A 57,671-nucleotide genomic window follows, 5' to 3' on the forward strand; every position below is an offset into this window, starting at 1 on the left:
AACCATCCCCCGACGCAGGTGAACGGCCGGATCACCACGTGGTCCCCCACCGCCGAGCCCCCGCCCGCACCCCCGCGATGGGCGCTGCCGGTCTTCACGGGCCTCGCGCGCTAGCCCGCCCGGCCCGTCCTCCCCTCCCCTCCCCTCTGCTCCCCTCCACCTCCTGTCCTGTCCCTTCAGCTCAGCCCTACTCAGCTCAGCCCCGCGGTCGACGCCGATCCGGTCGGCTCCGGTCCGGTCGATGCCGATCCGGTCAGCCCCGGTCCGGCTTCGCCGTCTCCACCTCTCCGCGCCGGTGGCGCCGGGACGCGAGCAGGCCGCCGAGGAACCCGGTGACCAGGCCCCACAGGACCGCGAGGCCGAGGGCGCTCCACACGTTCGGGCGGAGCGACACCTCCCCGCCGAGCCCGCCGCCGATGTCGCCGATGCCGAGGAGCGACAGGCCGTAGTGCGCGGAGACGCGGGCGAGGAGGCAGATGGCGAGCACGGTCAGGACGAGGGCCACCGCCATGTGGACGGCGTGCTGCCAGGCCCGCATCCGGGCGGGCGACCGCAGCGCCATGCCGAACGCGGCCGCCAGTGTCAGGATCGCGGCCACCGCGACCGACCACCAGACACGGCCGTCCTGCTCGGCGAGCGTGCTGACGTCGATGGTGGAGATGTCGGGCGTGCGGAGCACGGCGTCGAGGATGTGCGGTACGGGCAGGCCGAACGGGCCGTCGACCTTGCCTTCCCAGGACGCGCCGAGGCCGATCGTGTAGGCGAACCAGACGAGGTTGGGCAGGCCGAGGAGGATCACGGCGAACGTCTCGGACGCGTGGCCGCGCGTCGCGGCGACGACGAGACCGATGATGACGCCCAGGACCACGTACACGAGCAGCAGCGCCACCATCGCGTACGCGGCCGGGCGCACCGACTCCTGGAAGCGGACGAGGCGGGCGGGGAGCGGGGCGGCCCGCGACACGAGGACGGCGAGGATCATGACGCCCGCGAGCCACAGCAGGCCGAAGAGCAGGGTGAGGGGCAGGTTCGTCCGGAATCCGACCTTGGGCGGGCCGTCCAGGACACCCTCGATGATCCCGCCGGTCGGGTCCGTGACGGGGATGTCGAAGTCCTGCCTGGCCAGGAGCGAGAGGACGACGAGTGCCACCACCCACGGCACGGCCACCCGCCCGGCCCAGCCGAGGAGTTCGCCGCCGCTCGCGACGGCCCGGTGGCGCAGGGGCCGCAGAAAGCCCGCGGCGATCACCAGGGCTCCGACGAGGGTGACGGAGAGGGGCAGGACCGAGATGTCGGCGTGGGTCTGGGCGAGTTCTCCGGCGTTTCCGGCCAGTTCGACGGAACCGCCGGCCGCCATCACCACGACGGCGGCGACCACTCGGGGGAAGGAGCTCCCGGGCAGCCCGCCCGCGCCCGCGGCCCACAGGCCGAGTGCCGCCGTGACCAGCATGGCCACGAGCCCGGCGAGCACGGCCACGAGGGCCGCGGCCCAGCCGTGTTTCGCGCTGCGCCGGGTGCCGGTCCGGCCGCCGGATGCCTGTTCGCTCACGGGAGCCACGCTAGGCAGGCGCCGGGCGGTCCGCCCCTCGGGAGGGCCGACCGCGTCGCGTCGCGGGCCGTACGAGTTCGGCTTGCGGGCCGTACGAGCGCGCAGCACACAATGAGGAGGTAACGGGATATAGGGGACTGGGCCTCCCGGCCGCGAGGTGGGCCCCCGCTCTCCCCGTCCCATGCCTCCTACGGTGAGAAGAAGCGCCCGTGAGTGACCGACCGACGGAGCCCGGCCGCCCCACCGGGCCGCCATCCGGCCCGCTCTCGGGCCCGACCCAGCCCGCGTCCGCACCCCCGCCGCCCGGACCCCCCTCAGGACCACCGCACGGCGAAGGGTCCGGCTCACGCCCCGGCTCAGGCTCCGGCAGTACGGGCGGCGGCACCGGCGGCACGCCACCCCCGGGCGACACCCCACCCCCCGGCGGCACGCCACCCCCGGACGGCACCCCGCCCCCGGACGGCCCGCACCCCGATCGCCCCTGGTGGCGGTTCACGCCCAAGAAGATCGCGGCGCTCGGCGCCTTGATCGTCGCGGCGGTGGTCGCCACCGTCGTCCTCACCAGCTCCGGCGGCGGCGGTGGAGGCGGGGGAACCGCGGCCGGCGACGAGCTCTTTCTCCAGAGCGCCGACTCGTCCGGCCCCGACCCGTTCACCGGGTCGAGCACGCGGAAGGGCGCCACCGCGACGACGCCGACCGCGCTGCCGAGCGCCTCGGGAACCGGCCCGTCGACGAGCGCGAACATCGTCCGGGGCGTCGAGGGCTCCGCCCCCGGTCTGTACGGCGGCACCCGCACCATCTCCAGCTGCGACGTGGAGAAGCAGATCCGCACGCTGGGCGCGGAGCCGGACAAGAACAAGGCGTTCGCCTCCGTCCTCGGTCTCGACCCGTCCGGCGTTCCCGCCTATCTGCGGTCCCTGACACCGGTCCAGCTCCGCCTCGACACCCGGGTCACGAACCACGGCTTCCGCGACGGCGCGGCGACGGCCTTCCAGTCCGTGCTCCAGTCCGGCACCGCCGTGCTCGTGAACGACCGCGGGGAGCCGCGCGTGCGGTGCTCGTGCGGGAACCCGCTGCTCGCGCCGGTGCCTCTGCGAGGGTCGGTGAAGCGTCAGGGCAAGGACTGGCCGGGGTACAAGGCGTCGAACGTGGTGGTCGTGTCGCCGGCGCCGCAGCCGGTGAACAGGTTCGTGATGTACGACCCGGAGACCGACGGCTGGTTCACCCGAACCGCGGGGACCACGGGCGGCAGCGACCACAGGACCACGCCGCGCACCCCGCCCGGGGCCTCCCCCTCGAACACGTCGACAGCCCCGTCGTCCGAGACGTCCTCGTCGTCCCCGTCGTCCCCGTCGTCCCGGTCGTCCGAGTCGTCACAGCCGCCGTCGTCCGAGGCACCCGGAGCGTCGTCGGCCCCGCCGTCGGGCGCAGAGTCCCCCGCCCCCGAGCCACCCGCCTCACAACCGGCGAGCTAGGGCCTTTCGTTCGGATCAGGCCGGACCGGACAGCGGTGCCCGGCCCCGCGAGCCCGGCGTGATCCGCACGAAAGGGCGCCCGGGCCACCTCGGCCCACGAGGTCACGGGCAGGCGGAACGGCCCGGCGCATCAACGCGCGCGCCACTCCGGCGCGAGCACCGACCACACCTCAAGATCCTGCTGAACGCCCTTGTGCGTGCTCGCCTGGCGCAGCACACCCTCCCGCTTCATGCCGAGCCGCCGTGCCACGTTCAGACTGGGCACGTTCTCGGAGGAGGCGACCCACTCCACACGGTGGATGCCGCGTTCGAGGACCGCCCAGTCGACGAGGACGCGCGCGCCACGCGTGACGAGGCCTCGTCCGGCGGCGGCGGGCTCGAGCCAGCAGCCGATCTCGCAGGTGCCGCCCTCCGCGTCGAAGATCCGGAAGAGCAGGCCGCCGACGAGCGTCCCGTCCAGCCAGATCCCGTGCAGGCTTCCGCTGTCGGCGGCGCGCTTGTCGGCGTAGGACCTGAGCAGGGCACGGGCCGAGGCGAGGTCCTTGATGTCCGAGCCGAACGAGATGTGCTGCCCGATGAACTCGCGGCCGCGCTCCAGATGGGCGAGGAACTGTTCGGCGTGCCACGTCTCGAGGGGCCGCAGTTCCGCGCCGTCGTCACCCAGACAGATCGTGTACATCGCGCTTCCGTTCCTCGGCTTCGGCCTTCACCAGCGCGTCCAGCCGGGCACCGTCCGCGGCCGGGTGCTGTCCGGGAATACTCCCATGCGGCTCGCGGCACTCGGACGGCTCGATGCTGATGCGGGGCAGTCGGCGGTCGAGCCACTTCGGCAGCCACCAGTTGGCGCCGCCGAGCATGTGCATGAGGGCGGGCACCAGGAGCGTGCGCAGGACGAACGCGTCGAGCGCGACGGCGGCCGCCAGGGCGATGCCGAACATCGCGATGACGCGGTCGCCGCTGAGGACGAAGGCCAGGAAGACCGAAATCATGATCACTGCCGCGGAGTTGATGACGCGGCTGGTCTCGGCGAGCCCGACGCGGACGGCCCGCCGGTTGTCGCCGGTCTCCAGCCACTCCTCGTACATGCGGCTGACCAGGAACACCTGGTAGTCCATCGAGAGTCCGAACAGGACCGACACCATGATCACGGGGAGGAAGGGCTCGATCGGGCCCGCTCTGCCGAGGCCCAGCATCTCGCTGCCCCAGCCCCACTGGAAGATCGCGACGACGACGCCGAAGGCGGAGGCGACGGCCGCGACATTCATCGCGGCGGCCTTGAGGGGGATGCCGATCGAGCGGAAGGCGAGGAGCAGCAGGACGCAGCCGAGTCCGATGACGACACCCACGAAGAGCGGCAGTTTGCCGATGATGACGTCGGCGAAGTCGTCGTAGCTGGCGGTGACGCCGCCGAGCCGCACGTCGAGGGACGTGCCCTTCTCGGCCACGGGGATGACGTCGGTGCGCAGCCGGTCGACGAGCTCGCTGGTCTTCTGGGACTGGGGCGCGGACTTCGGCACGACGGTCAGGAAGGCCGCGGTGCCGCTGTCGTTGTACGTCGCCGGGGTCACCGAGGAGACGCCCTCGGCCGAAGCGATCATGGACTCCAGGCGGCTCACGGCCACCTGGTCACCGGCGCCGTCTATGGGGGTGACGAGGGTCAGCGGCCCGTTCACGCCGGGCCCGAATCCGTCGGCGAGAAGGTCGTAGGCCTGCCTGGTCGTGGACGACGCCGCGTTGTTGCCCTGGTCGGACGTGCCCAGGTGCAGGAAGAGCGTGGGCAGCGACAGCACTGTGATCACACCGAGGGCGAGGCCGGCGAGGAGCCGGGGGTGCCGCTCCACGAAGGCGGCCCAGCGGGCGGCGAGCCCGGTCGGCAGCTCCGGCTCGGGTCCGTGCGCGGCGAGTCTGCGCCGCTGGCGCCTGCTGAGCGCGCGCATGCCGATGAACGACAGGAGCGCGGGCAGCAGCGTGACGGACGCGGCGACGGTGAGGAGCACGGTCAGGGAGGCGGCGATCGCGACGCCGTTGAGGAAGCTGAGGCGCAGGATCAGCATCCCGAGGAGCGCGATGCAGACGGTGGCGCCGGCGAAGACGACCGCGCGTCCGGTGGTGGCGACGGCACGCTCCGCCGCCTCGTTCACGGACAGGCCCTGTTTCAGACCGCGCCGGTGCCGGGTCACGATGAACAGCGCGTAGTCGATGCCGACACCGAGGCCGACGAGCATGCCGAGCATCGGCGCGAAGTCGGCGACGGTCATCACATGGCCGAGGAGCACGATGCCGGAGGCGGCGGTGCCCACGCTGACCAGGGCCGTGGCGATCGGCAGGGCGCTGGCCGCGACAGAGCCGAAGGCGAGCAGGAGGACGACGGCGGCGACCACGACGCCGACGATCTCCGCGACATGCCCCTGGGCCGACTCGGTCAGGGCGACGGCGCTGCCGCCGAGTTCGACCCGCAGTCCGTCGGGGGCGTTGTGCTCGGCGGCCTTGGCGGTGTCGACGAGACGTTGGGCGTCCGCCTTGGCGATGTCGCCGGACTGCTTGTCGAAGGTGACCGTGGCGTAGGCGGTGCGGCCGTCGGCGCTTATCCGGTCGGCGCCCTGCTGCTCGTACGGGCCGGTGACGGCGGCGATGCCGGGCAGGTGCTCGATCCTGTCGAGCGTGCGGGTCATGCGCTCTTTCACGTCGGCGGCGCGGACCATGCTGCCGTCCGTGTGCCAGACGACGGTGTCGCTGTCACCGCCGAGGCCGGGGAATCCGTCGTTGAGGAGCTGCGTGGCGCGTCCCGACTCGGTTCCCGGTGCCTCGTAGTCGTTCGAGTACGAGGAGCCCGCGACGGCCGCCGCCGCGCTCGTGCCGCCGAGGGCGAGGAGCCACAGCAGGACGACTACGAGACGGTGCCGTGCACACCATCGTGCGAGTGCTGCCACGGACGTGCTCCCAGGGTTTGTGGATCTTCACCGGGAACGGCCCGCAAAGACACATGAGCAATGGCAAGCCACTCTTACAGCAAGAAGTGATCCTTTGTCGCTTTCGTGGCCTTAGTCACAGGAGGGAAAGGGAATTCACCGTCACCTTCCGGTCCGGTGACGCGACTCGCCTTCCGTGACCCGTCAGCCGAGGAACTGAAGTCCCGCCCAGAGCGCCACCGTTGACACGACCAGCGTCGCCGGGACCGTGAGCACGCCGAGCCGGGTGAAGTCACCGAGCTCGGGATGCACGTCGTGGGCGTGGACGATGCGGCGCCACAGGAGCGTGGCGAGCGAGCCCACATACGTGAGGTTGGGGCCGAGGTTGACGCCGATGAGGACGGCGAGGACCGGCCCCGGGCCCGCGGGCCCCGCCACGGGGAGCAGCGCGAGAACGGCCGGGAGGTTGTTGATCAGATTGGCGAGCAGGGCCGCGACCCCGGCGACGGCGAGCAGCGCGGGCAGCGACGAGCCCTCGGGCAGCAGCCGGTCGATGCCGTCCCCGAGACCGTTGTCGACGACCGCCTTGACCACGATCCCGAGCGCGAGGACGAAGAGGCAGAAGTACGGGTGCGCCGACTTCACCAGCGCGAGCGGGGTCGTGCGCCGCTGCCCGAGCGCCCGCACCGCGAGGACGGCCGTGCCGACGATCGCCGCCCACAGCGGGTCGATCCCGGCGAACGAGGTGACCACGAAGCCCACGAGCGTCAGGGCGAGGACGGTGAGGGTGAACACCGGCAGACCGGGCGGCTCCTCGGCGTCCGGCTCGTGGGCGGGCGCCGCAAGGTCGTCGGCGAAGTACCGCCGGAACACCACGTACTCGACGGCGATCGCGCCCAGCCACGGCAGGGCCATGAGCCCCGCGAACCCCGCGAAGGTGAGACCGCTCGCGGTGAAGGCGAGCAGATTGGTGAGGTTCGACACCGGCAGGAGCAGCGAGGCGGAGTTGGCGAGGTGGGCGCTCGCGTAGACGTGCGGGCGCGGCCTCGCGCCGATGCGGCGGGCGGTGGCGAGGACGACCGGCGTGAGCAGCACGACCGTGGCGTCCAGGCTCAGTACGGCGGTGATCACGGCGGCCGCGGCGAAGACCCCGCCGAGCATGCGGCGCGGACTGCCCTTGCAGGCCCGCGCGATGGCGTCGCCCGCGGCCTTGAACAGGCCCTCGTCGGCGCAGAGCTGAGCAAGCACCAGGACGGCGGCGAGGAACCCGACGACCGGGAGCAGGTCACGCGTCTCGGCCCACGCGTGCGCGGGTGACACGGCGCCGACGGCCACGACGATCGCCGCGGCGGGTACGGCGACGACGGCCTCCGGCAACTGCCGGGGGCGGACCACGGCGAAGCCGAGGATGAGCAGGAGGAGGGTGACGGAGAGGAGTTCGGCGGGGACGGTGCTCAACGTGCGACTCCAGAATTCGTGCTCCCCCAACCCCCTTCCGAAGTCCGGGGGCTGCGCCCGGGACCCCGGTCATCGATCGCCGGACGGGCTGGATCTGCGAGCCCGTCCGGCGGTCGATGACACAGAATCTCAGCCCTCGGAGACGCCCAGCTTCTCCAGGATCAGTTCCTTGACGCGCGCCGCGTCGGCCTGACCCCGGGTCGCCTTCATGACGGCACCCACGAGCGCGCCGACGGCGGCGACCTTGCCGCCACGGATCTTGTCGGCGATCCCTGCGTTGCCCGCGATGGCCTCGTCGACGGCCGCGCCGAGCGCGCCCTCGTCCGAGACGACCTTCAGGCCGCGCTTCTCGACGACCGTGTCCGGGTCGCCCTCGCCCGCGAGGACACCCTCGATGACCTGGCGCGCCAGCTTGTCGTTGAGGTCACCCGCGGAGACGAGCGCCGCCACCCGCGCCACCTGGGCCGGGGTGATGGGCAACTCGTCGAGCGAGGTGCCCGACTCGTTGGCGTGACGGGAGAGCTCACCCATCCACCACTTGCGGGCCGAGACGGAGTCCGCGCCGGCCTCGATCGTGGCGACGATCGGGTCGACCGCGCCCGCGTTGAGGATCGACTGCATGTCGTGCTCGGAGACGCCCCACTCCTCGCGCAGCCGGTTGCGGCGCACGCGCGGCATCTCGGGCAGCGCCGAGCGCAGCTCCTCCACCCAGGCGCGGGCGGGCGCCACCGGCACCAGGTCCGGCTCGGGGAAGTAGCGGTAGTCCTCGGCGTTGTCCTTGATGCGGCCCGACGTGGTGGAGCCGTCCTCCTCGTGGAAGTGACGGGTCTCCTGCACGATCGTGCCGCCGGACGACAGGACAGCGGCGTGGCGCTGGATCTCGTACCGGGCGGCGCGCTCGACGGAACGCAGCGAGTTGACGTTCTTCGTCTCCGAGCGGGTGCCGAAGGGCGCCTCGGGGCCGGTGCGCAGCGACAGGTTCACGTCGCAGCGCATCTGGCCCTTGTCCATGCGGGCCTCGGAGACGTCGAGCGCCTTGATGACCTCGCGCAGCTCGGCGACGTACGCCTTCGCGACCTCCGGCGCGCGCTCCCCGGCGCCCTCGATCGGCTTGGTGACGATCTCGATGAGGGGGATGCCCGCGCGGTTGTAGTCGAGCAGCGAGTGCGAGGCGCCGTGGATGCGGCCCGTCGCGCCACCGACGTGCAGCGACTTGCCGGTGTCCTCCTCCATGTGGGCGCGCTCGATCTCCACGCGGAAGATCTCGCCGTCCTCCAGCTGTACGTCGAGGTAGCCGTCGAAGGCGATGGGCTCGTCGTACTGGGAGGTCTGGAAGTTCTTCGGCATGTCCGGATAGAAGTAGTTCTTCCGGGCGAAGCGGCACCACTCGGCGATCTCGCAGTTGAGCGCGAGGCCGATCTTGATGGCCGACTCGACGCCGATCGCGTTGACGACCGGGAGTGAGCCGGGCAGGCCGAGACAGGTGGGGCAGGTCTGCGAGTTGGGCTCGGCGCCCAGCTCGGTGGAGCACCCGCAGAACATCTTCGTCTTCGTACCCAGCTCGACATGGACCTCGAGGCCCATGACGGGGTCGTACGTCGCAAGTGCCGCGTCGTACGACATCAGTTCAGTGACGGTCACGGTGAGACTTTCCCTCTCAGCCCAGCAGGACGTCGTCGTCGCCCAGGCGCTTCAGCTCCCGGTAGAGGATCGCCAGGCCGGTAACGATGGCGGCGGCGGACACCGCGGCGTCGATGAGCCGCAGGGTGTCGTGATCGTTGCGGGCCAGCTTCGCCTGCTTCGCGACACTGATCGCGCCGAATGCAGTGGTCGCAATCGAGACGTATGCGCCGGTCTTGGACTTCTTGAAGTTCTTGGCCTTCTTTGCCATGGCACTCACAGCGACGGAGCCTCCTCGAGCAGCGGGTGGCCCCACTTTTCCACGAAGGCGGCCTCGACGGCAGCGCCGACCTTGTACAGACGGTCGTCCTTCATGGCGGGGGCGATGATCTGCAGCCCGACCGGAAGGCCGTCTTCCGGCGCAAGGCCGCACGGCAGGGACATGGCGGCGTTGCCCGCCATGTTGGTCGGGATCGTGCACACGTCGGCCAGGTACATCGCCATCGGGTCGTCGGCGCGCTCGCCGATCGGGAAGGCGGTGGTGGGCGTGGTCGGCGAGACGATCACGTCGACCTGCTCGAAGGCCCGCTCGAACTCCTGGGTGATCAGGGTGCGGACCTTCTGGGCGCTGCCGTAGTACGCGTCGTAGTAGCCGGAGCTGAGCGCGTACGTGCCGAGGATGACGCGGCGCTTGACCTCGTCGCCGAAGCCGGCCTCACGGGTGAGGGCGGTGACGTCCTCGGCCGACTTCGTGCCGTCGTCGCCGACCCGCAGGCCGTAGCGCATGGCGTCGAAGCGGGCCAGGTTGGACGAGCACTCGGACGGCGCGATCAGGTAGTACGCCGACAGGGCCAGGTCGAAGGTCGGGCAGTCCAGCTCGACGATCTCGGCGCCGAGCGACGTGAGCAGCTCGACCGACTCGTTGAAGCGCTGGACGACGCCGGCCTGGTAGCCCTCGCCGGAGAACTGCTTGACGACGCCGACGCGCATGCCCCGGACCGAGCCGTTGCGTGCCGCCTCGACGACCGGCGGGACCGGCGCGTCGATGGACGTCGAGTCGAGCGGGTCGTGGCCGGCGATGACCTCGTGCAGGAGCGCCGCGTCCAGGACCGTACGGGCGCAGGGGCCGCCCTGGTCGAGGGAGCTGGAGAACGCCACCATGCCGTAGCGCGAGACGCCGCCGTAGGTCGGCTTGACACCGACGGTGCCGGTGACGGCCGCGGGCTGGCGGATCGAACCGCCGGTGTCCGTGCCGATGGCCAGCGGGGCCTCGTAGGCGGCGAGGGCCGCGGAGGAACCGCCGCCGGAACCGCCGGGGATGCGGGTGAGGTCCCACGGGTTGCCCGTCGGGCCGTAGGCGCTGTTCTCGGTGGAGGACCCCATGGCGAACTCGTCCATGTTGGTCTTGCCGAGGATGACGACGTCGGCGTCCTTGAGCTTGCGCGTCAGGGTGGCGTCGTACGGCGGGATCCAGCCTTCGAGGATCTTCGAACCGACCGTGGTCGGGATGCCCTCGGTGGTGAAGATGTCCTTCAGCGCGAGCGGTACGCCGGCCAGCGGGCCGAGCTTCTCGCCCGCGGCGCGCTTGGCGTCGACGGCGCGGGCCTGCGCGAGCGCGCCCTCACGGTCGACGTGCAGGAAGGCGTGCACCTTCTCGTCGACGGCCTCGATCCGGGCCAGGTGGGCCTCGGTGACCTCGACGGCCGTGAGCTCGCCGGCGGCGATCTTCGAGGCGATCTCGGCGGCGGTGAGCTTGATGATGTTGCTGTCCGTCATGGTGATTAGTCCTCCCCCAGGATCTGCGGCACCTTGAAACGCTGCTGTTCCTGGGCCGGGGCGCCGGAGAGCGCCTGCTCGGGGGTGAGCGACGGACGAACCTCGTCCGCCCGCATGACGTTCGTCAGCGGGAGCGGGTGGGAGGTCGGCGGTACGTCTTGGTCGGCGACCTCCGAGACGCGGGCGACCGCGCCGATGATGTCGTCGAGCTGTCCGGCGAAGTGGTCGAGCTCTTCGTCCTTCAGCTCCAGACGCGCCAGCCGTGCGAGGTGTGCGACCTCCTCGCGCGTGATGCCAGGCATGCAGCGATCCTCTGGGGTGAGTGAGTGTGGTTCGGGCCGGGGCCAGCCGTCTTCTTCCCGTCGTCCGCCCGGAGGGCGGGTCGTGCGCCGTCTGGTGCGTGCGATCGCAAGGCGCCGGAGCGTCCTCGTGGCGGAGCCACGTGGACGATTCGGCAACGCGGCGAGCGAGCGTGCCGGGCGTCGCACGACAGACAGGAAGGGGACGACTGGCCCCAATCCTATGGGGCACGGTGGCGTGCCTGTTAAACGGTTTCCCGTTCGGAGGTCCGTGATGCCCTCGGTCACCCCTGTACGGCTCAGTTGACCGTCTGTCCCGACGACTGGTCCTCGGCCTCGGCGGCGAGGACGGAGGGCCGCTGCCATCCGCGGGAGCCGCGTGCCCGCAGCCACGCCGTCGTCTCGTCCGGCGGCATCGCGGCGGCGACCAGCCAGCCCTGGACCGCGTCGCACCCGAGGTCGCGCAGGCGCTCCCAGGTCTCGTCGTCCTCGACACCCTCGGCGACGACGAGCAGGCCGAGCGAGTGCGCCAGGTCGACGGTGCAGCGGACGATCTCCGCGTCCTCGTTGTCCACGGCCAGGCGGGCCACGAACGAGCGGTCGATCTTCAGCTCGCTGACCGGGAGGCGGCGCAGGTGGACGAGGGAGGAGTAGCCGGTGCCGAAGTCGTCGAGGGACATCTTCACGCCGTGCCCGGTGAGCCCGGCGAGGGTGTCGGCGGCGCGCTGGGGGTCCTCCAGCAGGACGTGCTCGGTTATCTCCAGCTGGAGGGCGCCCGGGGGGACGCCGTGCCGGGCGAGCCGCGCGGCGACGGCGCCGGCGAACCCAGGGGTGTGCACGTCTCTCGGCGACACGTTCACCGCGACCGGTACGCGCAGGCCCTGCGCCCGCCAGCGGGCGACCTGAGCGAGCGCCGTCTCCAGGACGTACTCGGTCAGATGGGGCATGAGCCCGGACGACTCGGCGATGGCGATGAACTCGTCCGGCGGGACCTTCCCCCGTTCGGGGTGCACCCAGCGCACCAGCGCCTCGAGTCCCGCGACCTGTCCGTCGAAGCGGACCTTCGGCTGGTAGTGCAGCTCCACGTCGCCCGCGTCGAGCGCGCGGCGCAGATCACCGAGCAGGCCGAGACGGTCGGGGGTGTTGGAGTCCCGCTTCGACTCGTAGACCTCCACGCCCGTACGGTCGCGCTTCGCCTGGTACATGGCGACGTCCGCGCGGCGCAGGAGGCCTTCGGCGTCGAGCGCGTGGTCGGGGAAGACGGCGAGTCCGGCGCTCGCCTCCAGGACCAGGGTGAGTCCGTCCAGGTCGAGCGGGGAGCCGAGAGCGGCGACCAGGGTGCGCGCCACCCGGGTGGCGGAGGTCGTGGAGTCGGCCACGGGCAGCAGGACGGCGAACTCGTCGCCGCCGAGGCGTGCGGCCTCCGCTCCGCGGGGCAGGGCCATCCGGAGCCGGTCGGCGATCTGGAGCAGGAGCCGGTCCCCCGCCAGGTGGCCGAGGGTGTCGTTGACCGACCGGAAGCGGTCCAGGTCGATCAGCATGAGGGCGCTGCGCGCGCCGATCCGCTCGGCGTCGTCGAGCGCGGTCCAGGTCCGCTCAAGGAGCCACTGCCGGTTGGGCAGCCCGGTGAGCGGGTCGCGCAGCTGCTCCTCGGCGCGGGCCCGGGCGATCCACAGCGTCGAGTCCAGCGCGATGAGCGGGATGGCGAACAACGGCAGCAGCATGGGCAGAGCGATCGCGACGACGCAGATCAGCGGGGCGATGCCGAGCAGCGCGACGCCGACGAGGCCCTGCCGGACGAGGGCCGTGCGGGCGACCGTGGGCAGCCCGGAGGCGCGCGGCGCGTGCACGTACCAGAGCAGGCTGCGGGTGACCGTGAGGTAGGCGGCCGCGACGAGCGCCACCTCGGGGGCGTCGAGGATCGTCCAGCTCTCCGGCTTCCACGGGGACTCCACGGACGGGAACTGGCCGAACACGGCGAGCACGAGGCCGCCCGCGCCGATACCGATGATGTCGACCGCGCCGTGCAGGACGCCCTGGCGCCAGCGGTGCCGGCGGGCGATGCCGACGAGGACGACGACGGCCAAGCTGACCATGCCGGCGGGCACCCAGCCGTAGAGCAGCAGGACCGCGAGCGTCAAGGCCGCGCCCGAGCCGGTGCCGCCCCACCAGCGGTCGCGGCCGAGCGCGACGAGGTGGCCGACGATGATGCCGGTCAGCACGGCCAGGGACCAGCCGGCGCCGCCGGACGGGAAGAGCGCGTGACTGCCGGCGAAGGCGCGGTAGAAGCCGGTGGCGAGGACGGCGGAGGCGAGGGCGACGATCGCGAGGGGCAGCACGGGCAGCGCGCCCGTCCAGGCGCGCCGCCGGCCGGCCCCCTCCTCGCCGAAGGTCTCGTCGAAGCCCCCGCCGAAGGTCCCGTACGCACGCGGCCAGCCACCCGCGTCTCCCGCTTCGGCGCCCGTCCACCCGGAACCACCGTCAGCGGCGGCCCCGGTCCAGCCGGTCCCGCCGCTCACCGCCGCTCCGGAGCCGGTGGTGCCGCCGATGGCCCCGACGCCCGCCCCTCCGTTCGAACCCGGCGTGGGCCAACCGGGCGCCGCCGCACCGGATCCCGGCACGCCGTAGGCGCCGATCCCGGCCCCGCCGTTCGCACCGGAGGCGGGCCAGCCGGGTGCGGGCGCCGCGGATCCGGCCGATACGCCGACGGAGCTCCCGCGTCCGCTCTCACCCTGCGCACCGGAGACCGCTCGATGGCGCGAACGCCCTGCGCCGCGGATCCCGAACGCCGCGCGCCACGCACCGAGCCTGCTCACCGCACCACCGCGCTCGCTCCCGCCCGGACCGTCGTCCGCGGTGCGCGCTGCCGGGGCGGCGTCGTCCGCGCGGCGCCCGTCCCCCCGGTCCGACTCTCCGGTCTCGTCCGTCTCGCCGGTCTCGTCCTGTCCCGGCACGCTGCGCGCGGCCTGCGCCGGGCTCTCGGCGCCTCGCCACACGCGCCAGCGCGTGCGCAGCCGTGAGTCCGGAGCGGCGCTCTCGGTCGGTTCCATTCCCGTCCCTCTCACAGCCGGCGGTGCCCACGCCACGCGATCCGCCGCGGACGACTTCCGTCAGCGGTACCGCGTCCTCGTTCACTGTCTCGTACCCGTCATGGGCAGGGGATGCCCCATCCGCAGCCGGGCACGGCAGGCGCACCCCACAACAGTAGGCCGCAGAAGGCTTCCAGGGGCAGCGGTCGACCACGGTTGCCCGAATGCGCCCCGGCCACCCGTATGCATCTGGTATGCGCTGAACGGGTGGCCTTCAACCGCTACTGCTCGGTCGGAAGCGCCGCGTCCGCCGCCGCGTCCGGCCCCTGTTCGAGCAGGACGGCGAACCCGTCCTCGTTCAGAACCGGAACCTTCAGCTGCATCGCCTTGTCGTACTTGGAACCCGGGTTGTCCCCCACTACGACGAAGGAGGTCTTCTTGGAAACGGAGCCCGTCACCTTGGCCCCTCTGCTCTGCAGGGCCTCTTTCGCGCCATCTCGGGTGTGATGCGCGAGGGTGCCGGTGACGACGACCGTGAGGCCTTCGAGAGGACGCGGTCCCTGGTCCTCGCCGGCGCCCTCCTCCTCCATCCGCACCCCGGCGGCCCGCCACTTGCGCAGGATCTCGCGGTGCCAGTCCTGCGCGAACCACTGCTTGAGCGAGGCGGCGATGATCGGCCCGACCCCGTCGGTGGCGGCGAGCTCCTCCTCGGTGGCCTGCTCGATGCGCTCGATGGAACGGAACTCACGGGCCAGCGCCTCCGCGGCGACGGGACCCACATGGCGCACGGACAGGCCGGTGATGACACGGGCGAGCGGCCGCTCCTTGGCCGCCGCGATGTTCTCCAGCATGGACAGGGCGTTCTTGCGGGGCTCGCCCTGCTGGTTGGCGAAGACCGTGGCGATCTTCTCCTCACCGGTCTTCGGGTCCCGCTTGGGCAGGCCGCTGTCCTGGTCGAGGACGTACGCCCGGATCGGCAGCAGCTGCTCGATGGTGAGGTCGAACAGGTCCCCCTCGTCGGCGAGCACCGGCTCGGCCGGCTCCAGCGGCTTGGTGAGGGCGGCTGCCGCCACGTACCCGAAGTTCTCGATGTCGAGGGACTTGCGGCCCGCGAGGTAGAAGAGGCGCTCGCGCAACTGGGCCGGGCAGGACCGGGCGTTCGGGCAGCGGAGGTCGATGTCGCCCTCCTTCATGGGCCGCAGCGGGGTGCCGCACTCGGGGCACTCGGCGGGCATCACGAACTCCCGCTCGCTGCCGTCGCGCAGGTCGGCGACGGGGCCGAGGATCTCCGGGATGACGTCGCCCGCCTTGCGCAGGACGACGGTGTCCCCGATGAGAACGCCCTTCTTCTTGACGACGTCCTGGTTGTGCAGGGTCGCGAACTCGACCTCGGAGCCGGCCACGGTGACCGGCTCGACCTGCGCGTACGGCGTGACGCGGCCGGTGCGGCCGACGCCCACGCGGATGTTGACCAGCTTGGTGTTGACCTCCTCCGGCGGGTACTTCCAGGCGATCGCCCAGCGCGGGGCACGCGACGTGGAGCCGAGGCGGCCCTGGAGGGGGATCTCGTCGAGCTTGACGACGGCGCCGTCGATCTCGTGCTCGACGATGGAGTGGCGGTTCTCCCCGAAGTGGGCGATGAACTCCCGTACGCCCTCGACGCCGTCGACCACCCTGTTGTGCCGGGCGGTGGGCAGACCCCATTCGTGCAGCAGCTCGTAGGCCTGGGAGAGGCGGTCGATGTCGAAGCCCTCGCGGGCGCCGATGCCGTGCACGACCATGTGGAGCGGGCGCGTCGCGGTGACGCGGGGGTCCTTCTGGCGCAGTGAACCCGCCGCCGCGTTGCGCGGGTTGGCGAAGGGCTTGTCACCGGCTTCGACCAGACGCGCGTTGAGCTCCTCGAACGCCGCCATGGGGAAGAAGACTTCGCCGCGGATCTCGACGAGTGCCGGAACGCGGTCACCCTTGAGGCGGTGGGGGATCTCCGCGATCGTGCGCACGTTGGGAGTGATGTCCTCGCCTGTGCGGCCGTCTCCGCGGGTGGCGGCGCGGGTGAGCCTGCCGTCCTCGTACGTCAGGTTGACCGCGAGGCCGTCGATCTTGAGTTCGCACAGGAAGTGGTAGTCGGGCGTGCCGACCTCCCGGGCGATGCGGTCGGCCCAGACTGCCAACTCGGCGTCGTCGAAGGCGTTGTCGAGGGAGAGCATGCGCTCGCGGTGCTCGACGGCGGCGAACGACGTGGACACGGCCGCGTACGAACCCGCGACCTTCTGCGTCGGCGAGTCGGGCGTGCGCAGCTCGGGGTACTGCTCCTCCAGCGCCTCCAGGGAGCGCAGAAGCTTGTCGAACTCGCCGTCGCTGATGACCGGCTGGTCCTTCACGTAGTACCTGAAGCGGTGCTCCTCGATCTGCTCGGCGAGCTGCGCGTGCTGCTCCCGTGCCGCCGCGGGCACCTCTGCGGGCTGTGCGTGCTGCTGTTCGCCGGCCACCGTCTCGTCCTCCCGTTTGTCCCTGTGCGGACCACGACCCGTCACTCTGGGTTGTCCGCGAGTGATCTCGCCGCCCGGACGCAGTGGGCGAGCGCGGCGCGCGCGTACGCGGGAGAGGCCCCCGCGAGACCGCACGACGGAGTGAGCGTGACCGACTCCGCGAGGGAGCCGGGATTCAGCCCCAGCCTGCGCCACAGCGTCCTGACTCCCATGACGCTACCGGCAGGGTCTGACAACGGGCCGTCCGTGCCCGGCACGACACCGGCGAAGAGCCGCGTACCGGCCTCGACGGCCTCACCGATCGCGTCGTCGTCACGTTCGGTGAGGAGCGAGAAGTCGAAGGAGATGGCGTCGGCGCCCGCGCGGCGCAGCAGGGCGAACGGGACGTCCGGGGCGCAGGAATGCACGACGACGGGCCCGTCGTGGACCGAGACGACCTCGCGGAGCGTGCTCTCCACGAGCTGACGGTCGACGGCGCGGTGGGTGCGGTATCCGCTGGCGGTCCTGATCTGGCCCCGCAGCACGGCGATGAGGGACGGCTCGTCGAGCTGGAGCACGACCTCGGCGCCGGGGACGCGGCGCCGCACGTCGTCGAGGTGGAGGCGCAGCCCCTCGGCGAGCGAGGCGGCCAGGTCGCGGCAGGCGCCCTCGTCGGAGAGGGCGACCTCGCCGCCCCGCAGTTCCAGGGCGGCGGCGAGCGTCCAGGGGCCGACCGCCTGCACCTTCAACGGCCCCTGGTAGCCCTGCGTGAACTCCTCGAGGGCGTCCAGGTCCTCGCCCATCCAGGACCGGGCGCGCCGAGTGTCGCGGCCGGGCCGGTCCCCGAGCCGCCAGCCGCTGGGCTCCACGCGCGCGTACAGCTCGACGAGCAGTCCGGTGGTCCGGCCGATCATGTCGGCGCCGGGTCCGCGTGCGGGCAGCTCCGCCAGATACGCGAACTCCTCGACACTGCCGGTGACCGTCTTGGCCGCCTCGCGCGCGTCGCCACCGGGCATCGATCCGACACCGGTGGCCGGCCCCGGCCTGAACTTGCTGTTTTCGCTCACCCGCGAAGCGTACGTAACGAGGCCGGGGCCGGCTCGAGCGCAGGTGGACCGAGGCGGTCCCTCAGCGGCCGGGGCGCACCGTGAGGTCGTTGACCTCGGCATCGTGCGGCAGGTCGAGGGCCATCACGATCGTCGTGGCGACCGACTCGGGGTCGATCCAGCGGGCGGCGTCGTACGGCTTGCCCTCCTGCTGGTGGACCTTGACCTGCATGGCGCTGGCGGTGCGGCCCGGGTAGACCGACGTGACCCGCACGCCGTTGCCGTGCTCCTCCTGGCGCAGGGAGTCGGCGAGCGCCTTCAGGCCGTGCTTGGAGGCGGCGTACGCGGACCAGTCGGCGTGCGCGCTGAGGCCCGCGCCGGAGTTGACGAAGATCACGTGGCCCTGGGCGACGCGGAGCTGGGGCAGGAAGTGGCGGGTCAGCTCGGCGGGGGAGACCAGGTTCACGTTCAGCTGGTGGCGCCACGACTTGGGGGTGAGTTCGCCGACCGGACCGAGGTCGACGACGCCCGCGATGTGCAGCAGCGAGTCCACCCGGTCGGGCAGCGACTGGTGCGAGAACGCCCAGGAGAGCTTGTCCGGGTCGGCAAGGTCGCCGACGAGGGTGCCCGCGCCGGGGAACTGCGCAGCGAGTTCCTTCGCGCGGGCCGCGTCGCGCGCGTGGAGGACGAGTTCGTCCCCGCGCGCGTGCAGACGGCGCGCCACTGCCGCGCCGATCCCTGATCCGGCTCCGGTGATCACATGTGTTGCCATACGGGCCATGCTCGCATTAGAGCGTGCCGACTGATTCCTCCAGGTACGCCAGCGCGCCGACGGGCTCCTCGGCGAAGAAGACGAGCTCGGTGAGCGGCAGGGGCAGGAACCCCTCGTCGTCCATCCGGCGGAACTGCTCCTTGAGGCCGTCGTAGAAGCCCGCCGTGTTCAGCAGGACGACCGGCTTGGTGTGCTTGCCGTGCTTCTTCAGTTCGAGGATCTCGGTGGCCTCGTCGAGCGTGCCCGTGCCGCCCACCATGATGACGACGGCGTCGGCCTTCTCCAGAAGCAGTGCCTTGCGTTCGGCGAGGTCACGGGCGATCACCATCTCGTCGGCGTTCGTCCGCGCCTTGGCGGCCAGGAAGTCCACGGAGACGCCCACGAGGCGCCCTCCGGCCTCCTGCGCGCCGTCCGCCACCACCTTCATGAGCCCGCTCTCCGAACCGCCCCACACGAGCGTGTGCCCGCCCTTGCCGAGCAGTTCGGCGAACTCACGGGCGGGGCGGGTGTAGCGGTCGGCGAGGTCGGCGGCGGAGAGAAAGACGCAGATGTTCATGCGTCCTACGGTACGGGGGGAAGAACGGCGCCCCTGCCGGTGCTGACTCAGGTATGGCTGATGGACACACGATCACGATCGAGCAGGGCACCGGTTCCGTACGCGTCGTCCACGGCGGGGTGGTGCTCGCGCAGAGCACCCGTCCGCTGCTGCTGCGCGAGACGGGCTGTCCCGTGCGCTACTACATCCCGCCGGCGGACGTCCGCGTGGATCTGCTGACCCCGTCGGACACGCAGACGTACTGCCCCTTCAAGGGAACGGCGTCCTACTGGTCCCTGCCGGACGCCCCCGACCTGGTCTGGTCGTACCCGGACCCGAAGCCGGACGTCGCCGGCATCAAGGACCACCTCTGCTTCTACGAGGTGGAAATCGCCTGACCGTGTGATGAGTTCCGCCGGGCGGGGGAGTCTGCACGGACATGGACAAGAAGACGAACTCCTCCGACGGCACGGCCATCGCGTACGAGCGCACCGGCACGGGTCCGGCGGTCATCCTGGTGAGCGGCGCCCTGTCCGCGGGCTCGTCGACGGAGCCGCTGGCCGCCCGGCTGAGCGGCGGACTCGGCGCCGTCCCGTACGACCGCAGGGGCCGTGGCGCGAGCGGTGACACCGCCCCGTACGCGGTCGCTCGCGAGGTGGAGGACATCGCGGCGCTCATCGGCGCGGTGGGCGGCAGCGCGGCGCTGTACGGCATGTCCTCGGGCGCGGCGCTGGCCCTGGAGGCCGCGGCGAGCGGGCTTTCGGTGACCCGAGTCGCCGTGTACGAACCGCCGTTCGCGCTCGACGAAGGGGGCGGCAGGGAGCGCGCCGAGTACACGCGGCAACTGTCCGGTCTCCTGGCCGACGGCCGCACCGGGGACGCGGTGGAGCTGTTCATGGCGCTCACCGGCATGCCCGCCGAGATGATCGCGGGCGCCCGGCGGTCACCCTGGTGGCCCGACATGGAGGCGGTGGCGCCGACCCTCGCCTACGACGACGCCGTGATGGGTGACGGTCGGGTGCCGTGGGAGCGGCTGGCCTCGATCACCGTGCCGGTGCTCGCCGTCGCGGGCGGGGCGAGCCCGGCCTGGATGCGCGAGGCGGCGCGGACGGTGGCGGAGGCGGTGCCCGACGGGACGTACCGCGAGCTGGGCGGCCAGACCCACGCGGTGGATCCGGACGCACTCGGCCCACTGCTCAGCGACTTCTTCTCGGCGTAGCCCGCGCGCGCCCGGAAGCGACCGACGGGACGGGGGCCTCACGTCTCGATCAGGCCGGGCCGGGCCCGCGAAGCCCGGCGTGATCCCGACGAGAGGTCCTAGGCGATTGCCTTCGCGCGCGTGGTCGTCGCGATCGTCGCCGAGCCGACCACGCGTGTACCGTCGTAGAGCACGATGGCCTGGCCGGGGGCGACGCCGCGTGCGGGCTCGTCGAACGTGACGGTCAGGGTGCCGTCGACCAGCTCCGCCGTCACGGGCGTCTCGTCGCCGTGGGCGCGCAGCTGCGCGGTGTACGTGCCCGGTCCCGAGGGGGCCGTGCCGCACCAGCGGGGCTTGATGGCCGTGAGGGCTGTGACGTCGAGGGAATCGACGGGGCCGACCGTCACCGTGTTGTTCACCGGCGAGATGTCGAGGACGTAGCGCGGCTTTCCGTCGGGGGCCGGGGTGCCGATGCGCAGGCCCTTGCGCTGGCCGATCGTGAAGCCGTACGCGCCCTCGTGCGTGCCGACCTTGCTGCCCGTCTCGTCGACGATGTCGCCCTCGGCCTTGCCCAGGCGCGACGCCAGGAAGCCCTGGGTGTCGCCGTCCGCGATGAAACAGATGTCGTGCGAGTCGGGCTTCTTGGCGACGGCGAGGCCGCGCCGTTCGGCCTCCGCGCGGATCTCGTCCTTCGTCGTGACCGTGTCGCCGAGGGGGAACAGGGCGTGCGCGAGCTGGCGGTCGTCGAGCACTCCGAGGACGTACGACTGGTCCTTGGCCATGTCGGAGGCGCGGTGCAGCTCGCGGGTCCCGTCCGGGTGCTCGACCACCTTCGCGTAGTGGCCGGTGGCGACGGCGTCGAAGCCGAGGGCGAGCGCCTTGTCGAGCAGCGCGGCGAACTTGATCTTCTCGTTGCAGCGCAGGCACGGGTTCGGGGTGCGCCCGGCCTCGTACTCGGCGACGAAGTCGTCGACGACGTCCTCGCGGAACCTCTCGGCGAGGTCCCAGACGTAGAAGGGGATGCCGATGACGTCGGCGGCCCTGCGGGCGTCGCGGGAGTCCTCGATGGTGCAACAGCCGCGGGCTCCGGTGCGGAACGACTGCGGGTTCGCGGAGAGGGCGAGGTGGACGCCCGTCACGTCGTGGCCCGCTTCCGCCGCGCGGGCGGCGGCGACGGCGGAGTCCACACCGCCCGACATGGCGGCGAGGACGCGAAGGGGGCGGGTGCTCTGCGGGGTCTGCGAAGTCATAGCTCTAACAGGGTACGGGGCCGCGGGAACCGAATCCCGCGAGTATCCGTTGTGGATCTCGTACGACGTGAACGGGGGCGGGTCGTGGGAGCACAGGGAAGGTCCCGGCAGAAGTCCGGGGGCCGCGCGAAGCGCGACGGTGACCGGGGGGTCAGCCGACGGACGCTGCTCGTCGGAGGCGCGGCGACGGCCGTCGGTGTGGGCCTGCTCGCCCGCAGCGACCTGGCGCACATGTGGTGGCAGATGCCCGGCATCGACAAGCCGCGCAAGGCCGGCGAGGTCGACTTCAGGGGCGCGGAGTGGGTCGCCGCGGCGGCGGCGAACTGGCGCCGGGCGGACCGCCCGGCGGACTACACGATCGACCGCGTGATCATCCATGTCACACAAGGCAGCTATCAGGGCACGCTGAAGGTCTTCAAGGACCCGTGGCACGGCGCGGCCGCGCACTACGTGGTGCGCAAGGACGGGCACATAGCGCAGATGATCCGCGAGCTGGACGTGGCGTTCCACGCGGGGAACAAGGACTTCAACGAACGCAGTGTGGGGATCGAGCACGAGGGGTTCGTGGACCGCCCGGCCGACTTCACGGACGCCATGTACGCGTCCTCCGCGCGGCTCACCGCCGGGATATGCAGGCGCTACGGGATTCCTGTCGACCGCAAGCACATCATCGGGCACGTCGAGGTGCCGGGCACGGATCACACCGACCCGGGTCCGCACTGGGACTGGGACCGGTACATGCGCCTGGTGAAGCGCGCCCATGACGAGGGGCGCACCGCCAAGGCGTGAGTCCGGGGCGGCACGATCCGGCCGCCCTCCATCGGGCCCTAGCTCAGCCCGGCCGTCCTCGCGCGCTCCACCGCCGGTCCGATCGCGGCCGCCACCGCTGCGACGTCCGCCTCGGTCGACGTGTGGCCGAGGGAGAAGCGCAGGGTGCCGCGGGCGAGGTCCGGGTCGGTGCCGGTGGCCAGCAGTACGTGGCTGGGCTGCGCCACACCGGCCGTGCACGCGGAGCCGGTGGAGCACTCGATGCCCTGCGCGTCCAGGAGCAGCAGCAGGGAGTCGCCCTCGCAGCCGGGGAAGGTGAAGTGGGCGTTGGCGGGCAGCCGGCCGCCGGGGGCCGGGTCGCCGCCGAGGATCACCCCGGGGACGGCCGCGCGCACGGCGTCGACCAGGTCGTCACGCAGACCGCCGATCTCGCGGGCGAACCACTCGCGCTGTTCGGCGGCGAGCCGACCGGCGACGGCGAAGGCGGCGACGGCCGGCACGTCGAGCGTCCCGGAGCGCACATGCCGCTCCTGACCGCCGCCGTGGAGCACGGGTACGGGGGTGTACTCGCGGCCCAGAAGGAGCGCCCCGATGCCGTACGGGCCGCCGATCTTGTGGCCGGAGACGGTCATCGCGGCGAGGCCGGACGCGGCGAAGTCGACGGGGAGCTGACCGTAGGCCTGGACGGCGTCGGCATGCAGCGGGACGCCGAACTCGGCGGCCACGTCGGCGAGTTCACGGACGGGCTGGACCGTGCCGATCTCGTTGTTCGCCCACATGACGGTGGCGAGGGCCACGTCGTCGGGGTTGCGGGAGATCGCCTCGCGCAGGGCGTCCGGGTGCACGCGCCCGTACGCGTCGACGGGCAGGCACTCGACGGTGGCGCCCTCGTGTTCACCGAGCCAGTGCACGGCGTCGAGGACGGCGTGGTGTTCGACGGGGCTGGCGAGGACGCGGGTGCGGGCGGGGTCCGCGTCGCGGCGGGACCAGTACAGGCCCTTCACCGCGAGGTTGTCGGCCTCGGTGCCGCCTGAGGTGAGGACGACCTCACTGGGGCGGGCGCCGAGGGATTCGGCGAGGGTCTCGCGGGACTCCTCGACGGTGCGTCGGGCGCGCCGGCCCGCTGCGTGCAGCGAGGACGCGTTGCCGGTGACGGCGAGCTGGGCGGTCATCACCTCGACGGCCTCCGGGAGCATCGGAGTGGTCGCGGCGTGGTCGAGGTAAGCCATGGTGGGCTCGATTCTACGAGCCCCGGTCCCGGTGCTCCGCGCCGCGTGGGGTCCCGTCCCACGCAGAGCGTGACGGGGGTCAGCCCGCGAGGCTCCAGGACACCGTGTGGTCGGCGGCGACGAACGCCGCGAGGACCGCCAGGTCGGCCACACCGAGCCCCAGTCCGAGCAGCGCACGGCCACGGCGGGCGGTGCCGCGCCACAGGGCCAGGCCGGCGAGCACGATGGCGACGGGGCCGAGGAAGAGGTTGAGGACGAGCAGTCCGAGCAGCCCGAGAACGAACGAGGCGACGGCCATTCCGTCGGCGTCGCGCGCACCGGTGCGGGGCTGTTCCGCAGGGGCCGTCCCGGCCACGGCGTCGGTGTGGGTGCTGGTGCCGGTACTGGTGTCAGCGGTGATGTGCATGGTGGTACCCCCTCTTGGATCAGGCGTGATGAGACGTGATCAGGCTGATGGACCAGCGCTGGTGGATCAGCGCTGCTGGATCAGTGCTGGTGGCGTCGTCGGGCGGTCCGCTCGCGCACGGCGAAGACGACCAGCCAGATGCCGATGACGGCGGCGGCGACGAGGGTGACGGGAAGAGGCGCGTGGGCCACGGAGCCCAGCGCGACGCCGAGCAGCAGCAGGGCGGCTACGAGGAACAGCATGAGTGCCTCTCATGGTCGGGTCGGTGACAGTTGGGATTACAACCGTTCACTGACTCCTGAGTCTAGCGCGCGCACGGCTTCCGAATTACAGAGAACAAGTGTTAACTGCATGGCATGAGTCACACTCTCGGCGTCCGGCAGGCCCAGAAGCAGAAGACCCGACAGGCCCTGCTCGACGCGGCGTTGGAGCTGCTCGAGGACCAGAGCCTGTCGAGCCTCGGGCTGCGCGAGGTCACCCGGGCCGTCGGGGTCGCGCCGACCGCGTTCTACCGGCACTTCGACTCGACGGCCGAACTCGGCGTCGCGCTCGTCGAGGAGGCGCTCGGCAGCCTGCACGAGACGATCACCACGATGCTGACCACGACGGGCAGCAACGAGGAACGGCTCAGCCGGACGGTCGAGTTGATCGCCCGTCTGGTCCGCACGCACCCTTCCCATGTGCGCTTCATCGCGCGCGAGCGGCACGGCGGCGTCCAGCGGGTGCGGGACGCCATCGGCGGGCAGCTCGCGCGGTTCGCCGAGGAGGTGGCCGAGGGACTGGCAGCGGACCCCGTGTCCGCCGGCTGGAGCCGCGACGACCTGCGGATGCTCGCCTGGCACTACGTCGAGCACATGGTGATGACGGCGTCCGTCTTCCTGGAGACCCCGCCGGAGCGCATGGACGCCGCGATCGACGTCGCCACACGGCAGTTGCGCCTCGTCAACCTCGGCAGGGCGCACTGGCTGGACTGAGCCGGCCCACACCGGCCACCGGTGACCTGCCGCAGACGCCCGCGCCCCCACTCCCCCGTCCGGGGCAAGCCCTAGCCTGACACGCATGACCGCCGACTGGAATCTTGACCGCTCCTACGCCGGTTCGTCCGGTGACGTCGCCTGGGCCGCGCTCGGCCCCGCGGACGCGCCGCCGGTCGTCCTCGTCCACGGCACGCCCTTCTCCTCGTACGTCTGGCGTGGTCCGGCCCGCGCGCTCGCCGCCCGGCACCGCGTGTACGTGTGGGACCTGCCCGGGTACGGCGCCTCGGCCCAGTACGACGGGCAGGACGTCTCCCTGGCCGCGCACGCCCGCGTCCTGACCGAGCTGCTCGGCCACTGGGGCCTGGACGGGCCCGGCGCCGAACCCGCCGTCGTCGCCCATGACTTCGGCGGCTGCGTCGCCCTGCGCGCCCACCTGCTGCACGGTGCGCGCTACGAGCGGCTCGCGCTCGTCGACCCGGTGGCCCTCGCCCCGTGGGGCTCCCCCACGTACCGCCATCTCGGGGCGCACGCGGAGGTGTTCGCCCAGCTCCCGCCGGCTCTGCACGAGGCGCTGGTGCGCGAGTACGTCAGGTCGGCGAGCCACCCGGGCCTGCACCCGGAGACACTCGACCGGCTGGTCGCGCCCTGGTGCACGCCCGAGGGGCAGCCCGCGTTCTACCGCCAGATCGAGCAGAACGACCAGCGTTTCACCGACGAGATCCAGGGCCGGTACGGGGAGTTGGACCTGCCCGTGCTGATCTGCTGGGGCACCGATGACACCTGGATCCCGGTCGCGCGGGGGCACGAGCTGGCGAAGCTGATCCCCGGCGCCGAGCTGCGGCTGATCGAGGGCGCGGGGCATCTCGTGCAGGAGGACGCGCCCGCCGAACTGACCGGCGCCGTCACGGAGTTCCTGGGGGCGGACCGTACACGCCGGTGATCGCGGCGGCGCAGCGGGCCAGTTCCTCACGGATCTCGGGCGGGCCGGTGACCTCGACATTGTCGGCGAAGGACAGGAGCGAGCGCGCCTCGCGCACCTCTCCGTAGCCGAGCCGCACGGTGATCCACTCGCTATGGCCGTCGTCGTCGGGCGGTGCCGTCAGCGCGCCGCCGCACAGCCGCAGGAACAGGTCGAGGTGGGTGCGCCGCACGCGCGCGGTGGCCTCGAGGGCGCCCGGCCTGTCCTCGACCTGAGCCTTCAACACGGCCCAGGCGTCCGCCAGTCCGACCCCCGGGCGCCGCCGTACGGGCGCGTCCGTGAGGGTCGCCTCGCGCACCCGGTCCGCCCGGAACAGCCGGGGCTCCGCGCGCCGGTCGGCGACGAGGTACCAGACCCCTGCCTTGGCGACGAGTCCGTACGGGTCGACGGTGTAGGTGCGGGGTGTGTCGGTGCCGCTGTGCCGGTAGCGCAGGCGCAGACGCCGCTCGGCGAGCACCGCCTCCTGGAGCACGCCCAGGTCCACGGCGGGCAGGGGCCCGCCCCTCCAGCGCGACGCCTCCACGAGGATGCGCCGGCTGGTCAGCTCGGCGGCGGGGCGGTGCGGTTCGGGCAGCGCGGCCATCACCTTGCGCAGGGCCGAGCGGAACGCGGAGTCGAGACCGAGCGCGCTGTGGGCACCCTGGGCGGCCAGGATGAACAGGGCCCGCGACTCGTCGGCGGTGAGTCCGGTGACGTCCGTGCGGTAGCCGGACAGCAGGGCGATGCCTCCGTGCCGGCCGCGCTCGGCGTACACCGGGACGCCGCTGGCGGAGAGCGCCTCGATGTCGCGGTAGATGGTGCGCACGGACACTTCGAGCCGCTCGGCGAGCTCGGGCGCGGCGACCCGCCCACGGGTCTGGAGCAGCAGCAGGATCGAGAGCAGCCGGTCGGATTTCACACGTCAGAGGATCTCGCGACGCGGGGCGTGCGTGGCGCCGGGCTCACCTCACGCCCCGGCGCACGCCGTGCGTCCGGGCCCCGGTCAGCTCAACTTCGCCCGCGCGAGCTGCCGGGACTGCGCCACGAGACGGTCCTCGCTGTCCCAGACCTCGGCGTCCTCCTCCAGGAAGCCGCCCGCGAGGTTGCGCGTGGTGATGGAGATGCGCAGGGGGCCGGGCGCGGGGCGGCGGCGCACGTGCACGGTCAGTTCGACGGTCGGGACCCAGCCCGTCAGGCCCATCTCGAACGCGGTCGGGGGCAGCGCGTCCACGGCCAGGAGCAGGGAGAGCGGGTCCGCGTCGCGCCCGTCCGCGAGGCCGAACCAGGCCCGCATCTCGCCCTTGCCGGAGGGCGAACCGACCGCCCAGCCGAGCGTGGCCGGGTCGAGCTTGAGGGCGAGCCGCTCGGTGATGGCGGAGCTGCCCTTGATCGGCGTGGGACCGTCCTGCGCGCCGAAGCACTGCTCGGCCGGCGGGAAGTGCGGCGGCTTCGCGGTGGTGCGGACGTCGTCCGGGAGCGCGTCGAGGTCGCCGTAGGAGGCGAGGACGCGGATGCGCTCGACCTCGGCGCCCTCGTCGTCGTACTGGAAGAGGGAGGCCTGGCCGGTGGAGAGGGTGCGGCCGGTGCGGACGACGTCGGTCCTGATCACGGCGGGGCCGGGCCGGGACGCGGTCAGGTAGTGCGCGGAGATGGTGAACGGGTCGCTGTGCGGCAGGGCGTCACCGAGGGCGCGGCCGAGGACGGCGAGCAGGTAGCCGCCGTTGACGGCGCTGATGATCGTCCAGCCGGCCGAGAGGTCGATGTCGTACACACCGGGCTCGCGCCGGGTGACCGCGGTGTCGCGGTCGAACTCGCTGTCGCCGATGACCGCCTGCGCGGCGGACGATACCTGTGCCATGCAGGTACGGTACAACAGGAAACTACTAAGCGGTAGCTTTTATCGCGGACCGAGCTCCGGACCCCCGGTCAGGGCGTCTCCTCCGGCACCTCCGCCGTCGACGACCTGCGGTGCCAGGCCCGCGGCGCCCGCCAGTGGTAGCGCATCGCGAGCAGCCGCAGCACGAACGCCGTGATGACCGCGGCGCCGCTGCTGAACGCGGACAGCACGTCGAAGCGGATGCACAGGACGATGATCGTCGACCCGACGATCGCCGGCACCGCGTACAGGTCACGGTCCCAGCGGACCAGGGACGGGACCTCGTTGGCGATGATGTCGCGCAGCACGCCGCCGCCCACGGCAGTCGTGAGGCCGAGCGCCGCGGAGGCCGTGAGCCCGAGCCCGTAGTCGTACGCCTTGACCGTGCCGGTGACGCAGAACAGGCCGAGGCCCGCCGCGTCGAAGATGTTCACCGCGACCTGGGTGCGCTCCACCTCGGGGTGAAGGAAGAACACGAGGCCGGCGGCGACCAGCGGGGTCAGGAAGTACCCGAGGTCGGTGAACGCGGCCGGCGGGACGGCACCGATGATCACGTCGCGGAACAGCCCCCCGCCCAGCGCGGTGACCTCGGCGAGGACGGCGATGCCGAAGACGTCGAAGTTCTTGCGGACCGCGAGGAGAGCGCCGGAGATCGCAAAGACGAAGATCCCGATGAGGTCCAGCCAGTGCTGGACGGAGGGGGTGAAGAGTTCCAGAAGCACCCGACATTGTTACGCACCGCCGGGTGCCCCCGAGCCGGGTGTGGCGCGGGGCCTACAGGACGGGCTTGCCCTTCGTGTAGAGCCAGGTCCGGAAGAGCCCGTCGAGGTCCTGCCCGGAGACCTTCTCGGCGAGGCGGATGAAGTCGGCGGTCTGCGCGTTGCCGTAGCGGTGTGTGGCGGTCCAGGTACGCAGCAGCTTGAAGAAGTCCTTGTCGCCGATCCGCTCGCGAAGGACCTGGAGTGTCATCGCGCCACGGTTGTAGACGGCGCTGTTGAACATGGTGTCGCGCTGCGGGTCGGCGACGACGCTCTGCCAGAAGGACGAGGAGGCAGGGACCGAGTTGTAGGCGGCGAGGAAGGAGTCGTGGGCGCTGGAGCGGCCCTTGTGCTCGTTCCACAGCCAGGGCCCGTAGGTGGCGAAGCCCTCGTTGAGCCAGATGTCCTTCCACTGCCGCACCGAGACGGAGTCGCCGAACCACTGGTGGGCCAGCTCGTGCACGATCGTGCCCTCGGAGCGGACGGCGGAGTAGCTCGGCTTGGACTGCGTCTCCAGGGAGAAGCCGGCCTGGGGCATGTCGTCGACGACCGCGCCGGTCTCCTCGAACGGGTAGGGGCCGAACACCTGCGACCAGTAGTCGGTGACCTCGGCCGTGACGCCGTACACGTCGACGTTGTTGCTGTTCTTCAGGACCGGGTCGATGGCGACGTAGATCGGAATGCCCGAGGGGGTCCGGCCGGTCCTGACGTCGAACTTCCCTATGGAGGCGGTCGCGAGGTAGGTCGCCATCGGCCGTGACTCGCGCCAGTGGTGCACGGTCTGCCCGCCCCGGACGTCGTACGTGTCGACGAGGCGGCCGTTGGAGACGCCGGTGAGGCCCTTGGGCGCCTTGATGCGGATGTCGTACGTCGCCTTGTCCGAAGGGTGGTCGCTGGAGGGGAACCAGGTGGAGGCGGCGTTGGGTTCGCAGGCGACGAAGACGCCGTCGTCGGTCTTCATCCAGCCGTAGTCGGAGCCGAAGACGATGGGGCCGTTGAGCGCCTCGGGAACGCCGCCGTAGGTGACCGTGACGGAGAACGTGCGGTGGTCGCGGATCGCGTCGCGCGGGGTGACCCGTATCTCGTCGTCGGAGCGTGTGAACGAGGCGCGTCTGCCGTTCACCTCGACGGAAGTGACGGTCAGCTTCTGGAGGTCCAGGTCGAAGGAGGAGAGGTTCTGGGTGGCGCGCGCGGTGACGGTGGTGACGCCGTCGAGGCGGTCGGTCGCGGGGTCGTACGCCACGTTCAGGTCGTAGTGGGTGGCGTCGAAGCCGCCGTTGCCGAGCTGCGGGAAGTACGGGTCGCCGATGCCGGCCGAGCCGGGGGTGGGGGCCGGGGCCGCGGCGATCAGACAGAAAGAGGCGGCCGCTGTCGCGACCGCCGCCAGACGTGCCGAACGGGAGAGTGCCATGAGTCGTCCCTTCGCGCGTGTTCCGATGTAACGGACACGCAGACTCTGCACTCTCCCGTCAGGGCGTGTACATGACCTGCTCGGTCAAATCCCCGCTAACTGCCGGACGACTCCTGCGTGTCATCCGTCCCGTCCGCGTCACCCGCATCGTCGGACGGCTGTACGTCACCGTCGTCACCGGCGTCGGCGGCCGCCTCGGCGGACTCCTCGGCCGACGCCTCGTCCGACGCCTTGGCCTGCTTCTCGCCCGACGCCTCGGCCGGCTTCTCGACCGGCGCATCGACCGGCTTCTCTGCCGAGGGCTCGGCCGAGCCCGCAGCCGGCTCGTCGGGAGCGTCGTCCGCGTCCGAGCGCGCCAGCGTCACCACCTCGATCGCCTCCTTGGCGACCGCGAGCAGCTTGGTGTCACCCGGCGCCTGGTCCTCGGCGTTCTCCGGGTGGTGGCACGCCACCTGGCGTCCGGGGGCGAGCTGGAGCAGCGGCGGTTCGGCCGTCTTGCAGATCTCCGTCGCCTTCCAGCACCGCGTGTGGAAACGGCAGCCGCTCGGCGGCGAGATCGGCGAGGGCACGTCGCCCTTGAGCAGGATCCGCTCGCTCTTGGCGCCCCGACGCTTGGGGTCCGGCACCGGCACGGCCGACATCAGAGCCTTGGTGTACGGGTGCATCGGCGCCTCGTACAGCGAGGTGCGGTCGGCGAGTTCGACGACCTTGCCCAGGTACATCACCGCGATGCGGTCCGAGACATGGCGGACGACGGAGAGGTCGTGCGCAATGATCACGTACGTCAGGCCGAGCTCGGACTGCAGGTCGTCCATGAGGTTGACGACCTGCGCCTGGATCGACACGTCGAGCGCGGAGACCGGCTCGTCCGCGACGACCAGCTTCGGCTTGAGCGCGAGCGCGCGGGCGATACCGATGCGCTGGCGCTGACCGCCGGAGAACTCGTGCGGGTAGCGGTTGAAGTGCTCGGGGCTGAGGCCCACCAGCTCCAGGAGGCGCTGGACCTCCTTCTTCACCCCGCCCTCGGGCTCCACGCCCTGAAGCCGGAACGGCGCCGAGACGATCGAGCCGATGGTGTGCCGGGGGTTCAGGGAGCCGTACGGGTCCTGGAAGATCATCTGGATGTCCCGGCGCAGCGGGCGCATGCCCCCCGTGCCGAGACGGGTGATGTCCTGACCCTCGAACTCGATCTTGCCGCCGGTGGGTTCGATCAGCTTCGTGATGACCCGGCCCATGGTCGACTTGCCGCAGCCGGACTCGCCGACGACGCCCAGGGTCTCGCCCTTGCGGACCTCGAAGTCGATCCCGTCGACGGCCTTCACCGCGGCGACCTGCCGCTGGAGGATCCCCTTCTTGATCGGGAAGTGCTTGACCAGGCCCTCGACCTTGAGCAGCACCTCCCGGTCCTCGGGGGACGCCGCCTGCGCGGGGACCGTGGCCGCCGCGGTGTCCCCGGCGCCTTCCTTCTTCGTCTCGCTCACGGGCTCACTCACAGCTTCGGCGCAATCTCTTCGGTCCAGATCCGCGTACGGTCCTCCGGCGAGAGGTGGCAGGCGGAGAAGTGGTCGCTGCCGACCTCGTGCAGCTCGGGCCGCTGGGTGCGGGTGACGCCGCCCTTGGGCAGGTCCGCGTACGGGCAGCGCGGGTGGAAGGCGCAGCCCGAGGGAACGTTGATGAGGGACGGCGGCTGGCCCTTGACGGGGATGAGCCGCTCGGTCTGCTCACGGTCGATGCGTGGCATCGATCCGAGCAGACCCCAGGTGTACGGGTGCTGCGGCTCGGCGAAGATCTTGTCGACGGGACCGCGCTCCACGCAGCGACCGCCGTACATGACCAGGACCTGGTCGGCGATCTCGGCGACGACGCCCAGGTCGTGGGTGATGAGGACGACCGCGGACTCGAACTCCTTCTGCAGATCCCGGATCAGGTCGAGGATCTGCGCCTGGACGGTGACGTCGAGGGCGGTGGTCGGCTCGTCCGCGATCAGCAGCTGCGGGTTGTTCGCCAGCGACATCGCGATCATCGCGCGCTGGCGCATACCGCCGGAGAACTCGTGCGGGTAGCTGTCGACGCGCTTGGCCGGCTCGGGGATGCCCACCCGGTCGAGCAGTTCGACGGCCCGCCTGCGCGCGACCTTCTTGTTCACGTCGTTGTGGACGCGGTACGCCTCCACGATCTGGTTGCCGACCGTGTAGTACGGGTGCATCGCGGACAGCGGATCCTGGAAGATCATCGCCATCTCGCGGCCGCGGAGCCGGCGCACGTCGTCCGGGGCGGCCTCGATCAGCTCCTTGCCGTCGAGCCAGACCTCGCCGGACATCTTCACGTTCTTGCCGCGCGCGCCGAGCCGGTGCAGGCCCATGATCGCCAGCGATGTCACAGACTTGCCGGACCCGGACTCGCCCACGATGGACAGGGTCTGGCCCTTCTCCAGCTTGAAGCTGAGCCCGTCGACGGACTTGACCAGGCCGTCGTCGGTCGGGAAGTGCACCTTGAGGTCGCGCACTTCGAGGAACGCGGTCGGGGGCTCGGCCGGGCCCGCGGCCACCGGCTCGCCCACGGCGGCACCGGTTTTGGACAGTTCGGTCACGAGAGCCTCACCCGCGGGTCGGCGGCGGCGTACAGAAGGTCCACCAGGAGATTGCAGAAGACGACGAAGAACGCGGCGAGCAGGGTCACGCCGAGCACCTTGGGCAGGTCGTTGTCGGTGATGCCCTGTACCGCGTACTCACCGATGCCGTGCAGCGAGAACACGTTCTCGGTGATCACGGCGCCGCCGAGCAGCAGGCCGACGTCCATGCCGAACACGGTGACGATCGGGGTGAGTGCGGCGCGCAGGCCGTGCCGGCCCACCACCGTGCGCTCGCGCAGACCCTTGGCGCGCGCGGTACGGATGAAGTCCTCGTTCATCGTCTCCAGCATCCCCGAGCGGGTCAGCCGGGCGTAGATGGCGGAGTACAGCAGAGCGAGTGAACACCAGGCCGGGAACAGGGTGTTGGCCCATTGCGCCGGATTTTCCGTGAACGGTACGTATGTTCGCCCGAAGATCGGAATCTGGTAGGTGAAGACGAGCAGCGCCAGCTGGCCCGTGAAGAAGATGGGCAGCGAGACACCGGCCAGGGCGACGCCCATGAAGGCACGGTCGAAGAACGATCCGGGCTTGAGTGCCGAGATCACACCCACCGTGACGCCGGACACCAGCCAGATGACGGCGGCGCCTGCGGCCAGGGACAGGGTGATGGGCAGCCGGTCGGTCAGCTCGGGCCACACCGCGACGTGGTTCTTGAACGAGTAGCCGAAGCACGGCGCGTTGCAGTGGACCGTGGTGGGGCCGAGGTCGTAGGTGGACCCCGCGAAGATTCCCTTGATGAAGTGCCAGTACTGGATGTATACGGGCTCGTCCAGGCCGAGGTTGTGCTTGACCGCCGCGATGTCGGAGGCCGAGGGACTCTTGCCGATGTACTGCTGCGCGAGCTGGTCGGCGGTCTGGCCGGCGATTCTCGGCAGCAGGAAAAAGATGCCAAAGGTGACCGCGGTGACGACCAGCAACAGGATCACTGCCGCGATCAACCGGCGGATGATGTACGAGATCACGGGGACCGGCGCTGGTGCCCGCGGACCGTGCGGCCCGCGGGCACCAATGCCTTCACCTGCCTTCCGGGGCTGCTACTTCTTCGTGGTGCCGATGTTGAGGTAGTCGTACTGCCCGCTGAAGGCGGCCGTGGACACCAGGTTGGTGGCGTACGGCGAGCGGTAGAGCAGAACCTTGAAGTAGGTCAGCGGGACGAGCGCCGCGTCATCCATGGCCTGCTTGTCGATCTGCGCGTACAGCTTGTTGCGCGTGGCTTCGTCGGGGGACCCGATGGCCTGCGCGAGCATCGAGTCGACCTTCTTGTCGTCGAGCTCCGACAGGGCGGTGTTGCCGGAGTCACCGACCGCCTTGCTGTTCAGGATCTGCTGCAGGAAGCCGTAGCCGGACGGCCAGTCGGCGCCCCACTGCATCATCATGATGCCGACGTTGTTCTTCTGGTTGAACTTCGGGACACCGGCGTAGTCGGTGAAGTACTTGCCCGACGGGTACTGCTTCAGGCTGGCGTTGATGCCGACCTTCTTCAGCGACTCGATGAGCGCCTGGGCGCCGGAGACTTCCTCGTCACGGTCGCTGCGCGCCGTGATCGTGGTGTTGATCTTCTTCTCGCCGCAGGCCTTCAGGGCGTCCTTGGCCTTGGCCACGTCACCCTTGTTGCCGCTGGTGGCGTAGACGTCTTCCTTGGCGTAGCCCGTGATGTCCGGGGGCAGCACCGTGGTGGCGACGTCGCCGCGGATGGGGCCGCCCTGAGCGGTCTGCACCGAGACCTTGTCGATCGCGTACTCGACGGCCTTGCGGCAGTCGACGTTCGTGAACGGCTTCAGCTTGGTGTTGATCGCCGCGTAGACGAGACGGCCGCCGTAGGCGTTGTCCGTGTTCGCCATCTTCGACTTGTCGTTGACCAGCTGCGCCTGCGTCTGGGTGTCGACGCCCTTGCCCTGCAGGTCGATCAGCGTGTCGCCGGACTCCAGGTCCTTGTCGATCGTCTGCTGGTTGACCTTCAGGTTCACGACGATCTTGGCCGGGTACTGCTTGCGCAGCGGGTCGGACTTCGGGTCGAAGTTCTTGTTGCGGACCAGGACGGCCTGCTTGCCCTCCTGGTAGCTCTGGAACTGGTACGAGCCCGAGGAGACGATGTGCTTGACGTAGTCGATGCCGTCGTCCTTGGCCTGCGGCACCGGCGCGGTCTGCGGCGTGGCGACCAGGTAGTCGAACTCCTGGAAGGCCTGGTTCAGGTGGAAGACGATGGTGGTGTCGTCCGGCGTCTCGATGGACTTGAGGCCCTCGGCGCTCTTGTCCTTGTACGGACCCTTGTACTTGTCGCCGCCCTTGAGGAACTGCTGGAAGTAGTTCGGGCCGAGGGAGAGCACGTCACGCGCGAAGTTCGAGCGCTCGACGGCGTACTTGACGTCCTTGGACGTGATCGGCGATCCGTCCTGGTACTTGAGACCCTTGCGGATCGTGTACGTCCAGGTCTTGCCGCCGTCGCTCTGCTTGCCGGGCGCGGAGGCCAGGTCGGGCACGAGCGTGTTGCCCTTCTCGCCGGCGTCCGGCTTGAAGGTCATCAGCGGGCGCGCGTAGAGCCGGCTGAAGTTGTACATGTAGGCGTAGTACGTGTTGCCCGGGTCGAACGAGTCGGGGACGTCCGACATCGCGTAGGTGACCGTGCCGCCCTTCTTCGTCGAGGCGTTGACGACATCCTTCGTGGCGGCGTTCGCACCGGCCGACTTGTTGCCGCCGTCCGAGCCGTCGTCGGCCTTGCTGCAGCCGGCGAGCAACAGGCTCACGCTGCCGATGGCCGCAACAGCGGCAAGTGATGACCTTCGCATGATGGTCGGAATCCCCTCCATTGTCGGAAACTTGTGGAGCTCTCTAGTGCGGCCGGACTCAGCGACTGCGCGGGTCGAGAGCGTCGCGGAGACCGTCACCGAGCAGGTTGAACGCGAGCACGGTGACGAAGATGGCGAGGCCCGGAACGATCATGTACTGCGGATCGACCTGGAAGTAGTCGACGGCCTGGTTGAGCATGCCGCCCCAGGAGGCCTGCGGCGGCTGGATGCCCACGCCCAGGAAGCTGAGCGACGCCTCGAAGATGATGTTCGTCGGGATCAGCAGGGTCGAGTAGACGATGATCGGCGCGACCAGGTTGGGCATCAGTTCCCGGAACAGGATGTACGGGCCTCGGGCGCCCATCCCGCGGGCGGCGTCCACGAACTCCCGCTCGCGCAGCGCAAGGGTCTGGCCGCGCACGATACGGCCCAGGTAGGGCCAGTTGAAGAAGCCGATCACGAAGATCAGCACGCAGATGTGCAGCGGCAGCCCGTTCAGACCGAACGCCCCGCCCTGGAGGGTCGCGGAGATCGAGATCGCGAACAGCAGCAGCGGGAACGCCAGGAAGGTGTCCATCATGCGGCTGATGACCGAGTCGACCCGGCCGCCGTAGTACCCGGCGACGACGCCGAGGATCGCCCCGATCACGTTCGACAGGACGGTCGCGCCGAAGGCGACGACGAGGGAGACCCAGGACCCTTCGAGGATGCGCGCGAAGATGTCACGGCCGAACTTCGGTTCCACACCGAGGGGATGGTCGCCGCTCATGCCACCGAAATCGCCCTTGGGGAGCGAGCTGGTGGGGTCGATCAGGTCCTGGTGGAACGTGTTCGGGTCGAGGCCGAGGAGGTGCTGGAGGGGACGCGCCAAGGCGGCGATGAGGATCAGCAGGATGACGACGACGCCGCCGGCGACGGCGATCTTGTCCCTCTTGAAGCGGTTCCAGGCGATACGCCCGAGGGAGCGCCCCTCGATCTGCTGCCCCTTGGTGCCGGCGAGCACAGCCTCGGGCTGCACCTCGGCCTGGGCCCCAGTGGTCTCGATCGGTGCGGTCACGGTGTGGTTGACCCCTCTCGGCCGACGATGGCCGGCCCACGCCCGCCGCTGTAGCGGCTTGATCCTGTTTCACACGCTGGACAGTCCGGGGGCATGGCCTCGTAGTTGACCGTTCAGCTCGTACACAGAGTCGAAACCCCGTGTCTGCAGGGAGTCTTCAATGCGTCTGTGACCAGCCGCCAGCCCTCACCGTGAAAGGTTGCGCAACCGTGATGAGGCGGCAGGAGTGCAGTATGCGGACGTGGGAACCGGCTGAGCGGACAATTCGCTCGCGTCGCTCCCCTCGGCGGAGGGTCCGGAATGCGACGCCGTGACCGATGTGGCGAGAATGCCCCGCGCGATGCGCCAACTGCCGCTGAAACAGGGTGTTGTCGCGCTTTGTCCCGTACGCGGTGAAGCGGGCGGGACGGGCACCCGGACACGGACGTCGAAGGCCGCGTCCCGGGGGCGGAAGCGGAGCCGGGCGTCGGTGAAGTCGAGCCAGTTCCCCATCAGAGGGAACCACGCCTTGAACACACTCTCCTTGGCGGAGAACAGGAGGGTGTCCCAGTGGACCCGGGGATGCGTGCGCGCGAGACGGGCCAGCGCCGCGCGCTCGACCGGGTCGGCGACCAGATCGAGGACGCCCGCCGGCAGCGGCTCGTGCGGTTCCGCGTCGATACCGAGACCGAGCAGGCGCGTACGGGAGGCGACGGCGGCCGCCCGGTAGCCGGGGCAGTGGGTCATGCTCCCCACCACCCCGCCCGGCCAGCGCGGCGCCCGGTCCGCGCCCGGAACCAGCGGCTGCGGGCGGACCCCGAGTGCGCCGAGGGCCCGTCGGGCGCAGTGGCGCACCTCGCCGAACTCCCGGCGCCGCGACGCGGCCGCGCCCGCGACATACGCGCGCTCCTCGGGGAACAGGACCGCGTCCGCCGACTCCCCGAACGCCCCCGCCACCGCGACGAAGGCGGGCAGAACACCGCGGACGGGTCCGTCGTCCCAGGTCATGACCAGGGCAGTCGCGCGGCCGCCTCCTCGTCGGTCACCAGGGCTCGGATCGCCGCGAGCAGGCCCTCGACGAGCCGGCCCGGCAGTTCCTCGCCGAAGCGGTGCACGTCCGCGGTGACGTGCAGGCTCAGTCCGCCGCCCTCGGGGTCGTCGAGCGCCTCGATCCGCACGGGCAGGCTCGTGTGATCGCGCATGTCCTCGTCGGCCGCCAGGAGGCCGGCGGCGAGGAGTTCGTCGCGCGGGTGGAAGTGGACGTAGTTGAAGGTCACTTCGAACGGGTTGCGGCCGAGCAGCCGGCGCAGCTCCGAGTGCGGAAAGCGGCGGTGCGGCAGCAGGGCGTTCTCCGCGTCGAGGGCACGGCGGGCCGCGGTGCGCCAGTCGGCGCCCCGCAGATCGAGACGCAGGGGCAGCTGGTTGAGGAACAGACCGAGGGTGACGTCCGCGCCCGTGCGCTCCGGCCGCCCGTTGAGAAGCAGGCCGACGGCCGGGGTCTCGGTCTCCCAGGCGGCTCCCACCGCCACGCAGTTGGCGGCCAGCAGCAGGCTCTTGACCGGCAGCCCCCAGCGCGCGGACAGCTCACCGAGACGCCGGGCGTCCTCGGCGGGCACGTCGGCGCTCGCCTTGCGGTGCTCGGGCTGTGCCGAGGACGCCTCCCGCTGAGGCGGCAGCTCCGCCTGGAGGTCACGGAAGTGCCGTACGGACTGCTCGTCGCGCACCGCCTCGCGCTCCAGACGCACGAACTCCGCGTAGGGGACGGGGTCGGCGAACTCGGGCCTTGTGCCGTCGAGAAGGGCCGCGTAGGCGACGACCAGCTCGTTGAAGAAGACCGACTCGCTCCAGCCGTCCAGGATCGCGTGGTGGAAGGAGTAGGACAGCCGGAACGAGCCCGGTGCCGTGGCGGCCGCGTGGACGCGCAGCAGCGGGGCGCTCTCGGCGTCGTAGGGCTCGGCGAGTTCCGTCATCACCCGCTCGTACGCCTCCGTGGCCGCCGCCCCGGTCAGGTCCCCATGGTCCGCGACGACCAGCGGGATCTGCGCCTCCTTCTGCACGAGCTGCATCGGCTCGCTGAAGGTGCCCAGGTCGAAGCGGGTACGCAGGAGGGGGTGCCGGGCGGACAGCAGGTCGAGGGCCGCCCGCAGGGTCAGCGGGTCGAGGGGCCGCAGGACCGTGCGGGAGATGACGTCGAGGTAGAAGGCGCCGTCGCTCACCAGACTCTCGTAGATCAGGCCGAGCTGGAGCCTGGCCGCCGGGTACGCGTCCTCGGCGTCGGCCGGCACCCGGGCCCGGTCCAGGACGGAGAGCTGGTCGAGGGCGCCGTGGGCCGGACGGTCCGTGGCCCGGGTCAGGGACCCGCACGCGCCGCGCGGCGTCGGGTTCTTGAACAGGTCGAGGAGGGACAGGGACAGGCCCTGCTCCTGGGCGGCGCCGATGACCTTCAGGGCCAGGAGCGAGTCCCCGCCGAGGGAGAAGAAGTCGTCGTCGGGACCGACCTCGCCGACGCCGAGGATCTCCCTCCAGATGTCCGCGAGCAGGACCTCGGGCGCCACGGCCGTCGTGCTGTCGTTCACGGGTTTCTCCATTCGCTGTGCTGGGGCGTGGTCACAGGGCGCCCAGTTCCGCGCCGGTGACCTCGGTCGTCGTGGGGCGGGTGTCCGGGGTGTCGTCGTCGCCTTCGAAGGCGAAGCGGTAGCGCAGCGTCGACTCGATCTCCTTGGCGAGCACCGCGAGTTCGGCCAGGTCACGGGCCTCCCCCATCACGATGTCGAGTTCCAGGGTCTGCACCCCGCCGGGGAAGCGGGTGCCGGGCCTGGCGTAGGGGCGGTGCAGGGTGACGCCCGGGATCCGCTTGACCTCGTCGGTGCCCTCGATGCCGAGAAGGGTGCCGGGGCGGCGGGGCGCCGGGTGGAAGAGCTGGAAGCAGGCGCGGCCGGCGTAGAGGGCCGGCAGCGGCGGGTGCTCGCCGAGGGCGGTCCGGCCGGCGAGTTCGATGAAGTCGAGGCCCTGGGAGCGGACGGACAGCTCGTTGATGCCGCCCCCGAGCCTGCCGTTGACCTCGATGAGCCGGGGCCCGTCGGGGGTCAGTTTGATCTCGGTGTGGGTGAGACCCTCGCGGATCCCGAGCGCCTCGACGGAGCGCCGCGCCAGGTCCCGTGCCTGCTCCTCCTCGGCAGGTTCCAGGGGCGAGGGCCAGAAGCGGCCGGTCTCCCGGAAGGGCGGCACCATGGGGAACTTGCCGGTCACGGCGATGTCGACGACCGTGCCGTCGCGTACGACGCTCTCGACCGACACGTAGTCGCCGAACGCTCCGGTGTCCCTGCCCGGCAGGTACTCCTCGAGGACCAGCGTGCCGCCGGCGACGAGTCCGGGCCGGTCCTCGGCGAGGAGGGTGCGGGCGAGCGCGAGGCCCGCCCCGGCGTCCTCGACGAAGAACGTGTTGCGGCTGCCGCCGCCGTGCGCGGGCTTGAGGACGGCGGGCAGGCCCGTCTCGGCGACCGCGTCCGCCCAGTCCTCGACGGTGTCGATCCGGCGGCATCGCACCGCGTCGACCCCGGCGGCCCGCAGCGCGTCACGCTGCTGCCACTTGTCGGTCAGCAGACCGACGGTGCGCCGGTCGTGGAACGGCAGCCCGAGCGCCTCGGCCAGCTCGCCCGTGTACGCGAGCGCCCGCTCGCTGTACGTGACGATGCCCTCGGGCTCGTACGCCCGCACCTTCGCGGCGGCCTGCGCCGGGGACGCGGCCGTCACGACGGGCCCGAACCCGGCGAGCAGAGGCTCCATGGCCCGGGTGTGGTCGTCGGGGGCGGTGACGAAGACGCAGCGGGCCCAGTCGGCGAGGCCGACGGCGATGTCGCCGGGGTGGGCCGCGCCGTCCGCGTACACCACGATGAGGGTCTTGCGCATCATGCCTCCTGTCCGTGGTGCGGGCCGGCCGCCGGTACCCGGTCGGCGGCGGGGCGCAGGCAGTCCCTGACCGTCCGGCAGAAGTCGGCGGTGCGGTCCCGGTAGTAGAAGTGGCCGCCGGGCAGCAGTCGGCCGGTGAAGGCGCCGGTCGTCCACGCCCGCCAGGCGTCCAGGTACTCGCGGGCGACCCACGGGTCGTCCGCTCCCCCGGTGGCGAGCAGCGGGCACGTCACCGGCCTGCGGGGGCCGGGGGCGTAGCGGGCCAGCAGGAGGTAGTCCGCGCGCAGGACCGGGATCATCAGGTCGACGATGTCGGCGAGCGCGCTCTCACCGATGTCCGCGTTGCCGCCGGTGGCCAGCTCCGTCAGCCAGTCGTCCCGGGTCATCGCGAGCACGGCGGCCGGGTCGAGGCGCTGGAGGTCCGGGGGCCTGGCCGCCGAGACGGCGAGGAGTTCGAGGTCACGGCCCGCCGCCTCCAGGCGGTGCGCGATCTCGTACGAGAGGACGGCGCCCAGGCTGTGGCCGACCAGGACGAGGGGACCCTCCGTGCGGGCGTCGATCTCGCGGGCGGCCTGGGCGGCGAGTTCCGTGAGGAGTTCGGCGGGCGGTTCACCGGCCCTGGGGCCCCGGCCGGGGTACTGGAGGGCGAGCGCGCTCTCGCCCTCGGCCAGGAGCCCGGGCAGCCATTCCGCGAGGGCGTAGGCGCTGCCGCCACCGAAGGGCGCGAGGACGAACGTCCGTGCCGGGGACGGCGGGTGTTCACCGAACTGCCACAGCAGCGGGGAGAGTTGGCGGCGTTTCATGTCGCCTCGCCCGGGGTGCGGCGCGGCGGGCAAGGGGAGTGGGATCCCTTGTCGTCGACCACGGCGGCGTGGGTCATGGGGCGGGTCACCCTTTCTGGGGCGGTGGCGGTGGCGGTCACAGCTCGACGACGGCCGGCGCGGGCGTCGTGTCCGTCGTCTTTTTGCCGGTGCCGTCGAGTTCCGCGGCGAGCGCCGCGATCGTCGCGTGCGCGTAGAGCTGCGCGATCACGAGCTTCGGGTGGTGCTTGCGCAGGCGCGCGAACACGGTCAGCGCCTTGAAGGAGTCGCCGCCGATCTCCAGGAAGCGCTCGTTGCGGCCGAGCGCGTCGCGGCCGAGTGCCTGCGCCCAGATGTCCGCGATCAGCTGCTCGGTGCCGGGGCGCGGCGGCTCGGCGGGCGCGCCGTCCGCGACGGTGCGGGCGGCGGCTTCCACGGCGGCCCGCAGCGCGGCGAAGTCGGCCTTGCCGTTGAGGTTCACGGGGATGGCGGGCACCACGTGGAGCCGGCTGGGGACGAGCGCTGCGGACAGGGTGGCGCGCAGCTCCCGGGTCAGCTCCCTCGGGTCCGCCTCGCCCACGAGATAGGCGACGAGCTCCAACGGGGCCTCGGGCGCGGGCCGTTCACCTGTGACGACGGCCTGCCGGACGCCGGGCAGCGCGAGCAGCGCGCTCTCCACCTCGCCGGGCTCGACGCGGTTGCCCCTGACCTTGAGCTGCCGGTCGGCGCGCCCCAGGTAGTCGAGGACCCCGCCGGGCTCCCTGACGACGAGGTCGTCGGTGCAGTAGAAGACTCCGCTCTCCGGCCCGTCCAGCGCGACGAACTTGGCCGCGGTGAGGTCGGGCTCGCCCAGGTATCCGGAGGCCGCGCAGGCACCGCCGAGGTACAGGATCCCCGGGGTGCCGTCGGGCACGGGACGGCCGTCCTCGCCGAGCACCCGGGCGCGGACCCCGGCGAGCGGGGTGCCCACGGGGACACGGGCGCGCCCGCCGTCGGCGAGTCCGACGCGGTGCGTGGTGGCGAGGATGGTGGCCTCGGAGGGCCCGTAGCCGTTGTGGACCTCCAGGTCGGGCCGTACCCGCAGGACCGCTTCCGCGAGCCGGGGCGGGAACGCCTCCCCCGCGACCACGAGCACCCGCTCGGGCAGCAGCGCCGCGAGGTCCCCCTCGGCGCCGAGGGCCTCCAGCTGCGACGGCGTGTAGGTGAGGCAGTCCGCGGGGTGCGCCTCGAGGTCGGCGGCGAGCGCGGCCGGGTCGAGCGTGGTGTCGCGCGGGTACACGTCGAGGCGGGCGCCCGACAGGAGCGCCCCGTACACCGACACCTTGCCGAGGTCCGCGGCGAACGTCGTGGCGAGGCCGAAGCTGTCGAGGGCGTCGGGAGTGATCCGCTCCCAGAACGCGTCGCAGTAGTTCAGCAGGGCGCTGTGCTGGACGACGACCGCCTTCGGCGTGCCGGTCGAGCCCGAGGTGCACACCAGGTAGGCGACGTCGGCGGGGTCCAGGTCCGGGCCGATCTCGTACGGGGCCCCCTGCGCCGCGTCGGGGACGGTGCGGGAGGGGCGCCCGTGCGGGTCCCGGACGCGTGGCGCGTTGCGTTCGTCGGTGACGACGGCGCGGGCCCCGGTCGTCGCAAGGAGCGTGGCGACGCGTGGGTCCGGGTCCGTGGCCTCCAGGTGGACATAGGCGGCGCCGACGGCCCAGGCGCCGAGGACGGCGGCCATGCACAGGGGCGAGCGGTCCATGAGCGTGGCCACGACGTCGCCCCGCCCGACGCCCTGTTCCCTCAGCCAGCGGGCCACGCCGCCCGCCGACCGGGCCAACTCCTCGTAGGTGTGTGTCACCTCGCCCTGGCGGAGCGCGGGGCGGGCGCCGCTGCGGGCGGCGATGTCGAGGAACCGGTGGGCCGCCGTGCCGGACGGTGTCCGCGGTGCGGTCTCGGGCGCCATGGTGCGTTCCTCCCTGAGCATGTCTGCGGTCATGACCGGCCTCCCGTGAGGCCGGTCGCGATCATCCGGGCGAGGCCGTCCACGGTCTCGGTGGCGAGGTAGGCGCGCAGGTTCAGCCGCACCCCGAACGCGTCCTCGACGGCGGTGAGCAGGCGCAGCGCGGCGAGGCTGCTCCAGTTGTCGAGCTCGTCGAAGCGGGAGGCGCCGGTGAGGGTTCCCGCGGGGGCGTCGGTGACGGCCGAGATGACGTGCACCAGTTCGTCCGTGCGAGGGGCGGTGGCGGGGTTGTCCGTGGCGGTGGCGCCGGTGGTCGGGTCGGTCATCGCGTGCGTCGTCCTTCGGTGGGAACGGGGCGTTCGTCGCGTACGGAGATCCACGCGGGGGCGAGCGCCGGGGCGGGTTCGAGCGGGAGTACGTGGCGGACCGTGCCGTCGGCCGCGGGGGCGTCCCGCGCGGTGAATCCGGCGTCGGCGAGGAAGCGGGCGGCGGGTCCGTTGCGCCCGCTGTCGCGGAAGTCGGCCTCGATACGGGAGGCTCCGGCGTCGCGGGCGGCGTCGGCGACGGCGGCCAGGACCGCGAACTCGATGCCGCGGGAGAAGACCCGGCAGCTCATCACCGCGTTCTGGACGATCCAGCGGTCGGGGTGCCGGGCGATCCAGAGCGCGCCGACGACCCCCTCGTCGCCGAACCGGTCGCGGACCGCGAAGCCGAGCACCTCGTGGTCGTCGGACCCGGCCATGCGCCGCGTCTCGGCCTCCGCGTGGGCGCTCCCCGTGAGGTTGAACTGGTTGGTCCGGCCGCCCAGTTGGATGATCCGCGGCAGCAGATAGGCGTCGGCCGCGCGGACCGTGACCTCCAGGCCGAGGCCCTCCAGATAGTCGGCCGGCGAGGCCTGGCCCTGGCGTTCGGTCCACTCCCGGCGCTCCACCCGGGCGCGGTAGAGGTCGGTGCGCCGCGCGTCGGTGACGGTGGTGTCGAGGACGTCGAAGTATCCGCCGGAAAGGAGGGTGTTGACGTGCTGCGCGGGGTCCCCGGCCGCCCTGACGACCTCGACCTGGGGCAGCGTGCTGCGCACGAGGTCGCATTCGAAGGGCGAGTCGTCGAGGAAGACCACGCTGTCGAGGCCGATGTTGAGCTCGTCGGCGATGGCCCTGATGCTGCCGTCCTTGGCGTCCCACCCGGCGTGCACGGACACGAAGTCGTCGCGGCGCAGGACGAGTTCGGGGTGTTCGGCGAGAACGCGCGCCACGAGGCCGGGATCGTTCTTGCTGGCGACCGCGAGCAGGACGCCCTGGCGGCGCAGGGCGAGGGCGGTGCGCTGGACCGCCGCGTAGGCGTTGCCGGGGTACATCGGTCCGATCTCGATGTTCTCCGGACCGTCGTCGCCGAGCACCCCGCCCCACAGGGTGTTGTCGAGGTCGAGGACCAGGCACTTCTTGCCGAGCCCGGCCAGCGCGCGCCCGTATCCGGCGGCCTCCCGGGCGTACAGCCGTTCCACGGCAGGGGCCCACGCCATGCTCGCGAAGCGGAAGAGCCGCTCGTCGCGCAGGGGTGAGGGGCAGTCGGCGAGCAGGGTCTCCAGGTCGAGCGCGTCGAGGGACGCGGTGCGCTCGGCCAGGTCGAGGAGGCGCAGGTTCAGCTCGCGCCACAGCCTGCCGATCCCGGCCCGGGACCGGTGGGAGGTGACCGTGCGCGGCCAGGCGGACGGGAGCGGGACGGTGTGCAGGAGGACGCTGCCGGTGGTCCGTCCGGCGAAGGAGGCGACGGCGGCGGTGTAGCGCTCCGCGCGCTCGTCGACCGCGGCCGCGAGGCCCGCGAGGTCGGTGGGGTCCCAGTCCCGCGGCAGGAAGACGTCCTCGTGGGCGAGGCAGAGCGTGAGGTCGGGCGCGAAGTCGTCGAGCGGCGAACCGGGGCGGCCCAGGGCCATCAACTGCTGGTCGGGCGCCGTGAGACGGAACTCGGGGGCGATGCCGGCGGCGAGCAGGTGGACGCGCAGCAGCGGCAGCACGTTGTCGGCCGTGAACGAGGGGACGACGGCGACGCGCAGGGGGCGCGGGGTGCGGCCCGGCGGCGTCACGAGCCGGGGGTCGAGCGCGGCGAGGTGCCGTCCCGCCTCTCGCACGAGGGTGACGTCCTGGCTGCGGGCCAGCTCGGCGAGGAGGGCGGGGTCGGGTGCCGCTTCGGGTCCGGCGAGGCGCCGCACCCGCTGGAGCAGGTCGTCCACAGCCAGCGTTTCCTTCCGGGTCGGTGATCTGCGTCGGTGATCTGCGTCGGTGATCCAGGTCGGTGACCGGTGGCGGTCAGACGCGCAGCAGGGTGCAGGTCCAGTGCATGCCGCTGCCCATGCTCAGGAGGGCCACCGTGTCGCCGGTGACGAGCTCTCCGGCGGCCAGCAGCCTTTCCAGGCTCAGGAGTTGGTCGGCGGGACCGAAATGGCCGACCTCCCTGGCGACCTCGGCGTTGGTGCGGTCGAGGGGGACGCCGAGTTCCTTGGCGAGTTCCTCGAAGGCCGTGCGATTGTCGTGCAGGTAGAGGACGCGTTCGACGGATCCGACGGGCGTCCCGGTGCGCGCGCAGACCCGTTCGAGGACCTCGCGGTTGCGCGTGTTCACCAGGGTGGCGAATGCGTACGTGGCCCTGCCGTCGCCCTCGAAGAAGGTGTCCATCCGGTCGACGACGCTCGCGACGGCCGGGCTCGCGGGGTTCTCGGGCGTGAAGGGACGGGCCGCTCCCCCGCTCTCCATGCGCATGAAGTCGGCGTACCGGCCGTCGGTCAGGGTCTCGGTGGCCAGCCACGCGCACGCGTCGTGCCCGCGGCGCAGCACGACGGCCGCCGCGCCGTCCGAGGTGAGGGAGGTGCCGCTGCCGGCGCGGTCCCAGTACGGCTCCGCCACCCGGCTCGCGGCGACGACGAGGGCCGTGCCGTGATCGGGATGGGTGGCGAACCGGCCGGCCACCGTGTCGAACGCGGTGACTCCGCCGCCGCAGGCCTGGCTCAGGAGCACGGCCTCCGCGCGGTGCGCCCCGAGCCGCCCCTGGAGGGCCGCGGCGGGGTCCCAGTACAGGTACTCGGCGATGTCGGGGATGGCGAGGACGACCAGGTCGACCTCGTCGGCGGTGACGCCGGCCCGGCGCAGCGCGGCGGCCGCGGCGCGGACCGCCAGGTCGGTGAGGCCCACGCCGTCGTCGGCGCGGTGGAAGCGCCGGTACCCCCACGCCGCGAGCTTGCGGGCGTCGGCGCCCTCCTGGGCCACCAGCTCGTCCACGGTGACCGGGGCGCCCAGCGCGTGGCCCGAGGCCACGATCCCAAATGACATCCGTCGTTCCTCCCGGGAGGCGGACCGGGGCCTGTCCGAAGACTCCGCTCGGGCGGCCCCGGTCCGGTGTGCGCGGTGAACTGCTGTTCGTACGGCGGGCGTTACTGCTGTGACGCCGCCGCGCCGTTGATGTCCGAGGTGTCGACGGCGAACCGGCCGACGGCCCAGGCCATCGAGCGGCCGTTCTGGTCGAAGATCGTCTTGTTGACGTTGGCGAGCGTGTCGCAGGCCTGGTGGTAACAGGGGTCGAGCATCTGCCCGGCCGTGCCGCCGAACAGGTCCGCCCACTCCTGGGACTTCACGGTGTCCGCGCCGGCGTTGACGCCGCCCGCGGGTATGCCGGCCGTGATGAACGGCGAGTGGTCGGAGCGGCCGTCCAGGACGAGCGGCACCGTCGGCAGATGACGGTCCGCGAAGTAGCCGTTGACGAGCTCGGAGATCCGCTCCGAACCGGCCGGGGCGGGACCGGTCGCGGTCTGGCCGTTGTAGACCTGGCGGGCGAAGTTCGGCGAACCGATCATCTCCAGGTTCAGGTACAGCGCGGTCTGCCGGCGCTGCTCGGGCGTGAGCTGGTCGACGTAGAACTGCGAGCCGGACAGGCCCTTCTCCTCCGCGGACCACCAGGCGAACCGCACGCGGTTCTTGACCTGCTGGCGGTGCGGGGCGAGCTTGAGCGCGGTCTCCAGGACCATCGCGGACGCGGCGCCGTTGTCGTTCGCGCCCGCCGTGGTGTCCACGGTGTCGAGGTGCGCGCCCATGACCACGGTGTTGTCGGCCCGGCCGGTCGGGGTGTCGGCCAGCAGGTTGTACGTCTTGGTCGTCTTGTTGTTGCCGCGCAGGTCGAGGCGGAGCGAGACGGGACCCTTGGCGGCGTCGGCGCGCAGCGCCTCGGACTCGGCCCGCGACAGGGTGCCCGTGGGGATCCGGGCGTCGGTCGGCGGGACCATCCGGTAGCGCAGGTTGAGGTCGGGGTTGGGCGAGTTGACGTTCATGAGCATCGCCGAGGCGCCCAGCTCCGAGAGGACCAGCTGCTTCTGTGTGATGAAGCAGTCGGTGCCCACGTCGACCAGAACGATCTTGCCCTTGACGTCGGTGCCCGCGTAGTCGTCGGTGCTGCAGCCGGTGCTCTTGCCGGACGGCTGCGCGAGGTCGGCGGTCAGGCCGCCGTCCGGCGTGGACACGGAGAACCGGGCGATGGTCGGGTGCAGGGTCCTGGCCTCGGGCGCCACGACGGAGCCCTGTTCGGACAGGATGTCGTAGTCGAGGAAGTCGAACTCCTGCTTCTTGACCTGGTATCCGGCCTTGGTGAGCTCGCGTGTGATGTAGGCGGCGCTCGCGTCGTAGCCGGGGGTCCCCGAGACGCGGGTCCCGCCGTTGTCGAGGGTCGCCTTGTCGATCGCCTGGAGGTGGCGCCAGGCGCCGGGCCCGGTGACCTCGTCGGCCATCTTCCGGGCGAGGACGTCCGCGGGCATGCCGTCGGTGTCCGCCGCGTGCGCGGGGCCGTTCACCCCGAGGGGGAGCAGGGCCGCGCCGAGGGCGAGGGCGGCCAGGGGCCTGAGCCGGAAGAGTCTCTTCCGGGGTGTCGCGGTCATGGGATCGCTACTCCTAGCTGGATGGGCGGAAGTTCCTGTACGGGCCTGATCCCGTACCGGACGGATGAGGGCGGTCAGGTGCCGAGGGCCGCGCCGAACGCGTCCGCCAGGTCCTGGATCCGCGCGGCGGTGAACATCTCACCGCTGAAGCGCCAGCGCACGGTCAGACGACCGTCGGCGAGGCTGGGGTAGACCTCGACGGGGCAGGGTCGTTCCATGTCGAACGGCCGGTCCCTGCCGACGAGTTCGGTGCGTACGCCGGTGAGGACGCCTTCCTCGTCGCCGGCCTGTCCGGCGTCGAGGAAGGCCGGGCGGCCCCAGAAGGAGAACAGCACCCCGGGCACCCCGATGCCGCCGAGCGCGCGGCGCACTCCGGGGTCCGGATGGTGGTGGCGCAGCGCCTCGAAGCCGAAGCCGGCCCGTGGCACGGACCGCAGCTCCCGTGCCACGTACGCGGTGTGGTCGGCGGCGGCGCGGCGTCCTGGCAGGGCGAGCGCGAAGGGATAGGTCGTGTTGAAGTAGCCCACGGTGCGGCCGAGGTCGACTCCGGCGTCCGCGCCGCCCGGGGCGCCTTCGGGGAACAGGTCCTCCCGCCCGTGCGCGACGAGCTGTACGGCGACCTCTCCGCCGCGTACGCCCAGCCAGTCCTGGAAGGCCGCGCCGAGCGCGGCGAGCAGACGTTCGTACAGGGTGACGCCCTGGCCCGCGGTCTCCGGCACGGGAAGGTCGGTGACCAGCTCCTGGGTGTTGCCCTCCACGCCGCGCGGCCCCTCGGGGACCGTCGCCCGTTGCGCGCCGTCGCCCCAGGTGCGGTCCAGCCAGTACGAGCCGTCGAAGTCGTCGGGGCGCCGGCGGACGTGCCGGGCCAGACGGCGCGCCCAGTGGAAGTAGGAGGGACCCGCCGGGGCGAGCGCCCGGTCGTCGCCGTCGCGCAGGAGCGCCGACAGTTCCTCGGTGAGGATGTTCCACGAGTAGAGGTCGACCACGACATGGTGGACGACGAGGACGAGTTCGTCGGGCAGCCCGGCCGGGAGCCGGAACAGGCCCGCCCGGCAGACGGGTCCCTCCCGCAGGTCGAGCGACTCGTGCAGTTCGGTGGCGCGCGCGTCGACGGTCTCGGCGATGCGTCCGGCGTCCGCGCCGCGCAGGTCGAACTCGGTCACGGGCGGGGCCTCGGGCCCGGCCGACTGGCGCCACAGGCCCTCGTCCTCGCGCAGCCTGGCGCGCAGCACCGGGTGCCGCCTCGCGAGCGTGCGCAGGGCGCGTCCCACTTCGGCCGCGTCCAGGGGGCGGCGGGCGCGGTAGAGCACACCGTGGTTCCAGTGGTCGGGCCTGGCGGCGCCCCGTGCGAGGAACTCCAGCTGCGGCGGCGTGAGTTCGACGGGCTCGCTCTCGTCCGGGGCGTCGGCGACGGTGTCCGGGGCCACCCGCTCCACAGGTCCGGGAGCGGGTTCGGCGCGCGTCGTGCGGGCCGCGGCCGCCTCGACCGTACGCAGCTCCAGTACGGTCCTCGGCCGCAGGGCGAGGCCGCGGCGCCCGGCCTCCGAGGCGATCGCGATGGCGGTGATCGAGTCGCCGCCGAGGTCGAAGAAGTCGTCGGTGACCCCGACCCGGTCACGCTTGAGGAACTGGGCCCAGAGCGCGGCCAGTTCGCGTTCGACGGGCGTGCGCGGGGCCACGTGTCCCGCGCCTCCGGCTTCGCCCGCTCCCTCTCCGGCGGCGGTGGCGTCGGTCGCCCGCACCGGCGCGGGGCCGCCCGCCAGGTCTCCCGTGCGGGCGCCGGTGCCCTGTTCGGCGACGGACTCGAGCAGCGACCGGTAGGCGTCGAGCCAGCCCTCGACCGTCGTGGCGCGGAAGCGGTCGGGCGTGTACTGGACACCGGCCCGCGTCTCATCGCCGTATTCGAGGACGGCGACGCTCACGGGAAAGGCCGGGGCGCCCTGGCCCACGTCGAGGAGTTCGACGGCCGGTCCGTCGGGCCCGAGGCGCCGCAGCGGCGCGACACCGCTGTTGAAGCCGAACATCGTGGCGGCGAGCGGTTCGGCCGAGCCGGGGCGCGCGGTGCGGCGGATGCGGTCGGTGGGCAGGTCCTGGTGGGCGAGCGTGGCCAGAGAGGCCTCGCGCACCGCGGCGAGCAGGGCGGAGAACGGCTCGTCGGGCCGCACCCGCACGCGCAGCACCAGGGTGTTGGCGTAGTTGCCGACCACGGGCTCGTCCGCCGGCGCGCGTCCCGCCGCCGGTACGGCCACCGTCACGTCCGTCTCTCCGGTGATACGCCACAGCAGCGCCGCCCAGGCCGCGAGGAACACCATGTTGGAGGTGGCGCGTTCGCGCCGGGCGAGCTCGCGCAGCCGCTCGGCGAGCCGCGGCGCGACGGGCAGTTCACGGACGGCGGCGCCGGGGGCGGCGGCGTCCGCCGGGTCCTCGGGCAGCGGCGTGGGGCGGGAGCCACTGAGGTAGCCGGACCAGAACGCCTCCAGGGTGCGCCCGGCCTCCTGCCCGAGGCGTTCGCGCTGTTCGCTCACGTAGTCGAGGTAGTGACGGCCGGGCTCGGGGGCCTGCGGGCCCGTACCGGCCAGGTCCTCGAACAGGAGCCGCCACGACCAGCCGTCCACGAAGAGGTGGTGGTACGTGAGCAGCAGGACGTGCCGCTCACCGTCGGCGAAGCGCGCGCGGATCAGCTGGTGGCGGGCCGCGGGCCGGCCGTAGGGCGAGAGGGGGGCCGCGACGAGCGCGCGCAGCCGTTCGAGCAGGGCGCCCTCACCGCTGGACAGGGTGTGGTCCGAGAGGTCCGACGCGACGTGCTCCAGGACGACTTCGGCGTCGCCGGCCGGCGCGACGCACTGCACGGGACCGTCCGGCGTGTCCCGCAGGAAGGCCCGCAGCATCGGGTGTCGGCGCACCAGCGTGGTGAGCCGGGCCGCGAGCGCCAGGGGGTCGGGCTCGCCGTCGAGGAGCAGCGCGGCCGGCACGTTGTACGCGCCCGACTCGGGGTCGAGCTGCTGCGCGGCCCAGATGGCGGTCTGCTGCCCGCACAGGGGGCCTTCGCGCACCTCGCCGCCCCCGGCTGCCGGTGCCGTGCCTGCTTCCTGTCCGTCGTCCGGCCGGGGCGCCGCCGCCTGCGGGGCGGCGCCGGCCACGGCGTCCGCGAGGGAGCGCAGGTCGGGCAGGTCGAACAGGTCGAGGACCTCGAAGTCGGTGCCGAAGTGCTCGTTGATCCTGGCCACGAGCTGGGTGCCGTTCAGGGAGTTCCCGCCCGCGTCGAAGAAGTCGTCGTCCTCGCCGAGCCCCGGCTCCTTGAGGACGTCCCGGGCGAAGCCGAGCACGATGTCCGTGACACTGCCCCCGGCGGCCGTCGCCGGCTCGGGTGCGTCCGGCTCGGGTGCGTCCGGCGAGTCCGGAACCGCCACTGCGGGCCAGCAGTGCTCCTCCGCCAACGCCGCGACGGGCAGCGGCACTCGGCGCTCGGGCGGCCGCCCGAGCACGGCCCGCCAGTCCACGGTGTGCCCGTGCGCGAAGGCCAGGGCCAGGGCCTGCACGGGCGTGGCGGCGACGGCCGTGACGGGCTGCGCGGCGAGGAGCCCGGACAGGGCGCTGCCGGGTGCCAGGTCGACGATCAGGGGGCGTCCGGCGAGCCCGGACAGGGCGCCGCGCAGACCCTCCGGGTTGGGCGGCGCGGGCTTCGCGGACGGGCCGCCGAGCGCGCCCAAGGCCGTGGCGAGGTCCGTCTCCTTGCGCGCTACGCGGGCCGCGTGGGCACCGACGCCGTGGGCGAGCACCAGGGCGGGCGCGAGACCGGCCCGTGCGAGCATCGCGTGCCCGCCGACCAGCCGCACCAGCGTGCGCTGCGCCGCGTTCCACTCGCCCACCGGCAGCGCCCGCCCTGCCTCCTCGTGGACGTCGGCGAACGCGGGGTGCGCTGCGGCGCAGGCACTCAGGTCCGCGACCGTCGTGGCGACGGTGTCGCCGAGCGCCACGACGAGGGGCGGCGTCGCGCCGGGCACGGGCGCCTGGGCGGGCCCGTGCAGCACGGCGTCCAGATGGCCGAGGAGCTCGGGGGTGTCGCGCGCCGTCCAGGCGTGCCGCAGCGGGAAGTGTTCGCGCGCCGCCGTGAGGACCTCGCCGGCCGCCGCCAGGTCGAAGCCGGTGAGGTCGGCGGCGATCAGATCACGCAGCCGGCGCACCTGGCGGTCGAGGCCCGACAGGTCGCGCGCGGAGAGCACGAAGGGGCGCTCGGCGTTCGTGCGCGGGGGCGGCGGCGGGGCGCCCGGCCCCTCCTCGACGACCATGTGGGCGTTGGTGCCGCTGAGACCGAAGCTGCTGATGCCCGCGCGGCGGGGGCCACGACCGGTGGGCCACGGCTCGGCGCCGGCGGCGATCCGCAGGGTGTCCCCGGGCAGGGCGAGCAGCGGGTTCGCCTCGCGGAAGTGCGCGGTGGGGAAGATCTCGCCGGCCCTGAACTGGGCGATGACACGCATCAGTCCGGCGAACGAGGCCATGGAGCCGAGGTGCCCGAGGTTGCCCTTGACCGAGGACACGGGCCGTACGCCGATGGCGCCCGGCGCTGCGGCGAACGCTCCGGCGAGGCCCTGGATCTCGATGGGGTCGCCGATCTTCGTGGCCGTGCCGTGCGCCTCGACGTAGCCGACGGTCGCCGGGTCGACGCCCGCGTCCTGCCAGGCGGCGGTGATGACCTCGCTCTGCGCGGCGGGGCTGGGGGCGGTGAGGCCGGTGCTGCGTCCGGCGTCCTGGTTGACGGCGCTGCCGCGGACGACCGCGCAGATGGTGTCGCCGTCGCGCACGGCGTCCTCGTACCGCTTGACCAGGACGAATCCGCCGCCCTCCCCGTAGGTCGTGCCGTCGGCCGCGCTGTCGAAGGGACGGCAGCGGTCGTCCGCCGACAGGACGCCGAGGCCGTCCGTGCCGGTGGTGCGGCGCGGCAGCGGGCCGAGGACGAGTTCGAAGCCGCCGACGAGGGCGAGGTCGCACTCGCCGCGCGCCAGCTTCCAGCGGGCCTCGTGCAGCGCGACGAGGAAGGACGAGCAGGACGTGTCGATGACCTCGGCCGGGCCGCGCAGGTCGAGGTGGTAGGCGACCCGGCCCGCCGCGTACGCGTGCAGACTGCCCGTCATCGCGGGCCCGGCGCCCTGCTGCCCGGCGGGCAGGAGGTTGTACAGGCTGGGGTGCGGGGCGCCGTAGCCGGCCACGAGGACCGCCGTGTCACTGCCCGCGAGCTCGTCGGGCGCGTATCCGGCCTCCGCGACGGCGCGCACGGCGAGTTGGAGCATGCGGCGCTGGCGCGGATCGGTCAGCTCGGCGTCGGCCTTGGAGATGCCGAAGTAGCGGTGGTCGAAGCCGGTGACATCGTCGAGCCAGCCGCCTTCGCGGTCGCTCGCGGTGCGCACGACGCCGGTGGACTCCGCGCGCTTGTCCGGGAGCCCGCGCATCGTGTCGCGGCCCTCGCGCAGCAGCGCGGTCAGCGTGTCCCAGTCGGCGCACTGGGGAAATTCGAAAGCCGCGCCGACGACGGCGAGCGCCGCTCCCTCTTCGATCGTGCCCATGGGTCCTGCCCCCTGTGAGTGTGGAAGGTCGAGCGGTCCGGACGGATTCAGGCGACGCGCACGTCGGGCTCGGCGCGGTTCGTGATGGCGCGGGCGTCGGGCAGCGCGAGGCACGCCAGGTTGGCCACGGCGACGAGTGCCGCGGTGACGAGAAGCGGCGCGGCGGAGCCGGTGAGGGCGGCGACCGGCGCGGCGACGGCGAGCCCGAGCGGTCTGGCCGCGAAGGACAGCAGGGCGTCGTACGAGTCGGCCCTGGCCAGCGCGTGCGGCGGGAAGTGGCGCTGCATGGTGGTCTGCCACAGCGTGTTGAGGACACCGATGCCGAGCATGGCGATCCCGTAGGCGACCGCGTCCACCCACACGGCCAGCGGTACCGCGAACGTGATCATCGGGAGGGCGAACAGCGCGCCGCACACCGACGTGACGACCAGGGGGCGTGTGGCCTTCAGGCGCGGGGCGACGAACGCGCCCGCCAGCATGCCGGCCATGCCCGCCTGGTAGACGACGACCCAGGAGATCTCTCCGCCGAGCCGCTCGATGGCGATGAGCGGTCCGAGCGTCATGAGCACTCCGGCCGCGAGGTTGGAGACGCCGTGCCCGACGAGGTTGGTCCAGAACCAGGGGCGGCTGCGCACCTCCTGCCAGCCTTCGGCGAGTTCCCTGAAGAACGTCGGGGTGTGCGCCGTCGTCTGTCGGGGCTCGGTCCGCAGGCCGCCCAGGGTGACGGCGCCGACGCCGAAGACCGCCGCGGTGAACACGAAGGCCCAGCCCGCGCCGACGGCGACGACCAGGACTCCCGCGATGCCGGGCCCCGCCACGAGGGCGAAGCCGCGGGCCACGCCGAGGTGGGCGTTGGCGCGCAGCCGCGCCTCCTGCGGAACGGTGGCGGCGACCAGCGGGGACATGGTCGGCGTACCGAAGGCGATGGCGGCGCCGGTGACGGCGGAGAGCACCGCGAGGTCACCGATCCGCACGACGCCGAGCAACAGCTCGGTGCCGATGGCGAGTTGGGCGATGCCGCGCACCAGGTCGGCGGCGAACGCCACCCGCTGGGCGGGGAAGCGGTCCGCGAGCACACCGCCGACGGGCAGCAGCACGAGCTGGGGCACGAGTTCGGCCGCCAGCACGATCCCCAGGTCACCGGCGCTGCCCGTCGCCCTGATCACCGCGAGGGTGAGCGCCGTCGGCACGAGGGCCGTGGCCAGGAAGGACAGGGTGCGCCCGACGAGGAGGCGCCGGAAGCCGGGCACGCGGAACACGTCCACGTCACGCTGAGAACGCATCGGCCAGCCGTTCCATCAGAGCGTCGGGCGCCTTCAGGAAGTCGTAGTGCCCGCCGTCGAGTACGGGAAAGGCGACCTCGTCGGCGTACGCGTCCCAGCCCTTGAGCTCGTCGTGGGTGACCTCGGGGTCGTCGGACCAGTGCAGGACGGTGATGCCGAACGGCACCCGTACCGGCCGCTCCATTCCGTACACCCGGTTCGCGCCGAGGTCCTCGCGCAGCACGGCGAGGCCGAGCTCGATGAGCGCGGGGTGGGCGGTGCCGCCGCGGGAGACGGCGAGGAACTCCAGCTCGGCCCTCAGTTCGTCGTCCGTCATGTCGAGGAAGCGGTCGTGCGGGCAGTCGTGCGGCGCGACCTGCGCCGACACGAACACCGTCTCGGGCAGGGGCAGTCCACGCGCCGCGAGCAGCCGCGCCGTCTCGAACGCCGGCAGCGATCCCGCGCAGTGCCCGAAGAACGCGAAGGGCCGGTCGAGGTAGGGCGTCAGGGCCTCGACGAGGTGCCCGGCGAGCTCCTCGTACGTGCCGTAGTGCGGCTCGCGCATCCGGTTCTCGCGGCCGGGCAGCTGGACCGCGCACACCTCGACGCCGTCGGCGGCGCCGAAGCGGGCGGGCCACGCGTTGAACATCGACGCGCCGACCCCGGAGTAGGGGAAGCAGAAGACGCGCGCCGCGGCGTCCTGCGACGGTTTCCTCAGCAGCCAGGGCGTGGTGGCCCTGACGGCGGCGGACACGGGATTCACAGACATACTCCACCTGTCTCGGTGTGCTTCGGGGGGCTTGAGGCGGCCGGTTCCCGCGGGTGTCAGCGCGGCGCGGTCACGACGGGAAGGCTGGTCATCCCGGCGATGAAGACCGACTTCAGGTGCTGCGGCGGACCGGCGGGTTCGACGGACCGGAACCCGGCGAGGAACTCCTCGAAGAGGATCCGGAAGGTGACCCGGGCGAGCGTGGCGCCCAGGCAGTAGTGCGGGCCGTGCCCGAAGGCGATGTGCCGGTTGTCGGCGCGCAGCACGTCGAACCGGTACGGGTCGGTGAACACGCTCTCGTCGCGGTTGGCCGAGCCGATCCACACGGCGACGGCCTCGCCCGCGGGCACCCGTCCCCCACTGAGTTCGGTGTCCTCGACCGCGTACCGCAGGAAGCTGCTCGCGGGGGACGTCCAGCGCAGCCCCTCCTCCACCAGGCCGGGGATCAGCGCGGGGTCGTCGGCGGCCTTGCGCAGCTGGTCCTCGTGCTCGGAGAGGGCCAGCAGGGTGCCCGAGACGGTGTGCGGGGTCGTGGCGTTGGCCCCCAGCAGGAGGCTGTAGCAGTTGTAGATGACCTCCGCGTCACTCAGCTTCGCGCCGCCGGCGTCCATGGTCATCAGATGGCCGACGAGGTTCTCGCCCGGCCCTTCGGTGCGGCGCGTGCGCAGCGTCTGCGCGAAGTACTCGAAGAGCTGGTGGTGCGCGATGGCCAGCGTCGCCGCCCCGCTGGTGCCCACGCGGAAGGTCTCGTCGTCCGGCGCCGCCGCCATCGCGGTCCACCGCACCAGGTCGTCCCAGTCGGACTCCGGTACGCCCATCAGCGCGCCGGCCACGGTCATCGGGAGGTCGTAGGCGCGTCGCGCCACGTCCCAGACGCCGCCGTCGCGGGCGGGGGCCAGGAAGTGGGTGACGGCCTGCCGGATCCTGTGTTCCCAGTCGGCGAGGGCGCGGGCGGTGAGCTTCCCGTTGAGGGGTCGGCGCAGTTCGCCGTGGCGCGGCGGGTCGGTGGAGACCAGCATCTGGCCGGCGGAGGTGTCGTCCTGGCCGAGCTGGGTGAGGATGCTGCCGCGTTCGGAGGTGAAGGCACGGTGGTCGCCGAGGACGCGACAGGCGTCCGCGTACCGGGTGACCGACGTGAACGCGCGGCCGTCGGGGAGCACTTGGCGGTGCAGCGGCGCGTCGGACCGCATGCGCGCCCACACGGCGTGGAGGTCCCCGTCCGCGTGGAACCCGGGGTCGAAGAGGTCGGCCTTCGCCAGGTCGGCGGCCGGGACGGGAACGCATCCGGCGGTGATCCTCACGCGGCGTCCCGCGCCTTCTCGACGGCCGCGGCGAGGCCCGCCGGGGTCGGGTCGAGGTAGAAGGCGACCGGGGATATCTCCACGCCGTACGCGCGCTGGAGGTCCGCGGTGATGCGGACGCCGATCAGGGAGTGGCCGCCGAGTTCGAAGAAGTCGTCGTCGGCGCCGACGCCGTCGATACCGAGGCGGTCGCTCCACAGGCGGGCGACGGCCGTCTCGGTCCCGGGCGCCGGTTCCCGGTACGCCGCCGCGAGTTCGGGCCTGCCGGGCGACCGCTCGGCGGTGAGTGCGGCGCGGTCGACCTTCCCGTTCGCCGTCAGGGGCAGCGCGTCGACGATCCGGACCCGGGACGGGATCGTGTACTCCGGCAGCACGTCGGCGAGGCGCCTGCGCAGGTCGAGGGTGGAGAGCTCGTCCCCGGGACGGCCCGTGACGAACGCGACGAGGCTCTTGCCGCCGGCCGGCTGCGTCTGGGCCACGACGGCCGCCTCGGCCACCCCGGGCAGGGCCGCGAGGGCGGACTCCACCTCGCCGGGCTCGATGCGGAAGCCGCGGATCTTCACCTGCTGGTCGGCGCGCCCGTGGTATTCGAGGACGCCGTCGGGGCGCCTGCGCACCAGGTCGCCGGTGCGGTACATCCGGGCGCCCGGCCGGGTCGCGTACGGGTCGGGCAGGAAGCGCTCGGCGGTCAGCTCCGGACTGCCGAGGTAGCCGTGGGCCAGCCCCTCGCCCGTCGCGAAGAGCTCGCCGGTCTCCCCGTCGGGGACGGGACGCAGGTCCGCGTCGAGCACGTGGACGCCGGTTCCGCGGATCGGCCGGCCGATCGGCACCGCTCCCGTCACGGGCCCGGTGATGACGTGGCAGCAGGTGAAGGTGGTGTTCTCGGTGGGGCCGTAGCCGTTGACGAGTGTGGTCTCGGGCAGCGCGGCGACGGCGCGGTTCACGTGCGGCGGCGACAGGACGTCCCCGCCGGCGAGCAGGACGCGCAGCCCGC

47 protein-coding genes (2 of these 47 only partly in view) are annotated in these 57,671 nt (G+C 72.2%); 7 read left to right on the plus strand and 40 right to left on the minus strand.

Features of this window, described 5'->3' with window-relative positions; all coding sequences use genetic code 11:
- Positions 1–114, plus strand: partial view of a serine/threonine-protein kinase gene (locus ACFC96_RS18900; RefSeq protein WP_376613203.1) — the 3' end only. The gene continues 888 nt to the left of window position 1, outside the view; only the last 114 of its 1,002 coding nucleotides appear in the window; its start codon lies off the left edge, out of view; it ends in the stop codon at positions 112–114.
- Positions 115–253: 139 nt separating this feature from the next.
- Here ACFC96_RS18900 and ACFC96_RS18905 read toward each other — a convergent pair whose 3' ends face one another.
- Positions 254–1,549: a streptophobe family protein gene (locus ACFC96_RS18905; RefSeq protein WP_376613205.1), complete on the minus strand. Its 1,296-nt coding sequence runs from the start codon at positions 1,547–1,549 to the stop codon at positions 254–256.
- A 209-nt stretch (positions 1,550–1,758) separates the two neighbouring features.
- Here ACFC96_RS18905 and ACFC96_RS18910 point away from each other — a divergent pair, with 209 nt between their 5' ends.
- A complete protein-coding gene (locus tag ACFC96_RS18910) occupies positions 1,759–3,024 on the plus strand; it encodes a DUF6777 domain-containing protein (RefSeq protein ID WP_376613207.1) in 1,266 nt (421 codons plus the stop codon).
- Between the two features lie 130 nt (positions 3,025–3,154).
- Here the strand turns inward: ACFC96_RS18910 and ACFC96_RS18915 are convergent, their stop codons facing one another.
- The 12 genes from ACFC96_RS18915 to ACFC96_RS18970 form a co-directional block, all read right to left on the minus strand.
- Positions 3,155–3,703, minus strand: a complete 549-nt coding sequence (locus tag ACFC96_RS18915; RefSeq protein WP_376259313.1) for a GNAT family N-acetyltransferase — start codon at positions 3,701–3,703, stop codon at positions 3,155–3,157.
- The gene (locus ACFC96_RS18920) at positions 3,681–5,954 is read right to left on the minus strand and encodes an MMPL family transporter (RefSeq protein ID WP_376613209.1); all 2,274 of its coding nucleotides are present in this window, start codon (positions 5,952–5,954) and stop codon (positions 3,681–3,683) included. Before ACFC96_RS18920 ends, ACFC96_RS18915 begins: the two co-directional genes overlap by 23 nt.
- 183 nt (positions 5,955–6,137) lie before the next feature.
- Positions 6,138–7,391, minus strand: a complete 1,254-nt coding sequence (locus ACFC96_RS18925) for an SLC13 family permease (RefSeq protein WP_376259317.1) — start codon at positions 7,389–7,391, stop codon at positions 6,138–6,140.
- A gap of 129 nt (positions 7,392–7,520) precedes the next feature.
- A complete protein-coding gene (gene gatB, locus ACFC96_RS18930; protein ID WP_376259318.1) occupies positions 7,521–9,032 on the minus strand; it encodes an Asp-tRNA(Asn)/Glu-tRNA(Gln) amidotransferase subunit GatB in 1,512 nt (503 codons plus the stop codon).
- Positions 9,033–9,048: 16 nt separating this feature from the next.
- A complete protein-coding gene (locus tag ACFC96_RS18935) occupies positions 9,049–9,282 on the minus strand; it encodes a hypothetical protein (protein ID WP_100598271.1) in 234 nt (77 codons plus the stop codon).
- A gap of 5 nt (positions 9,283–9,287) precedes the next feature.
- Complete coding sequence (gene gatA / locus ACFC96_RS18940) at positions 9,288–10,793, minus strand: Asp-tRNA(Asn)/Glu-tRNA(Gln) amidotransferase subunit GatA (RefSeq protein WP_376259441.1); 1,506 nt, start codon at positions 10,791–10,793, stop codon at positions 9,288–9,290.
- A complete protein-coding gene (gene gatC / locus ACFC96_RS18945; protein WP_016642027.1) occupies positions 10,793–11,089 on the minus strand; it encodes an Asp-tRNA(Asn)/Glu-tRNA(Gln) amidotransferase subunit GatC in 297 nt (98 codons plus the stop codon). The genes gatA and gatC overlap by 1 nt, the downstream gene beginning before the upstream one ends.
- A gap of 296 nt (positions 11,090–11,385) precedes the next feature.
- Positions 11,386–13,635 (minus strand): putative bifunctional diguanylate cyclase/phosphodiesterase, encoded by a 2,250-nt coding sequence (locus ACFC96_RS18950; protein WP_376259443.1) that lies wholly within the window; start codon positions 13,633–13,635, stop codon positions 11,386–11,388.
- 761 nt (positions 13,636–14,396) lie between these two features.
- Positions 14,397–16,604 carry an NAD-dependent DNA ligase LigA gene (gene ligA, locus ACFC96_RS18955; RefSeq protein WP_376613211.1) on the minus strand — a complete coding sequence of 736 codons (2,208 nt, stop codon included), beginning with the start codon at positions 16,602–16,604 and terminating at the stop codon, positions 14,397–14,399.
- Between the two features lie 41 nt (positions 16,605–16,645).
- Positions 16,646–17,650, minus strand: a complete 1,005-nt coding sequence (locus ACFC96_RS18960; RefSeq protein WP_376259322.1) for a methionine synthase — start codon at positions 17,648–17,650, stop codon at positions 16,646–16,648.
- Between the two features lie 61 nt (positions 17,651–17,711).
- Positions 17,712–18,410, minus strand: a complete 699-nt coding sequence (locus ACFC96_RS18965; protein WP_376259324.1) for an SDR family oxidoreductase — start codon at positions 18,408–18,410, stop codon at positions 17,712–17,714.
- A gap of 7 nt (positions 18,411–18,417) precedes the next feature.
- On the minus strand, positions 18,418–18,957 hold the full coding sequence (locus ACFC96_RS18970; RefSeq protein ID WP_116509606.1) for a TIGR00730 family Rossman fold protein: 540 nt from the start codon (positions 18,955–18,957) through the stop codon (positions 18,418–18,420).
- A gap of 53 nt (positions 18,958–19,010) precedes the next feature.
- Between ACFC96_RS18970 and ACFC96_RS18975 the strand changes: the two genes are divergently transcribed.
- Together ACFC96_RS18975 and ACFC96_RS18980 are read left to right on the plus strand one after the other, a co-directional pair.
- Positions 19,011–19,334, plus strand: a complete 324-nt coding sequence (locus ACFC96_RS18975; protein WP_326711044.1) for a DUF427 domain-containing protein — start codon at positions 19,011–19,013, stop codon at positions 19,332–19,334.
- 41 nt (positions 19,335–19,375) lie between these two features.
- Complete coding sequence (locus tag ACFC96_RS18980) at positions 19,376–20,155, plus strand: alpha/beta fold hydrolase (protein ID WP_376613213.1); 780 nt, start codon at positions 19,376–19,378, stop codon at positions 20,153–20,155.
- Between the two features lie 98 nt (positions 20,156–20,253).
- On the opposite strand, the gene mnmA is transcribed toward ACFC96_RS18980, so the two are convergent.
- Entirely contained in the window at positions 20,254–21,384 is a 1,131-nt protein-coding gene (gene mnmA / locus ACFC96_RS18985; protein ID WP_376259329.1) for a tRNA 2-thiouridine(34) synthase MnmA, read from the minus strand.
- Between the two features lie 84 nt (positions 21,385–21,468).
- Between mnmA and ACFC96_RS18990 the strand changes: the two genes are divergently transcribed.
- Complete coding sequence (locus ACFC96_RS18990; protein ID WP_376613215.1) at positions 21,469–22,173, plus strand: N-acetylmuramoyl-L-alanine amidase; 705 nt, start codon at positions 21,469–21,471, stop codon at positions 22,171–22,173.
- 38 nt (positions 22,174–22,211) lie between these two features.
- On the opposite strand, the gene ACFC96_RS18995 is transcribed toward ACFC96_RS18990, so the two are convergent.
- The 3 genes from ACFC96_RS18995 to ACFC96_RS19005 form a co-directional block, all read right to left on the minus strand.
- Positions 22,212–23,381: a cysteine desulfurase family protein gene (locus ACFC96_RS18995; protein ID WP_376613217.1), complete on the minus strand. Its 1,170-nt coding sequence runs from the start codon at positions 23,379–23,381 to the stop codon at positions 22,212–22,214.
- Between the two features lie 79 nt (positions 23,382–23,460).
- Positions 23,461–23,679 carry a DUF4190 domain-containing protein gene (locus tag ACFC96_RS19000; RefSeq protein WP_376259444.1) on the minus strand — a complete coding sequence of 73 codons (219 nt, stop codon included), beginning with the start codon at positions 23,677–23,679 and terminating at the stop codon, positions 23,461–23,463.
- 188 nt (positions 23,680–23,867) lie between these two features.
- A complete protein-coding gene (locus ACFC96_RS19005) occupies positions 23,868–24,029 on the minus strand; it encodes a hypothetical protein (RefSeq protein ID WP_165914619.1) in 162 nt (53 codons plus the stop codon).
- Positions 24,030–24,143: 114 nt separating this feature from the next.
- Between ACFC96_RS19005 and ACFC96_RS19010 the strand changes: the two genes are divergently transcribed.
- Both ACFC96_RS19010 and ACFC96_RS19015 read left to right on the plus strand, forming a co-directional pair.
- The gene (locus ACFC96_RS19010; protein WP_376259334.1) at positions 24,144–24,761 is read left to right on the plus strand and encodes a TetR family transcriptional regulator; all 618 of its coding nucleotides are present in this window, start codon (positions 24,144–24,146) and stop codon (positions 24,759–24,761) included.
- An 85-nt stretch (positions 24,762–24,846) separates the two neighbouring features.
- Positions 24,847–25,704 carry an alpha/beta fold hydrolase gene (locus ACFC96_RS19015; protein WP_376259335.1) on the plus strand — a complete coding sequence of 286 codons (858 nt, stop codon included), beginning with the start codon at positions 24,847–24,849 and terminating at the stop codon, positions 25,702–25,704.
- Here the strand turns inward: ACFC96_RS19015 and ACFC96_RS19020 are convergent.
- The 23 genes from ACFC96_RS19020 to ACFC96_RS19130 all read right to left on the minus strand — a co-directional run.
- Complete coding sequence (locus ACFC96_RS19020; RefSeq protein ID WP_376613219.1) at positions 25,667–26,641, minus strand: helix-turn-helix transcriptional regulator; 975 nt, start codon at positions 26,639–26,641, stop codon at positions 25,667–25,669. The genes ACFC96_RS19015 and ACFC96_RS19020 overlap by 38 nt on opposite strands.
- A gap of 84 nt (positions 26,642–26,725) precedes the next feature.
- On the minus strand, positions 26,726–27,580 hold the full coding sequence (locus ACFC96_RS19025; RefSeq protein ID WP_376259339.1) for a thioesterase family protein: 855 nt from the start codon (positions 27,578–27,580) through the stop codon (positions 26,726–26,728).
- A gap of 68 nt (positions 27,581–27,648) precedes the next feature.
- Positions 27,649–28,320, minus strand: a complete 672-nt coding sequence (locus ACFC96_RS19030) for a trimeric intracellular cation channel family protein (protein ID WP_376259341.1) — start codon at positions 28,318–28,320, stop codon at positions 27,649–27,651.
- Positions 28,321–28,372: 52 nt separating this feature from the next.
- The gene (locus ACFC96_RS19035; protein WP_376613221.1) at positions 28,373–29,767 is read right to left on the minus strand and encodes a M1 family metallopeptidase; all 1,395 of its coding nucleotides are present in this window, start codon (positions 29,765–29,767) and stop codon (positions 28,373–28,375) included.
- Positions 29,768–29,862: 95 nt separating this feature from the next.
- The gene (locus ACFC96_RS19040) at positions 29,863–31,248 is read right to left on the minus strand and encodes an ABC transporter ATP-binding protein (protein WP_376613223.1); all 1,386 of its coding nucleotides are present in this window, start codon (positions 31,246–31,248) and stop codon (positions 29,863–29,865) included.
- 8 nt (positions 31,249–31,256) lie between these two features.
- The gene (locus ACFC96_RS19045; RefSeq protein ID WP_376613225.1) at positions 31,257–32,357 is read right to left on the minus strand and encodes an ABC transporter ATP-binding protein; all 1,101 of its coding nucleotides are present in this window, start codon (positions 32,355–32,357) and stop codon (positions 31,257–31,259) included.
- A complete protein-coding gene (locus ACFC96_RS19050; protein WP_376259347.1) occupies positions 32,354–33,361 on the minus strand; it encodes an ABC transporter permease in 1,008 nt (335 codons plus the stop codon). Before ACFC96_RS19050 ends, ACFC96_RS19045 begins: the two co-directional genes overlap by 4 nt.
- 72 nt (positions 33,362–33,433) lie before the next feature.
- A complete protein-coding gene (locus ACFC96_RS19055) occupies positions 33,434–35,206 on the minus strand; it encodes an ABC transporter substrate-binding protein (protein WP_376259349.1) in 1,773 nt (590 codons plus the stop codon).
- Positions 35,207–35,243: 37 nt separating this feature from the next.
- Positions 35,244–36,242, minus strand: coding sequence for an ABC transporter permease (locus ACFC96_RS19060; RefSeq protein ID WP_376259351.1), 999 nt, complete (start codon positions 36,240–36,242; stop codon positions 35,244–35,246).
- A 186-nt stretch (positions 36,243–36,428) separates the two neighbouring features.
- The gene (locus ACFC96_RS19065; protein WP_376613227.1) at positions 36,429–37,229 is read right to left on the minus strand and encodes a 4'-phosphopantetheinyl transferase; all 801 of its coding nucleotides are present in this window, start codon (positions 37,227–37,229) and stop codon (positions 36,429–36,431) included.
- Positions 37,226–38,797, minus strand: a complete 1,572-nt coding sequence (locus tag ACFC96_RS19070) for a condensation domain-containing protein (protein WP_376613229.1) — start codon at positions 38,795–38,797, stop codon at positions 37,226–37,228. The genes ACFC96_RS19065 and ACFC96_RS19070 overlap by 4 nt, the downstream gene beginning before the upstream one ends.
- Positions 38,798–38,828: 31 nt before the next feature.
- On the minus strand, positions 38,829–40,133 hold the full coding sequence (locus ACFC96_RS19075; protein ID WP_376259357.1) for an ATP-grasp domain-containing protein: 1,305 nt from the start codon (positions 40,131–40,133) through the stop codon (positions 38,829–38,831).
- The gene (locus tag ACFC96_RS19080; RefSeq protein ID WP_376259359.1) at positions 40,130–40,933 is read right to left on the minus strand and encodes a thioesterase II family protein; all 804 of its coding nucleotides are present in this window, start codon (positions 40,931–40,933) and stop codon (positions 40,130–40,132) included. Before ACFC96_RS19080 ends, ACFC96_RS19075 begins: the two co-directional genes overlap by 4 nt.
- A 115-nt stretch (positions 40,934–41,048) precedes the next feature.
- A complete protein-coding gene (locus ACFC96_RS19085) occupies positions 41,049–42,908 on the minus strand; it encodes a non-ribosomal peptide synthetase (RefSeq protein ID WP_376613231.1) in 1,860 nt (619 codons plus the stop codon).
- Positions 42,905–43,198: an acyl carrier protein gene (locus ACFC96_RS19090; RefSeq protein ID WP_376224317.1), complete on the minus strand. Its 294-nt coding sequence runs from the start codon at positions 43,196–43,198 to the stop codon at positions 42,905–42,907. Before ACFC96_RS19090 ends, ACFC96_RS19085 begins: the two co-directional genes overlap by 4 nt.
- The gene (locus ACFC96_RS19095; RefSeq protein ID WP_376613233.1) at positions 43,195–45,099 is read right to left on the minus strand and encodes an HAD-IIIC family phosphatase; all 1,905 of its coding nucleotides are present in this window, start codon (positions 45,097–45,099) and stop codon (positions 43,195–43,197) included. The genes ACFC96_RS19090 and ACFC96_RS19095 overlap by 4 nt, the downstream gene beginning before the upstream one ends.
- 76 nt (positions 45,100–45,175) lie before the next feature.
- Positions 45,176–46,192, minus strand: coding sequence for a 3-oxoacyl-ACP synthase III family protein (locus tag ACFC96_RS19100; protein WP_376613235.1), 1,017 nt, complete (start codon positions 46,190–46,192; stop codon positions 45,176–45,178).
- Positions 46,193–46,293: 101 nt separating this feature from the next.
- Complete coding sequence (locus ACFC96_RS19105) at positions 46,294–47,784, minus strand: M28 family peptidase (RefSeq protein ID WP_376224311.1); 1,491 nt, start codon at positions 47,782–47,784, stop codon at positions 46,294–46,296.
- 74 nt (positions 47,785–47,858) lie between these two features.
- The gene (locus ACFC96_RS19110) at positions 47,859–53,345 is read right to left on the minus strand and encodes a condensation domain-containing protein (protein WP_376613237.1); all 5,487 of its coding nucleotides are present in this window, start codon (positions 53,343–53,345) and stop codon (positions 47,859–47,861) included.
- 47 nt (positions 53,346–53,392) lie between these two features.
- Positions 53,393–54,628: an MFS transporter gene (locus ACFC96_RS19115; protein WP_376259368.1), complete on the minus strand. Its 1,236-nt coding sequence runs from the start codon at positions 54,626–54,628 to the stop codon at positions 53,393–53,395.
- On the minus strand, positions 54,612–55,370 hold the full coding sequence (locus tag ACFC96_RS19120; protein WP_376613239.1) for a thioesterase II family protein: 759 nt from the start codon (positions 55,368–55,370) through the stop codon (positions 54,612–54,614). Before ACFC96_RS19120 ends, ACFC96_RS19115 begins: the two co-directional genes overlap by 17 nt.
- Positions 55,371–55,432: 62 nt before the next feature.
- Positions 55,433–56,677, minus strand: a complete 1,245-nt coding sequence (locus tag ACFC96_RS19125; protein WP_376613240.1) for a cytochrome P450 — start codon at positions 56,675–56,677, stop codon at positions 55,433–55,435.
- Positions 56,674–57,671: the 3' portion of an amino acid adenylation domain-containing protein gene (locus ACFC96_RS19130; protein WP_376613242.1), read on the minus strand. Its footprint extends 775 nt past the window's final position; only the last 998 of its 1,773 coding nucleotides appear in the window; its start codon lies beyond the right edge, outside the window; it ends in the stop codon at positions 56,674–56,676. Before ACFC96_RS19130 ends, ACFC96_RS19125 begins: the two co-directional genes overlap by 4 nt.

It is taken from the genome of Streptomyces sp. NPDC055955, assembly GCF_042270245.1.
In the GTDB taxonomy this organism is placed as follows: domain Bacteria; phylum Actinomycetota; class Actinomycetes; order Streptomycetales; family Streptomycetaceae; genus Streptomyces.

Bases quoted from the DNA above. Each gene is read 5' to 3' on its own strand.
- ACFC96_RS19010 (WP_376259334.1), top strand. From the start codon at position 24,144: ATGAGTCACACTCTCGGCGTCCGGCAGGCCCAGAAGCAGAAGACCCGA.
- ACFC96_RS19115 (WP_376259368.1), bottom strand. From the start codon at position 54,628: ATGCGTTCTCAGCGTGACGTGGACGTGTTCCGCGTGCCCGGCTTCCGG.
- ACFC96_RS19105 (WP_376224311.1), bottom strand. From the start codon at position 47,784: ATGACCGCGACACCCCGGAAGAGACTCTTCCGGCTCAGGCCCCTGGCC.
- ACFC96_RS19055 (WP_376259349.1), bottom strand. From the start codon at position 35,206: ATGGAGGGGATTCCGACCATCATGCGAAGGTCATCACTTGCCGCTGTT.
- ACFC96_RS18935 (WP_100598271.1), bottom strand. From the start codon at position 9,282: ATGGCAAAGAAGGCCAAGAACTTCAAGAAGTCCAAGACCGGCGCATAC.
- ACFC96_RS19005 (WP_165914619.1), bottom strand. From the start codon at position 24,029: ATGCTGTTCCTCGTAGCCGCCCTGCTGCTGCTCGGCGTCGCGCTGGGC.
- ACFC96_RS19065 (WP_376613227.1), bottom strand. From the start codon at position 37,229: ATGACCTGGGACGACGGACCCGTCCGCGGTGTTCTGCCCGCCTTCGTC.
- ACFC96_RS18995 (WP_376613217.1), bottom strand. From the start codon at position 23,381: ATGGCTTACCTCGACCACGCCGCGACCACTCCGATGCTCCCGGAGGCC.
- ACFC96_RS19085 (WP_376613231.1), bottom strand. From the start codon at position 42,908: ATGACCGCAGACATGCTCAGGGAGGAACGCACCATGGCGCCCGAGACC.
- ACFC96_RS18970 (WP_116509606.1), bottom strand. From the start codon at position 18,957: ATGAACATCTGCGTCTTTCTCTCCGCCGCCGACCTCGCCGACCGCTAC.
- ACFC96_RS19035 (WP_376613221.1), bottom strand. From the start codon at position 29,767: ATGGCACTCTCCCGTTCGGCACGTCTGGCGGCGGTCGCGACAGCGGCC.
- ACFC96_RS19110 (WP_376613237.1), bottom strand. From the start codon at position 53,345: ATGGGCACGATCGAAGAGGGAGCGGCGCTCGCCGTCGTCGGCGCGGCT.
- ACFC96_RS19100 (WP_376613235.1), bottom strand. From the start codon at position 46,192: ATGTCATTTGGGATCGTGGCCTCGGGCCACGCGCTGGGCGCCCCGGTC.
- ACFC96_RS19000 (WP_376259444.1), bottom strand. From the start codon at position 23,679: ATGGCCGTCGCCTCGTTCGTTCTCGGGCTGCTCGGACTGCTCGTCCTC.
- ACFC96_RS19080 (WP_376259359.1), bottom strand. From the start codon at position 40,933: ATGAAACGCCGCCAACTCTCCCCGCTGCTGTGGCAGTTCGGTGAACAC.
- ACFC96_RS18915 (WP_376259313.1), bottom strand. From the start codon at position 3,703: ATGTACACGATCTGTCTGGGTGACGACGGCGCGGAACTGCGGCCCCTC.
- ACFC96_RS19025 (WP_376259339.1), bottom strand. From the start codon at position 27,580: ATGGCACAGGTATCGTCCGCCGCGCAGGCGGTCATCGGCGACAGCGAG.
- ACFC96_RS19075 (WP_376259357.1), bottom strand. From the start codon at position 40,133: ATGATGCGCAAGACCCTCATCGTGGTGTACGCGGACGGCGCGGCCCAC.
- ACFC96_RS19090 (WP_376224317.1), bottom strand. From the start codon at position 43,198: ATGACCGACCCGACCACCGGCGCCACCGCCACGGACAACCCCGCCACC.
- ACFC96_RS18975 (WP_326711044.1), top strand. From the start codon at position 19,011: ATGGCTGATGGACACACGATCACGATCGAGCAGGGCACCGGTTCCGTA.
- ACFC96_RS19015 (WP_376259335.1), top strand. From the start codon at position 24,847: ATGACCGCCGACTGGAATCTTGACCGCTCCTACGCCGGTTCGTCCGGT.
- ACFC96_RS18980 (WP_376613213.1), top strand. From the start codon at position 19,376: ATGGACAAGAAGACGAACTCCTCCGACGGCACGGCCATCGCGTACGAG.
- gatC (WP_016642027.1), bottom strand. From the start codon at position 11,089: ATGCCTGGCATCACGCGCGAGGAGGTCGCACACCTCGCACGGCTGGCG.
- ACFC96_RS18965 (WP_376259324.1), bottom strand. From the start codon at position 18,410: ATGGCCCGTATGGCAACACATGTGATCACCGGAGCCGGATCAGGGATC.
- mnmA (WP_376259329.1), bottom strand. From the start codon at position 21,384: ATGACTTCGCAGACCCCGCAGAGCACCCGCCCCCTTCGCGTCCTCGCC.